The following is a 57,671-nucleotide window of genomic DNA, read 5'->3' as shown; positions in this document are numbered from 1 at the left end:
CCAACACCGCTCTCCGGCTTCCCGGAGTTCCTCCCCAGCCAGCGCACCGTGGAGCGCGAGGTCATCGCGACCTTGAGCCGCGCCTTCGAGCTGCACGGCTTCGGCAACGTCGAGACCCGCGCCGTCGAGCCGATGGACCAGCTGCTGCGCAAGGGTGACACCTCCAAGGAGGTCTACGTCCTGCGCCGGCTGCAGGAGGACGACAACGCCGCCGTGCCGAATCGCGAGGGCAAGGGGATGGGGCTCCACTTCGACCTCACCGTCCCCTTCGCCCGCTACGTGCTCGAGAACGCCGGCAAGCTGGAGTTCCCCTTCCGTCGCTACCAGATCCAGAAGGTCTGGCGCGGTGAGCGCCCGCAGGAGGGCCGGTTCCGGGAGTTCACGCAGGCCGACATCGACATCGTCGGCCGTGACACGCTGCCGTTCCACCACGACGTCGAGGTCGCCCGGGTCATGCTCGAGGCGCTCGGCAAGCTGACCTTCCTGCCCGGGTTCACCCTCCAGGTCAACAACCGCAAGCTGATCCAGGGCTTCTACGCCGGGCTCGGCGCGCCCGATGTCGAGGAGACCATGCGGCTCATCGACAAGCTCGACAAGATGCCGGCCGACGAGGTCGGCAAGCTGCTCGTCTCCGAGGCCGGGCTGACCGACGAGCAGGCCGCCAAGTGCCTCGAGCTCGCCACGATCACCGCCACCGACGACACCTTCGTCGAGAAGGTCCGGGCCATGGGGGTCGAGAGCGACCTGCTCGACGAGGGCCTGACCGAGCTGGCCACCCTGATCAACGCCACCGCGCCGCTCAACACCGAGCGCGTACGCATCGTGGCCGACCTCAGCATCGCCCGCGGCCTCGACTACTACACCGGCACCGTCTTCGAGACCCGCCTCGACGGTTACGAGAGCCTCGGCAGCATCTGCTCCGGTGGCCGCTACGACGCGCTGGCCAGCGACGGGAAGACGACCTACCCGGGCGTCGGGATCTCCCTCGGTGTCAGCCGCGTCCTGGTGCCGTTGGTGCAGAAGGGCGTGCTCGACGGCGACCGCAAGGTCCCGAGCACCGTCCTGGTCGCGGTCAACGACGAGGAGAGCCGCGCCGCCGCCGATGAGGCGGCCCAAGCGCTCCGTGCCCACGATGTCGCCTGCGAGGTCTCGCCCAACGCCGCCAAGTTCGGCAAGCAGATCCGCTTCGCGGAGCGCCGCGGCATCCCGTACGTCCTCTTCGCCACCCGCCGAGAAGATGGCACCGAGGCGTACGAGATCAAGGACATCCGCACCGGCGAGCAGGTGCCGGCCGACCCGGCCACCTGGGCGCCCACCAACGAATCCGACCTGAAGCCTCAGGTCGTCACGAAGGAGCAAGAGAAGTGATCCGCACCCACGACGCCGGCACCCTGCGTGCCGAGCACGTCGGCCAGACCGTGACCCTCGCCGGCTGGGTAGCCCGCCGACGCGATCACGGCGGGGTCGCCTTCCTCGATCTGCGTGAGGCCAGCGGCGTGGTCCAGGTCGTCGTACGCGACGAGGAGATCGCCCACGCGCTCCGCAACGAATACTGCATCAAGGTCACCGGCGAGGTCGTCGCGCGCACGAGCGAGAACGTCAATGACAAGCTCGCGACCGGCGAGATCGAGGTCGTCGCCAAGGACCTCGAGATCCTCAGCGCCTCCGCGCCCCTCCCGTTCCCGATCGACGACGCAGCCTCCTCCGGGCAGGGAGAGGTCGGCGACGACGTACGTTTCAAGCACCGCTACCTCGACCTGCGCCGCACCGCGCCCGGCAACGCCATCCGGCTGCGCTCGAAGGCCAACAAGGCCGCCCGCGACGTGCTCGCCGCCCAGGACTTCGTCGAGATCGAGACGCCGACCCTGACCCGCAGCACGCCCGAGGGCGCTCGTGACTTCCTGGTCCCGGCTCGTCTGCAGCCGGGTTCGTGGTACGCGCTGCCCCAGTCCCCGCAGCTGTTCAAGCAACTGCTCATGGTCGCCGGCATGGAGCGCTACTACCAGCTCGCCCGCGCCTACCGTGACGAGGACTTCCGCGCCGACCGTCAGCCGGAGTTCACCCAGCTCGACATCGAGATGAGCTTCGTCGAGCAGGACGACGTGATCGCACTCGGCGAGGAGATCGTCGCGGCGCTGTGGAAGCTGATCGGCTACGACGTGCCGCTTCCGCTGCCGCGGATGACCTACGCCGACGCGATGGCGAAGTACGGCTCCGACAAGCCTGACCTGCGCTTCGGCATCGAGATCACCGAGTGCACCGACTACTTCTCCGAGACGACGTTCCGCGTCTTCCAGGCACCGTACGTCGGCGCCGTGGTGATGCCGGGCGGCGCGAGCCAGCCGCGGCGTCAGCTCGACGGCTGGCAGGACTGGGCCAAGCAGCGCGGCGCCAAGGGCCTGGCCTACGTCCTGGTCCAGGAGGACGGCTCGCTGACCGGCCCGGTCGCCAAGAACCTCTCCGAGACCGAGGCCGCCGGACTGGCCGCGCACGTCGGCGCCAACCCCGGCGACTGCATCTTCTTCGCGGCCGGTGCGCCGAGGTCGAGCCGCTCCCTGCTGGGTGCCGCCCGCCTGGAGATCGGCAACCGCCTCGACCTCCGCAAGGACGGCGACTGGAGCTTCCTGTGGGTCGTCGACGCCCCGCTGCTCGAGCCGGCCTCCGAGGCGGTCGAGTCCGGTGACGTCGCGGTCGGCGCGGGGGAGTGGACCGCGGTCCACCACGCCTTCACCAGCCCGCAGGACGTCGAGGGCTTCGACAAGGACCCCGGCAACGCGCTCGCGTGGGCCTACGACATCGTCTGCAACGGCAACGAGATCGGCGGCGGCTCGATCCGTATCCACCGCGAGGACGTCCAGAAGCGCGTCTTCGAGCTGATGGGGATCGGTGAGGAGGCGGCCGAGGAGAAGTTCGGCTTCCTGCTCGACGCGTTCAAGTTCGGCGCCCCGCCGCACGGCGGCATCGCCTTCGGCTGGGACCGCGTCGTCGCCCTCCTCGCCGGGACCGACTCGATCCGCGACGTCATCGCCTTCCCGAAGACGGGCGCCGGCTACGACCCCCTCACCGCCGCCCCGGCACCGATCACGCCCGAGCAGCGCAAGGAGGCGGGCGTGGACGCCAAGCCCACTGCTGCCGAGAGCGAATCGGCGAACTGAGCGTAGTTCGAGCAGAACCAGCAGAGTCTCCGGGACCGGTACGTCGGTCCCGGAGACTCTCGTCGTTCGACAGGCAACCGCAGCAAGGCCTCCCGATCTGCCGTATCACTGGATGAAATCGGATCGTTACCGGTCCGGGTCACATCAGGGCAAATTGATCACATAGAGTTCGATCCGTCGACCTGGTGGGTCGGACGCTGCCATGCGACGGCGGCACCCACGAATGACGACTAGACAGAGGAACCATGAGCGAATCGTCCACCGTGTTCGAAGGTGAAGAACTCTCGGGTGGATCGACACCTCCCGCCTCGCCTGAAAAGGCGAAGGAGATCGCCGGCAAGTCCCCGATGAAGCTGGCGATGATGCGGCTTCGTAAGGACAAGCTGACGATGGTGTCGCTGACCGTTGTCGTCCTGGTGGTCGTCGCAGCGGTTCTGGCCCCCCTTCTCGTCAAGATGGGTGTGCTGGATCCGTTCGGCTACAACCAGGACCTGCTCGACGCCAACACCATCCCCGAGGGCGGCTGGAGTGGCGCGAGCCTCTCCCACCCGCTCGGCGTGGAGCCCGGCACCGGCCGCGACGCGATGTCGCGGTTCTGGTACGGCATCACGTTCTCGCTGATCATCGCTCTCACCGCCGCGATCTTGTCGGTGGTCATCGGTGCGATCATCGGGATCGTCGCCGGCTTCAGCGGTGGCTGGATGGACGCGATCCTGAGCCGCTTCACCGACCTGACCCTCTCCTTCCCCTCGACCCTGATGCTGCTGGCGCTCTCGGCCCTCGGCCTCGAGCTCGTGCAACAGGTGACCGGGCTGCCCAACGGGCCACTCGCGCAGGGGATCTACTGCACCGTGGTGCTGGCCATCTTCGGTTGGACCAGCACGGCACGCGTGGTCAGAGGTCAGGTGCTCTCGATCAAGCAACGGGAGTTCGTCGAGGCCGCGATCGTCCTGGGGGCCTCCAAGCCCCGGATCTACTTCAAGGAGATCCTGCCGAACCTGTGGGCTCCGCTGCTGGTCCTGGTCACCTTGATGATGCCGGCCTACATCTCGGCCGAGGCGGCGCTGAGCTACCTCCAGGTCAGCGTCAAGCCGCCGACCCCCACGCTCGGAAACGTCCTCGCGGACTCTTTGAAGTACGCGCAGGTCGACCCGTTCTACTTCTTCATGCCCGCGATCCTGATCGCGACCATCGTGATCTCGTTCAACCTTCTCGGGGACGGGTTGCGAGACGCCCTTGACCCCAAGGGTGACAGGTGAGCCTCGGGGCTCCGAACACACACAGGTGACCCGTCCGGGACACCGACACGGCGTCAGTTGTCAGAGGCCGACGCCGACCACACCAAGGAGAAACGAATGCTCAAGAAGCGAGCTAAGTACGTAGCGGTCAGTGCCGCTGGCGTGCTCGGTCTTTCGCTGGGCCTGGCTGCCTGTGGCGGCGGGGACGGCGGTGGCTCGAGCTCGGCAAACACGTTGACCATTGTCGCCGAGGACCCGATCGATCACCTGGACCCGCAGCGTATCTACGTCGGTGAGACCATCTCGCACACCACGCGTCTGGTCTACCGGAAGCTGCTGTCGAACCCGTCGTCGACCGACCCCAAGGTCTCGAGCAAGCCGATCCCCGACCTGGCGACCGACGAGGGCACCTCGGCCGATGGCGCCAAGACCTGGTCGTTCACCGTCAAGGACGGCGTGAAGTGGGAAGACGGCTCCGAGATCACGTGTGAGGACTTCGCCTACGGCGCTTCACGCAACTTCGCCGCCGACGAGCTCACCGGTGGTCCGGGCTTCTACCTGACCGCGAAGCTCGCGCTCAAGGGTGAGTACCCCGGCCCCTACGCCGCGACGCCGGAGCAGCAGGCCGACTTCGACCAGGCGGTGACTTGCGACGGCAAGACCATCACCTACAAGTTCAAGACCCCGTGGCCCGACTTCCCGCTGGCGATCTCGTCGCTGCACATGATGGACCCCTACAAGGAGTCCTTCGACAAGGGTGCCAAGAACGACGACAAGATCTTCTCCAACGGCCCCTACAAGGTCGACACCTGGAACGCCCAGAAGGGCGGCACCCTGGTGCGCAACGACGAGTACGACCCGGAGACCGACGACAAGTCGCTCCGCGAGGCAAAGCCGGACAAGGTCGTCTTCAAGTTCGGTGAGAAGGCGTCGACCATCTACGAGAAGCTCTTCTCCGACAGCCCCGACTCGCAGAAGACCATCGTCAGCGGCTCGCGCGTCCCGCCGGAGTTCTTCCCGCGTCTCACCGAGGCCGGCGTCAAGGACCGCTACGTCCAGGTCCAGTCGCCCTACGTCGACTACCTGGTGCCGAACCAGAACCAGATGAAGGACCCGAACGTCCGCAAGGCGCTGGCCCAGGCCACTGACGTGGAGTCCTGGATCGCCGCCGGCGGTGGCGAGAAGGCCTACACCCCGGCCGACTCGGTCGTGAACCCGGCCGTTCCGGGCTACGTCGCCAACCCGGCGTACAAGGACCGCAACCTCAAGGGCGACCCGGCCGCGGCGAAGAAGACCCTGGCCGACGCCGGTGTCAAGACGCCGTACCCGATCACCTTCACCTACCCGCAGAGCGACACCCTGGACAAGCAGGCCGCTGCGCTGGTCCAGGGCTGGGAGGCCGCCGGCTTCAAGGTCACCCTGGACCCGCTGGGCGACGTCTACTACTCCAACATCCAGAAGCCTTCCAACAAGGCCGACGTGATGTGGGGCGGTTGGGGTGCTGACTGGGGCTCCGCCATGACCGTCACCGCCGCGCTGTTCGACAGCCGTCAGATCGAGAAGAACACCAACGGTCAGAACTACGGCAACTACAGCAACCCGGCGGTCGACAAGCTGTTCGACCAGGCCGCCAACTCCGCCACCATCGAGGAGCAGAACAAGTTCCTCCAGGAGGCAGACGCGGTCATGGGTGAGGACGTCGCCTACATCCCGCTGGAGATCGCAACCTTCAACTGGGTCCGCGGCTCCAAGGTGAAGGGCTTCGTCACGACCGATGCCTCCTCGTCCTACCCGGACCTGGCGACCATCGACGTCGAGGACTGATCCTTCAGCTCCGCAACACCGTTGGGGCGGCCCTGAGCCGCCCCAACCCTGGAGGCGGGGCTCGACAGAGCCCCGCCTCCCTCTATGTACCTGGACACGATTCCCCCCGGACGACACCCCACGACGGTGCTCCGGCCGATCTCAATGAAGGTGAGACCCACCGATGGTCGCCTACATCATCCGGCGCGTGATCGTCGGCTTGCTCATGCTGGTGGCGATGAGCTTCATCGTCTTCGCACTGTTCATGAAGAACCCGGTCGACCCGGCACAGTTCTCCTGCGGCAAGAACTGCCCTCCCGAGCGCATCGAGGAGACCCGTAAGGCCCTCGGCTACGACCAGCCGCTGCTCGTCCAATGGGGCAGCTTCGCCAAGGGCGTCGTCGTCGGCCGCGACTATCCCGCCAACGAGGCGATGCGCGAGGCCAACCCCGAGCTGGTCACCGAGTGCGCGGCACCCTGCCTCGGCTACTCCCAGCAGCTGCAGATGACGGTCAACGCGGAGATCGCGGAGGCCGCACCGATCTCGATCTCGATCGCCATGGTCGCGGTCACCATCTGGGTCATCTTCGGTGTTCTGTTCGGTGTGCTGGCCGCGATCGTCAAGGGGTCCCTCCTCGACCGCGGCGTCGTCGGGGGAACGCTGGCGCTCTACGCGTTCCCGACGTTCTTCGTGGGAGCGTTGCTGATCAACTTCGTAGCCATCAAGTGGGGGATCTTCCCCGCACCGGGATACGTGTCGATAGCCGAGGGTGGTGTCGGGCAATGGCTGGTCCAGCTCCTGCTGCCTGGATTCACGCTCGCGGTGGTCTACATGGCTGGCTACGTACGCATGACCCGGGCGTTCGTGCTCGAGTCGATGAGCGAGGACTATATCCGCACGGCGAAGGCCAAGGGGGTCAAGAGTCCCAAGGTGCTCTTCAAGCACGCGCTGCGCGCGGCGCTGACCCCGCTGGTGACGATGTTCGGTCTCGACTTCGCTGCCGTGCTCGGCGGCGCGATCATCACCGAGGACGTCTTCAACTACTACGGTCTCGGAAAGCTCGCAGTGACCGCGAACGAGACCTTCGACCTGCCCACCATCGTGGGTCTGGTGCTTCTACTCGGTTCTCTGGTGATCCTCGCCAACATCATCGTCGACATCCTGTACGCCTTCATCGACCCGCGCGTGCGCGTCGCCTGACCCGGGAGCTGATCAATGACTGACCTCTCCACCACGCACGAGACGACGCCGGCCAGGGATGGCGCGTTCCTCTCGGTGCGGGACCTGAAGGTCCACTTCTCGACCTCCGACGGCATCGTCAAGGCGACCGACGGCCTCTCCTTCGAGCTCGAGCGTGGCAAGACGCTCGGCATCGTCGGTGAGTCCGGCTCCGGCAAGTCCGTCTCCAGCTCGGCGATCATGGGGCTGCACCGCGGCACCAACGCCATCCTCAGCGGCGAGATCATGGTCGACGGGGTCGACCTGCTCAAGGTGAGCAACGAGGAGATGCGCAAGCGCCGCGGCCGCGACGTGGCGATGATCTTCCAGGACCCGCTCTCCGCGATGCACCCCTACTACACGGTGGGCAACCAGATCATGGAGGCCTACCAGGTCCACAACAACGTGACCAAGCGGGAGGCGCGCAAGCGCGCCATCGAGATGCTCGACCGCGTCGGCATCCCGCAGCCCGACCGTCGCGTGGACGACTACCCCCACCAGTTCTCCGGTGGTATGCGGCAGCGCGCGATGATCGCGATGGGGCTGATCAACAACCCCAGCCTGCTCATCGCCGACGAGCCGACCACCGCGCTGGACGTGACCGTTCAGGCGCAGATCCTCGACCTGCTCCAGGACCTGCAGCGTGACTTCGACGCCGCGGTCATCATCATCACCCACGATCTCGGCGTGGTTGCCGAGATGGCTGACGACGTGCTCGTGATGTACGCGGGCCGCGCGGTCGAGTACGGCCCCTGCAAGGAGATCCTCACCCACCCGCAGATGCCCTACACCTGGGGACTGCTCTCCAGCGTGCCGGACCTGACGGCGTCGACCGACGCCAAGCTGCTCCCGATCCGGGGCAACCCGCCCTCGCTGCTCAACCCGCCGCCGGGATGCGCCTTCGAGCCGCGCTGTGACCACGTGGCGAAGGTGGGCGGCGACCTGTGCCGGACGACGCTCCCCGATCTCACCCCGGCAACCAGCGGTGGCAACCACACCAAGCGCTGCCACATCAAGAACGCCGACAAGGTCTACGAGGCAGAGATCCTGCCCGAGATCGCCCCTGATCTGGTGGAGGACTGATGAGCGACACCACGACTGCCACCGCGGCCTCGGTCGCGCCGGCGAGCACGGAGACCGTGCTCTCGGTCGAGAACCTGAAGATGCACTTCCCGGTCAAGGGCAGCGGCGTGATCCGACGTACGGTCGGGCACGTCAAGGCCGTCGACGGGGTCTCCTTCGAGGTCGCCAAGGGCAGCGCCCTGGGCCTCGTGGGTGAGTCTGGTTGTGGCAAGTCCACGACCGGGCGCATGGTGACCAGGCTCTACAAGCCCACCGAAGGCAAGATCAACTTCGAGGGCACCGACATCGCCGACTACTCGGGCCGCAAGCTGCAGCCGATGCGTCGCGAGATCCAGATGATCTTCCAGGACCCGTCGACGTCGCTGAACCCACGTCACACGGTCGGCTCGATCATCGGCGCGCCGCTGCGGATCCACAACATGGTGCCGAAGGACAAGGTGCTCGGCCGGGTCCAGGAGCTGCTCGAGCTCGTCGGGCTCAACCCGGAGCACTACAACCGCTACCCGCACGAGTTCTCCGGCGGCCAGCGCCAGCGCATCGGCATCGCCCGGGCGATGACTCTGCAGCCGAAGCTGCTCGTGGCTGACGAGCCGGTCTCCGCGCTGGACGTGTCGATCCAGGCCCAGGTGATCAACCTGCTCCAGGATCTGCAGCGCGAGTTCGACATCTCCTACCTCTTCATCGCCCACGATCTCGCCATCGTCCGCCACTTCTGCCCCGAGGTCGCGGTGATGTACCTCGGCAAGATCGTCGAGATCGGTGACCGCCGGTCGATCTACGAGCACGCTCACCACCCCTACACCCAGGCGCTGCTCTCGGCCGTGCCCGACGTGAAGCAGGCGTCCATCGGCGGACGGCGCGAGCGGATCCGGCTGGAGGGCGACGTACCTTCGCCGATCAACCCGCCCTCGGGCTGCCACTTCCGCACCCGGTGCTCCCTCGCCAAGGACATCTGCTCCGTGGTCGAGCCGCCGCTGCTGCAGATCGGCAAGAAGCACAAGGTCGCCTGCCACTTCCCGGGTGAGCTCCACCAGCACCCGGAGAAGCCGGTCACCGCGCCGCTTCTGGGTGTCGACGAGTTCGGTGCGCCGGACCCCGGCGCCAGCCCGGCCGAGATCCCGGGCGACGGCCCGGGGTACGCCAACACCTGGTATGACCTGGCGAACAACTCTCGCGGCAGTGTCTGAGGGAGATCTCGACAGGCTCGACCACCGGGTGTGGCGGGTCTGAGGGAGGTCTCGACAGGCTCGACCACCGGGTGTGGCGGGTCTGAGGGAGGTCTCGACCACCGGGTGTGGTCGCGCCTGAGAATCTTCAACGTTTCAGCAAGATCACGAAAGACGGTCCGCAGCCTTGGGCTGCGGGCCGTCTTTGTTTCGGATGTGTCACAGATCACTGTCGGTATCGAACCGTTATCTGTAGTCCCACACGGACCACCAGGTCTTGGCATAACTTGATGCAGCGCGCTGGATCGGGCCTGCGCCGGGTGGTCTGGTCTTGGGCGAGCCGAGCCCAAGGCGTTCGAACGGAGATCCGACGTATGACTGTGTCCGAAGTGTTGATCCAGGGTCCTGATCCCGAGATCAATCCTGAGCCGAGCCCTGGCGGCGAGGTCGCCGGCCGGTCACCGATGCGGATCGCGCTGGACCGACTGCTGTCGGACAAGGTGGCGATGCTCTGCGCCGGGATCGTGCTGCTCTTCATCCTGATCGGAATCTTCGCGCCGCTGCTGTGCAAGCTGTTCGGCGTCGAGGTGCGTGCCGGCGACCCGGTCACCGACACCGACTCGTTCAACTACCCGGTCATCGGCCCGCCCAACTACGGGTTCACCTGGGAGGCGCCGCTCGGGCTGGAGCCCAACTCCGGCAACGACCTGCTCGCCGAGTGGTTCTACGGCGCGCGTACGTCGCTGATGGTCGCCACGATCGCCACCGTCGTGTCGACCGTCGCCGGCGTGGTTCTGGGCCTGATCGCCGGCTACAGCCGTGGCTGGGGTGACCGGGTGGTCACCTTCGTGACCGACCTCTTCCTCACGCTGCCGTTCCTGCTGGTCGCCATCGCGGTCTCACCGATGCTCGTGGAGCGTTGGCGGGAGAACCCGGCGATGCTCGACAACGCCTCCCTGATCGCTCTGATCGTGATCTTGTCGATCTTCGGCTGGATGGGCCTGGCCCGGCTGATCCGAGGTGAGGTGATCTCGCTGCGCGAACGTGAGTTCATCGAGGCGGCGCACGTCCTCGGGATGCCGACACACCGGATCCTGTTCAAGGAGCTGCTGCCCAACCTGGTGGCCCCGATCGTCGTCTCGTTCTCTCTCAGCCTGCCGGCCACGATCGCCGCCGAGGCGACGCTGGCCTATCTCGGCGTCGGCGTCACAGGCCGTCCGTCCTGGGGCCAGACGATCTTGCGGGCCCAGAACTGGTTCGACGAGTACCCCCTGTTTCTGTATGCGCCGATCGTCGGGATCGTGGTCCTGGTCTTCGCGCTCAACCTGCTCGGAGACGCCATCCGCGACGCCTTCGACCCCAAGTCTTTCCGGTGAGCACGTCGTCGGAGAGAGGAATCAACCATGGAAGGTGGAGACCTACGATGCGATTGAAGAGAACACTGATCGCCGCCAGCGCGATCGCCGCGCTGACGCTCACCGCTGCGTGTGGCGGCGGAGACGGCGGCGGCGAGGATGCGGGCGGCGGCGAGTTCAAGGCCGGCGGAAACGCCGGTTCCGGCAAGGACGCCACCGCCGAAGGGCCGTTGGAGATCCCGGCCGAGGCCAAGAAGGGCGGCACGATCACCGTGCTGGCGAACAGCGCACCGCACACCCTGGACCCGACCAGGACCTACTACACCGACTCTGGCGCGATCATGTCCGGCCTGGTGACCCGCGCGCTGACGCAGTACGTCTACGACGAGGAGAGCGGCGACTCGATCCTCGTGCCCGACCTCGCCACCGACCTGGGTCAGGTCTCCGAGGACGGCCTGACCTGGACCTTCGAGCTGAAGGACGGTCTCAAGTACGAGGACGGCACCGACGTCACCGCCGAGGACGTCGTCTACGGCATCAAACGCTCCTTCGCCATCGACACGCTGACCGACGGCCCGACGTACCAGACCACCTTCTTCAAGGACGGCGGCAAGTACAAGGGCCCGTTCGCGGACACCGAGGCCGAGCTCAAGAAGCTCCCCGACTTCGACGCCAGCGCCGGCTGGTACGGCGGCGAGGACTACGACGGCGTCGAGGCCGACGGCAACAAGGTGGTCATCCACCTGGAACAGCCGTTCCCCGAGCTCGACTACTACGCCTCGTTCCCGGTCTTCTCGCCGATCCCGAAGGCCAAGGACAAGGACCCGCTGGCCTACGAGAGCCACCCGATGGCGACCGGACCTTACAAGTTCGAGTCCTACAAGCCGGGCAACGCGCTCACGCTGGTCAAGAACGAGCACTGGGATCCCGACACCGACCCTGGCCGGTTCCAGGCCGCGGACTCCTTCGACTTCAAGTTCGCCCAGGACACCGCGAAGCTCGAGAACCAGATCCTCGGCGACAAGGGCGCAGCCCAGACGATGATGACCTACGACGACGTCACGCCGCCGACGTACAAGTCGATCAAGGAGAACAACCCCGACAACCTGGTCGAGGGCACCTCGCCGTGCACCTACATGTACCGGCCGGACCAGACCAAGATCAAGGACAAGAAGATCCGGGAGGCGATCAGCTGGGCCTACCCCTACCAGGCGGCCTGGAAGGCCTCCGGCGAGATCGTCGGCGTCACCATCCAGCCCGGCACCTCGCTCCTGCCCCCGGGCACCGCGGGCCGGGTCGAGTACCAGTACCCCGAGGGTCAGGACGGTCAGACCACCGACCCGGAGAAGGCCAAGGCGCTGCTGAAGGAGGCCGGGGCCGAGGGCTTCGAGATCAAGTGGTACTACCAGCGTGACGACGAGCTCGACGTGGCCAAGAAGAACCAGATGGTCAAGGGCTTCGAGGCGGCCGGCTTCAAGGCGACCCCGGTGGCCTCGACCGACGAGACCTTCCGCGACGACCAGAGCAACCTGGACGCTCCGATCAACCTTCGCTACGGCGGCTGGTGCTCCGACTGGCCCTCGGGCGGCTCGTGGTTCCCGGCGCAGTGGATCGGCTCGAACGCCAACAAGCCGGGTATGCCGAACCCGACCAACTTCAAGGAGGCTGACGCCGACGCGAAGCAGGCCGAGATCCTGAAGATGGACGCCGACGAGGTCCCAGCAGCCTGGGGCGAGTTCGACAAGTGGATGCAGGAGACCCACATGGTCGAGATCAACGCCGGCTACGACGCGAACGCCTTCATCAAGGGCTCGCAGATCGGCGGAGTCGTCAACGACCCGGTGAAGGGCATGCCGAGCTTCTCCATCATGTACCTCAAGTGAGGTGATCCGGCCGGCGTGGGAGGACCCACGCCGGCCGGACCCATCCAGTCGGACACAGCAGCTCCGGGCCAGAGCCCGTGATCAATCTTTCTAGGAAGCGAGACCTCCGTCCATGATCGGTTTTGTCGTACGCCGGTTGATCTCAGCAGCGCTCGTGCTGTTCGTGATCTCGGTTGCGGTGGTCGCGCTCTTCACCTACGGCCCGAGCGACCCTGCGGACGCGATGTGTCCCGCGCCGAAGTGCACGACCGAGCGCCAGGACGCGATCCGGGAGGCGCTCAATCTGGAAGCGCCGATCTATGTGCAGTACACCGAGTACATGTCCGGGATCGTCAACGGCCGCGAGATCGCCTTCGGCTCCGAGGCCTACGACTGTGACGCACCGTGCTTCGGGGTCAGCTTCATCTACCGCGTCAACGTCTGGGACGACATCAAGGACCGGATCGGGCCGACGGTCTCCGTAGCGGTCGGCGCCGGTGTCACGATCCTGCTCATCGGCGTGCCGATCGGGATGTTCGCGGCCAGACGCAGGGGAACCGCGGCAGACAAGGCGGTCATCGGCGCGACGCTCGTGATCGAGTCGATCCCCTACTACCTGTTCGTCCTGCTCGCATTCCTCTATCTGGCAGTGAGTGCTGGGATCTTCCCGCAGGAGGGCTATCACCCGCTGACCGAATCTCCGCTGAAGTGGGCATGGGGGCTGCTGCTGCCCTGGCTGGCGCTCGGCCTGGTGAACTCGTCCAAGTACGCCCGCTTCACCCGGGGGTCGATGATCGAGTCCTTCAACCAGGACTACGTGCGGACGGCACGCGCCAAGGGTCTGACGGAGCGGAAGATCGTCAGCAAGCACGCTTTCCGGGCGGCGGTCGTGCCGATCGTGACCATTTTCGGCATCGACTTCGGCTCGCTGCTGACCGGCACGATCTTCACCGAGCTGATCTTCGGCATCCCCGGTCTCGGGCTGCGGGCACTGAACGCGGTGAGCCAGAGCGACCTGCCGGTCATCGAGGCGACCACGCTGATCTCCGCCTTCATCATCGTGATCACCAACCTGGTCGTCGACCTGTTCTACAGCGTCCTCGACCCCCGCGTACGCCTCTCCTGAACGCCCCGCCCGGGCGCCGAATAGGGTGGCGGTGTGGATGGGTTGTTTGAGATGGGGGCCGCGGCCGGCGCCGGGCGTGGTGGGTCGCTGAGCAACAGCGACCATGCGGCTGCGCCGCTGGCGGTGCGGATGCGTCCGCGTACGCTCGAGGAGCTGGTCGGGCAGAGCTCGCTCAAGGCGGCCGGGTCGCCGCTGCACCAGGTCGTCGAGGGTGGCCAGTCGCTCTCGCTGCTGCTGTGGGGGCCGCCGGGGACCGGGAAGACGACGATCGCGAGCATCGTGAGCAAGTCCACCGACCGGCGCTTCGTGGAGGTCTCCGCCGTCTCGGCCGGGGTCAAGGAGGTGCGGGCGGCGATCGACTCCGCACGGGCCGAGCTGGTCGCGACCGGCAAGGAGACGGTGCTCTTCGTCGACGAGGTCCACCGGTTCAGCAAGGCTCAGCAGGACGCGCTTCTGCCGGGCGTGGAGAACCGGTGGGTCACCCTGGTTGCCGCGACCACGGAGAACCCCTTCTTCTCGGTGATCTCGCCGTTGCTGTCACGCTCGCTGCTGCTTCGGCTCGAGTCGCTGACCGACGACGACATCCGTGGCGTACTGCTGCGGGCGCTCGAGGACGAGCGCGGGCTCGGCGGCTCGGTGACGATCAACCACGAGGCGCTCGACCACCTCGTCCGCCTTGCCGGCGGTGACGCGCGCAGGTCGCTGACCTATCTGGAGGCTGCCGCCGGAGCTGCGTCGGCGGGGGAGATCACGCTCGAGGCGGCCGAGCGGGCCGTGGACCAGGCGGCGGTGCGCTATGACCGCCAGGGCGACCAGCACTACGACGTGGTCAGCGCCTTCATCAAGTCGGTGCGCGGCTCGGACGCGGACGCCGCGCTGCACTACCTGGCGCGGATGATCGAGGCGGGGGAGGACCCCAGGTTCATCGCCCGCCGGCTGATGATCCTGGCGTCGGAGGACATCGGCCTGGCCGACTCGACGGCGCTGCAGACCGCGGTCGCCGCCGCGCAGACGGTCCAGCTGATCGGGATGCCCGAGGCCCAGCTCACCCTGGCCCACGCGACGATCGCGCTCGCCGTCGCTCCGAAGTCCAACGCGGTCACCAACGCCATCTTCGCCGCCCGCGCCGACGTCGCCGCCGGGAAGATCGGCAACGTGCCGCCGCACCTGCGCGACGCCCACTACGAGGGAGCGAAGAAGATCGGCCACGGGGACGCGTACAAGTACGCCCACGACGAGCCCTTCGGGATCGCGACCCAGCAGTACGCACCGGACACGGTCATCGACGCGGAGTACTACCAGCCGACGACCCACGGAGCCGAGGCGGGGGTGAAAGAACGGTGGGAGAAGATCCGGGGCATCGTACGCGGCAGCTGACTGTGTTGGTCATCTCGACAAGCTCGATACAACGCTCGACACGCCTTCGCCCAGCGGCTCCGGCGGCTCGACCAGCGGGGCGGGGCTATAGGGTTTGGGGCGATGAACTCGGTTAGCGTGCCTGCGTGGATCCTGGGAGCTGCGGCGGGGGTGGTCCTACTCCTGGCGCTGCTCATCATGCTGCTGGCTCTCGGGCCGCGGCGGCGCGCCCGGCACCGGGTCGCGGAGGCCGAGGCCAGCGAGGCCGAGCTGCGCGAGCGGCTCGAGGCGCTGGAGAAGCGGATGGCCCGGCCGGAGCCGACGTCTCGGCGACGGCGACGCGAGGAGCGGGCTGCCGAGAAGGAGTACGTGATCACCTCTCTCGGGGAGGACGCGGACGACGGCGAGTCTGCTGAGGTGGAGAAGGTGGTGCGGCGTACGTTGACCGCACCGGCGTTCGCCGACGCGGTGTTTCGAGAGACCGTGGTGCACAGTGCCGCGCTGGTGCACGGGGTCCGCCGGGCGCTCTCGCCCGAGGTGCGGTTCAAGATTCGCTACGAGATGCACCGCGAGGTCAAGCGGGCCCGCAAGGACCGCAAGAGCGAGATGCGCGAGGCGCTGCGGGAGTACCGGGCGCGGCAGCGCGAGGCAGTTGACGAGGACGTGGTCTCGACGAGCTCGACCACCGGAAGGGACATGCAATGAGGGGCGCGATCTGGTTCGTGGCCGGCGCCGGCGCAGGTGTGTACGCGATGGTCAAGGGGCGGCGGGCCGCGGAGGCCTTTACCGCCGACGGGCTGCGCGACCGCGCTCAGGCGCTCGGGGTCGGCGCGCGGATGTTCCGCGACGAGCTGGCCACCGGCAAGGCCGAGAAGGAGATCGAGCTGCGGGAGTGGATCGAGACCAGGACCCAGTCGATCGCCTCGGGCTCCGCTTCGGCAGGAGGACCGAAACAGATTGGCGCCAACGGTGCCGGTCAGCAGACACTTGGACTGGACGGGCCGACCGAGGACCCGAGGCAGAACACGGAAGGTAGTACCCCCTGATGGAGTGGTTGAGCACGGCGGAGATCCGCCGCCGTTTCACGGCGCATTTCGCCGAGAACACCGAGATCGGCGAGCACACGGTGGTGCCGTCGGCATCGCTCCTGCTCGACGACCCCAACCTGCTCTTCGTCAACGCAGGCATGGTGCCCTTCAAGCCGTACTTCCTCGGCCAGGCCACGCCCCCCTACGACCGGGCGACGTCGGTGCAGAAGTGCATCCGTACGCCTGACATCGAGGAGGTCGGCAAGACCACCCGGCACGGCACCTTCTTCGAGATGTGCGGCAACTTCTCCTTCGGTGACTACTTCAAGGAGGGCGCGATCACGCTCGCCTGGGAGCTGATCACCAAGTCGGTCGCCGACGGTGGCTTCGGGTTCGACGAGTCGATCCTCTATCCCTCCGTGCTCAACGGCGACGACGAGGCGGTCGAGCTGTGGAAGAAGATCACCGGCCTGCCCGACGACCGCATCGTGCGGCTGCCGCCGAGCGAGAACTACTGGTCGATGGGCGTGCCCGGACCGGGTGGCCCGTGCTCGGAGATCCTGATCGACCGCGGCCCGGAGTTCGGCGCCGACCGTGACTGGGAAGCCGGCGACCGCTACCTGGAGTTCTGGAACCTCGTCTTCATGCAGGACAACGTCGTCGCGGCGCGGTCCAAGTACGACGTCGACATCGACGGGCCGCTCGCCCAGACCGGCATCGACACCGGCCTGGGCCTCGAGCGGGTCGCCTACCTGATGCAGGGCAAGGCGAACATGTACGAGACCGACGTCGTCTTCCCGGTCATCGAGAAGGCGATGGAGCTGACCGGCAAGAAGTACGGCGCGGCCTACGACGACGACGTCCGCTTCCGCGTCGTCGCCGACCACGTGCGCTCCTCGCTGATGCTCATCGGCGACGGCGTGACCCCCGGCAACGAGGGCCGCGGCTACGTGCTGCGCCGCCTGATGCGCCGTGCGATCCGCAACATGCGCCTGCTCGGCTACGAGGACCCGGCGATGCCCGAGCTGCTGCCGATCTCCCGCGACAAGATGGGGGAGACCTACGCAGACCTGCACTCCGAGTGGGACCGGATCAAGCGGGTGGCCGACGCCGAGGAGGAGGCCTTCCGCAAGACCCTCGCGGCCGGCACCCAGATCTTCGACCTGGCCGCGACCGAGGTGAAGTCGAGCGGTGCCACCACGTTCTCCGGTGACCAGGCGTTCCAGCTCCACGACACGTACGGATTCCCGATCGACCTGACCCTCGAGATGGCCGCCGAGGCGGGTCTCGAGGTCGACGAGACGGGCTTCCGTGGCCTGATGACCGAGCAGCGCGAGCGGGCCAAGGCCGACGCGCGCGCCAAGAAGGGTCAGCACGCCGACCTGTCGGTCTACCGCACCATCCTCGACACCAACGGGCCCACCGACTGGCAGGCCTACACCACCCTGGACACCGAGTCGAAGCCGCTGGCTCTCCTCAAGGAGGGTAAGCCGGTCGACGTGCTCGGCCCCGAGGAGATCGGTGAGATCGTCCTCGACCGCACCCCGTTCTACGCCGAGTCCGGTGGCCAGTCCGCCGACGCGGGCATCATCGAGTTCGACGGTGGCCGGCTCGAGGTCGTCGACGTGCAGCGGCCGGTCAAGGGTTTGGTGGTGCACCAGGTCCGGGTCGTCGACGGCGAGTTCGCTGCGCGCGGGACTGCTGGTGGCCTCGTGCACGCCCAGGTCGACAAGGAGTGGCGTCTCGGCGCCCGCCAGGCCCACTCCGGCACCCACGTGGTGCACGCGGCGCTGCGCGAGGTGCTCGGGCCGACCGCGCTCCAGTCGGGCTCGTTCAACCGCCCGGGCTACCTGCGTCTCGACTACGGCTGGACCAAGGGCCTGACCCCGGAGCAGATGCACGAGGTCGAGGAGGTCTCCAACAACGCGCTGCGCGCCGACCTGCCGGTCGCCTGGGACTACATGACCCTCCCGCAGGCCAAGGAGTGGGGCGCGATCGCGCTCTTCGGCGAGACCTACGACGACACCAAGGTCCGCGTCGTCGAGATCGGCGGCCCCTGGTCGCGCGAGCTGTGCGGCGGCACCCACGTGGACCACTCCGCCCAGATCGGCACGATCGTGGTCACCTCGGAGGCCTCGGTCGGCTCCGGCAACCGACGCATCGAGGCCTACACCGGCGTCGAGGGCTTCAACTACCTCGCCCGCGAGCGCGACGTCGTCTCCGAGCTCAACCTGCTGCTCAAGACGAAGTCCGACGGCGTCGTCGGCCGGGTCTCCGACCTGATGGAGCGGCTCAAGGTCGCCGAGAAGGAGATCGCCCGGGCGCGTACGGCACAGCTGCTCGCCTCCGGTGGCTCGATCGCGGCCACCGCGGTCGATGTCAACGGTGTCCAGGTCGTCGCCCAGCGGATCCCGGGCGTGGGCGGTGGCGACGCGCGCACGCTCGCCCAGGACGTACGCTCCCGGCTCGGTGACGCGCCGGCGGCCGTCGTGCTCTTCGGTGACGCTGACGGCAAGGTCGCCGTCGTGGCCGCGGTCAACCCCGCGGGCATCGCCAAGGGCGTCAAGGCGGGAGACCTGATCAAGGAGCTCGCGTCGGTCGTCGGCGGTCGCGGTGGCGGCAAGCCCGACTTCGCCCAGGGTGGTGGAACGGAGGTCGGCAAGATCGATGAGGCCGTCGCGAAGGTCAAGTCCCTGGTGACGGGAGCTTGATGCGTCACGGCGTACGCCTCGGTCTCGATCCTGGCGACGCCCGGATCGGCGTCGCCAGGAGCGACCCCACGGGGTTCCTGGCGACGCCGCTGGAAACGGTCAAGAAGGGTCGCGGGGACCTCGCGCGGCTGCAGGCGATCGTCGCCGAGATCGGCGAGGAGTCGACGATGCTCGAGGTGGTCGTCGGCCTGCCCAGGTCCCTCAAGGGCGGGGAGAATCCGGCGACTGCTAAGGTCCGGAACTTCGCCGCGTCCCTGGCGCGTCGAGTGGCCCCGGTCCCGGTTCGTCTCATCGACGAACGACTCACCACTGTCTCTGCGGAGGCTATGCTCCGGGATCGAGGTCGCAAGGGCCAGGACCGGCGAGCAGTTGTGGACATGGCCGCTGCGGTCGTGATCCTGCAACACGCATTGGACAGTGAGCGCGCTTCGGGGACCGCGCCTGGAGAGATCGTTGAGGTCGGTCAATGAGTGAGCGCTACTATCCCCCGGACCCGCGCGACCCGCGTCGCCCTGGTCAGGGGTCACCTGGTCGCGATCCGCGCGGCGGCTATCCGCCACGGCAACAGCCCCCGCACGATCCTCGCCAGGGCCCGCGGCCGGATCCCCGAGACCCTCGGGACCCTCGGCAGGATCCCCGGGATCCGCGTCGGATGCCGGGGCAGATGCCTCCCCAGCAGCCGGGCCAGCCGGGCCGCCGCCCGGGGCCTCGCCCGATGCCCGGTGGTGGCATGCCCCCGCCGGCGTACGGCCAGCAGGAGCCGCCGCCCGGCTACGGCCAGCAGCAGCCGCCGCCCGGCTATGGCCGGCAGGAGCCGCCGCAGCGGCCCGGCGGCTACGGCGGGCCGGGATATGAGCAGCAGCCGGGCTTCTTCGACGGTGGTGGTGGTCCTTCGGATCACGATCCCTACTTCGACGACGAGCCGCCCAAGCGCAAACGCCGCTTCGGTGGCTGCCTGGCCGTGCTGGTGGCTATGGCCGTCGTGGTCGGCGGGTTCTACTTCGTGGGCGACCGCGCGGTCGACTACGTCAAGGACATGGTCGCGCCTCCGGCCGACTTTGCCGGCCCGGGCACGGACCCGGTCTCGTTCGAGGTGCACAAGGGTGACTCGGTCTCAGCGGTCGGCCGCAACCTGAAGGAGGCCGGCGTGGTGCAGTCGGTCGATGCCTTCATCGACGCGGCCAACACGGAGGGGCTGACCGTGCAGGTCGGCTTCTATCCGTTGAAGAAGGAGATGAAGGCCGCCGACGCCGTCGAGGTCCTCGCCAACCCGGAGAACATCGACACGGTCAACGTCACCATCACCGAAGGATCGCGCGCCAAGGCGATCTACAAGGTGCTCGCCGAGAAGACCGGGAAGAAGCCCGCCGACTTCAAGAAGGCCGCCCAGGACACCGAGGCGATCGGGCTGCCCGACTACGCCAAGGGCAACGTCGAGGGCTATCTCTTCCCGGCGACGTACGCCTTCCCGCCCGACGCCACGCCGACCGACATGCTGTCGATGATGATCGACCGGTGGGAGCAGGCGCTCGGTGACAACGACATCGAGGCGCGTGCCAAGCAGCTCAAGTGCGGCGACGGCAAGGCGTGCACGGCCGAGCAGATCATGACCGTCGCCTCGCTCGTCGAGGCCGAGGGGCGTGGCGACGACATGGCCAAGATCTCCCGGGTGATCTACAACCGGCTCGACCCCAAGGTCGACGACGGCGCCACGAACGGCACGCTCGGCATCGACGCCTCCAACGCCTACGGCGTCGGCAAGTCCGGCACCACGGAGCTGACCTCTGCCGAGCTGGCCAAGGACACCCCTTACGACACGCGCCGGAAGGCCGGTCTACCGCCGACACCGATCGGATCTCCCGGTGACAACGCGATCCAGGCGGCGCTGAACCCCGCCAACGGCAAGTGGCTCTTCTACGTCACGGTGAACCTCAAGACAGGTGAGACCAAGTTCGCCAAGACCAACGAGGAGTTCCTGAAGTACAAGCGTGAGTTCCAGAAATACTGCGAGACGAAGGCCTGCTGATGAAGTGTGCCGTCCTGGGTGACCCGATCGATCACTCGCTCTCCCCGGTCCTCCACAGAGCGGCGTACGCCGAGCTGGAGATGTCCGACTGGTCCTACACGTCCACGCGCGTGCAGGCCGGTGGCCTGGCGAGGTACGTCGCCGACCTCGGCGGCGACTGGCCGCCGAGCCGGTGGCGCGGGCTGTCGGTGACGATGCCGCTCAAGCGGGAGGCGTACGAGCTGGCGCGGTCGATCTCGCCGCGGGCGCGGCTCGTGGGTGCGGTCAACACGCTGGTGCGTTCGTCGCACGGGTGGGTAGGGGACAACACCGACCTGCCCGGTGCGGTCGCGGCGATCCGGGAACGTGCCGGCGCGGACTTCTCGTGTGGCTCCGGTGCGATCCTCGGCGCCGGTGCGACCGCGGCGTCCACCGGCCTCGCGCTCGCCGAGCTGGGCGCGTCCCGGATCACGCTGCTGGCCCGCAACCCGGGCGCTGCGGGGGAGACGATCGAGATGATCTCGCGTCACCGCGGCAAGCCCGTCGTCTCGGTGCTGCCGCTGGACGCCGCAGTCGGTGGCGTCGACGTGGTCGTCTCCACCGTCCCGGCGAAGGCGCAGACTCCTGAGCTCATCGACCGCTGGGCGTCCACACCTGTCGTCTTCGACGTCGTCTACGACCCGTGGCCCTCGCCGCTGCTCTCGGTCGCGCCCGGTGTGGCCGTCAGCGGTCTGGACCTGCTCGTGCACCAGGCCGTGCTGCAGTTCGAGCTCTTCACCGGCCGTGCCGCCCCGCTGGAGGCCATGCGGGCAGCGGGGGAGAAGGCGCTGGCCAGCAGGGAGTCCAGCATGGAGCCGTCACCGGCATGAGCCCTGGGGCGGTCGTGCTGGTGAGCGCCGCCGTCGCCGCCCTGCTCGCTCTCGGGGTGCCGGCACTGCTTCGCCGGCTCCCCGAACCAGTCGACGACCCGCCGGTGTCCCGCTATGCCGACCTGGCCGGACCGGCCGTGCTCCTCCCGCTCGCGGTGAGCCTCTCCGCGGCGGTCGCCGCGCTGTTGGCCTGGCAGGTGGAGCCCTCGCGGCTGATGGTCTTCCTGGTTCCGCTCGTGCCGCTCCTGGTGCTGCTGGCGTACGTCGACTGGCGGGTGCAGCGGCTGCCGAAGCAGCCGATCCTGGCCGCCACCGCCGCGGGCCTGCTGGCGGTCGGCCTCGAGTGGCTGTGGGTGCGCGAGGTCGGAGCCGTCATCGGTGCGGTCGTCGGACTCGTCCTGGCTCGCTCGGCGTTCTGGCTGCTGTGGCGGCTGGTGCCGCACGCGATGGGCTTCGGTGACGTACGGCTCGCGGCGCTCGCCGGCCTGGTCCTCGGTCGCCTCGGCTGGGACGAGCTCGCGGTCGGACTCTGGTCCGGGCTGGCCATCTTCGGCCTCTGGGGCATCGGACGTGCGCTCGCGCGGCGCTCGCGTGAGGCGATGCGCGAGCCCCTGGCGTACGGGCCCTTCATGATCTTGGGGATGCTCCTCGGCGTGCTCGCCGTCTCGCTTTGAGCCCGGGTGCACGGGCTGGTGCGGCCGGGATGAAAGACTGACGCCATGTTGCGTTGGCTCACTGCGGGCGAGTCCCACGGTCCGTCTCTGACGGCCGTGATGGAGGGTCTGCCCGCCCATGTCCGGATCACCTCTGACGACATCGCTGATGCCCTGGCCCGGCGCCGGCTCGGCTATGGGCGCGGTGCCCGGATGAAGTTCGAGAAGGACCAGGTGCGGATCACCGGCGGCGTACGCCACGGGGAGTCGCAGGGCGGACCGGTCGCGATCGAGATCGGCAACACCGAGTGGCCCAAGTGGGAGACCGTGATGGCCTCCGACCCGGTCGACCCCGAGGTGCTGGCCGGCCAGGCCCGCAACGCGCCGCTGACCCGGCCGCGACCCGGCCACGCCGACCTGGTCGGGATGCAGAAGTACGACTTCGACGACGCCCGCCCGATCCTGGAGCGCGCCTCGGCCCGCGAGACCGCGGCCCGGGTCGCCCTCGGCGCGGTCGCCTCGGCCTTCCTGGAGCAGACGCTCGGCGTCCGCCTCGTCTCCCACGTCCTGGAGATCGGCGGGGTCCGTACGCCGGGCCGCGACGTCCCCGCGCCCGAGGACGTGGCCCGCCTCGACGAGGACCCGGTGCGGGTCCTGGATCCTGACGGCTCCAAGCAGATGGTCGCCCGGATCGACCAGGCCCACAAGGACGGCGACACCCTCGGCGGTGTCGTCGAGGTCGTCGTCCACGGCCTGCCGCCGGGTCTCGGCTCTCACGTGCACTGGGACCGACGCCTCGACGCGCGCCTGGCCGGTGCGCTGATGGGCATCCAGGCGATCAAGGGAGTCGAGGTCGGTGACGGGTTCGAGCTCGCCGCGACCCCGGGCTCCCAGGCGCACGACGAGATCGTCCCCTCCGAGGACGGCATCCGGCGTGCGACCGGGCGCTCCGGCGGCACCGAGGGCGGCATGTCGACCGGCGAGATCCTGCGCGTGCGCGCCGCGATGAAGCCGATCGCGACCGTGCCCCGGGCGTTGCGCACCGTCGACGTCGCCACCGGCGAGTCGACGGTGGCGCACCACCAGCGCTCCGACGTCTGTGCGGTGCCCGCCGCCGGTGTCGTCGCGGAGGCGATGGTCGCGCTCGTCCTGGCCGAGGCGGCGCTGGAGAAGTTCGGCGGCGACTCGGTCGGGGAGACCGCGCGCAACGCCAAGGCCTACCTCGAGAACCTGAGGTACGTCTGATGGCGGCTGTCGTGCTCGTCGGCCCCATGGGCGCGGGCAAGTCGACGGTCGGGGCGCTGCTCGCCTCCCGGCTCGGGGTCGCCCTGCGTGACACCGACGCGGACATCGCCGCCGCTGCCGGCAAGAGCGTGCAGGACATCTTCGTCGACGAGGGTGAGGAGCACTTCCGTACGGTCGAGGCCTCCGCCGTCGCGGCGGCACTCGTCGAGCACGAGGGCGTCGTCTCCCTCGGTGGCGGCGCCGTCCTGGCCGAGCAGACCCGGGCCCTGCTGGAGGGGCACACGGTCGTCTACCTGCGTGTCGGCGTCGCAGACGCGGTCAAGCGGGTCGGGCTCGGCTCGGGCCGTCCGCTGCTGCTCGGCAACGTACGCGGCCGCATCAAGGCGCTCCTGGAGGAGCGCGCACCCATCTATGAGTCCGTCGCGACGCTGATCGTCGACACCGACGACCGCGCTGCGGCCGACGTAGCCGACGAGATCGCCGCCGCGCTGAGCGGGCAGAACCCCGCCACGGCGGGAAACCGCAACTGACACGACGGGGCAGACGTTGAACGAGACAGTCATTCGGGTCGAGAGCGCCGCGCCTTACGACGTCGTGATCGGCTCCGGCCTGGCCACGCGGCTGCAGGGGCTCCTGGGCGACTCTGTACAGCGGGTGGCGTTCCTCTACGCCGCCGAGCTGGCCGAGCAGGCCGAGCCGGTGGTCCAGGAGCTGCTCGAGCACTACGACGTGCTCGGCCTCGGGCTGCCCAGCGGCGAGGCCCAGAAGACCGTCGCGGTCGCCGCCGACTGCTGGGAGGCGCTGGGGGAGAGGGGCTTCACCCGATCCGACGCCGTGGTCACCTTCGGTGGCGGCGCGACCACCGACCTCGGCGGCTGGGTCGCTGCCGGCTGGCTGCGCGGGGTGTGCGTCGTGCACATCCCCACCACCGTGCTCGCCATGGTCGACGCTGCGGTCGGCGGCAAGACCGGGGTCAACACCGGCGCGGGCAAGAACCTCGTCGGCGCGTTCCACGAGCCCGCCGGCGTGCTGTGCGACCTCGCGCTGCTCGAGACCCTGCCGGAGGCTGACCTTGTCGCCGGGCTCGGCGAGGTCGTCAAGTGCGGCTTCATCGCCGACCCGGAGATCCTGCGGCTGGTCGACGAGACCGACAAGCTCACCGCCGACTCGCCGGTCCTGGCCGAGCTGGTCGAGCGCGCGATCCGGGTCAAGGCGGAGGTCGTCGCCGTCGATCTGAAGGAGACCGGCGGCACCGACGGCCACCCGGGACGCGAGACGCTCAACTACGGTCACACCCTCGCCCACGCCCTCGAGAGGCACTCCGGCTACTCGATCCGCCACGGTGACGCGGTCGCCGTCGGCTGCGTGTACGCCGCCGAGCTCGCCCGGCTGGCTGGGGTCCTCTCCGACGAGGTCGCCGCCCGGCACGCGCCGACGTTCGCGAAGGTCGGTCTCCCGACCACGGTCGAGGAGCTCGGTGTCGAGGCGGGCTTCGACGACCTCATCGGCGCCATGCGGGTCGACAAGAAGGCCCGCGGCTCCGTCCTCCGCTTCCTCGTCCTCCACGACCTCGCCGTGCCCCGCATCCTCACCGGTCCGTCGGAGGAGCAGCTGCGGGCGGCGTACGAGGTCGTCGCGGGCTGAACGTCAGCGGGGCCGCCCGCTATGCGCGCGAGCGGATGTGGGAGTCCTGAGGTCACCAGGTGACCTCAGGACTCCCACGTCGCGACTCAGAGACCCATGTCCTTGGCGATGATCAGCTTCATGACCTCGGAGGTGCCGCCGTAGATGCGGTTCACGCGGTTGTCGGCGTAGAGGCGGGCGATGGGGTACTCGTTCATGTAGCCGTAGCCGCCGTGGAGCTGCAGGCAGCGGTCGATGACACGGTGGGCGACCTCGGTGCAGAACAGCTTGGCCGAGGCGGCCTCGGCGGCGGTGAGGATGCCGGCGTCCTCGGCCTCGATGGCGCGGTCGACCACGGCCTCTGCGGCGTCGACCTCGGCCTTGCACGCGGCCAGCTCGAACTTGGTGTTCTGGAAGGAGGCGACAGTGGTGCCGAAGACCTTGCGCTCGGCGACGTACTTCTTGGCGAACTCGATCGCGGCCGCGGCCTGCGCGTAGGCGCCGACGGCGATGCCGAGACGCTCGACCGGGAGGTTCTGGCCGAGGTAGGAGAAGCCCTTGCCGACCTCGCCGAGGACGTCCTCGACCGGGACGTGCACGTCGGTGAAGGAGAGCTCGGCGGTGTCGGAGACCTTGAGCCCGAGCTTGTCGAGCTTGCGGCCGACCTCGTACCCGGGGAGGGTCGTGTCGACGGCGAGCAGGGTGATCCCGGCGCGGCGGTCCTCGGGGGTCGCCGGCGCGGTGCGGGCGCAGACGATCACCCGGTCGGCGTTGACGCCGCCGGTGATGAAGGTCTTCGCACCGTTCAGGACGTAGTGCTTGCCATCGTCGGTGAGCTTGGCGTTGGTCGTCATCCCGGCGAGGTCGGACCCGGTGCCCGGCTCGGTCATCGCGATCGCCCACATCTCGGAGCCGGCGACGAAGCCCGGCATCCAGCGCTCCATCTGCTCCTTGGTGCCCAGCTTGAGAAGGTAGGGCAGGCAGAGCCCGACGTGAGTGCTCGAACCGCCGAAGGAGACCCCGGCGCGGGCGAGCTCCTCGGTCATGACCGCGGAGTACTTGAACGACTCGATCCCGGCGCCGCCGTACTCCTCGGGCACCTGGATGCCCCACACGCCGAGCTCACCGAGCTTGAGGTAGAAGTCGTGGGGGACGATCCCGGCCTCGTACCACTCGTCATAGACAGGGGTGACCTCCTTCTCGATGAACGAGCGGATGGTCTCGCGGAAGGACTGGTGGTCCTCGGTGTAGATCGTGCGGCGCATGGCGGTGCTTTCTCCTCGGTGCTTCTTCTAGGGGGCGCTGGTCGTCGTTCGAAAGGTCAGGGGCGGGCGCCGACGACGCGGAGGGCGAGGTCCGCGTAGAAGTCGGCGAGGGACTCGGGGGTCCAGGAGCCGTCGTCGCGATACCACCGGGCCAGATCGATGCCGAGCGAGAGCAGGGCGGTGGCGGCCTTGGCGGAGTCGGGGGTGTCGAAGTCGCCGCTGCGTACGCCCTCCTCGACGACCTCACGCATGACGGTGTCGATGGCGCGGCGCAGGGCCGCGATCTCGCGCAGGTGCTCGTCGGTCAGCGCAGCGAGCTCGTAGTTGATGACCCGCGCCGTCGTGTGGGAGCGGGCGTGGAAGAGGACATAGGTGCGTACGGCGCCGGCTACCCGTTCGGCAGGGGTGCTGCCCGAGCGCACCGCGTCGGTGACCGCCTCGAGGATCACCTCGTGGCCGCGCGCCGCGATCGCGTGCAGCAGCTCCTCCTTGGAGCGGTGGTGCACGTAGACGGCCGCCGGGCTCAGCCCGGCCGCCGTGGCGATGTCGCGGGTGCTGGTGCCGTGGAAACCCTTGGCGGAGAAGGCCTGGACCGCCGCGTCGAGCAGGCGGGCACGGCTGCGGTCTCCGCGTGCCTGGGTGCTGGTGCGGGCCTCGTTCATCGGCCATCCTCGTGTCGGAGTCTCTGGGTGTCACTTTCCAGTGTCGCACAATATAAGTGAGCGCTTAGATTGGGATCGCCGTCCCGCGCCGAGACGAGCCCGAAGTCGTGGCGAGGGCCGTGACAGGATGGCCCGGTGAGCAAGAAGCTGCAGCCGGTCCTGGTCCTCAACGGCCCCAACCTCGGGCGTCTAGGGAAGCGTCAGCCCGAGATCTACGGGCACACCACCCTCAACGAGCTCGCCGCGATGTGCGTCGACTGGGGTCATGGGCTCGGCTTCGCCGCGGACGTACGTCAGACCAACCACGAGGGCGACATGGTCGACTGGCTCAACGCCGCTGCCGACAAGGAGACCCCGGTCGTGCTCAACGCCGGCGCCTGGACCCACTACTCCTACGCCATCTACGACGCCTGCGCACAGCTGACCGCTCCGCTGGTCGAGGTGCACATCTCCGAGCCTCTCGAGCGGCCCGAGGTCTTCCGGCACACCAGCGTGATCACCCCCCACGCGGTCGCGGTCGTGGCGGGCAAGGGCCTCGACGGCTATCGCGAGGCGCTCGAGGTCGTTGCCGCCCAGCTCGGGTCTCGGTGAACGAGCCTCAGCGAGTGAGTCATCGGTGACGGATTGGGTCGGCGTGCGTCTCGTTGACTAGGATTCCCCCTGGCCCTCAGGGCCCTGCGAACCCAGGAACATTGACAACCAGGCCTGCAAGGCTGCAGGACGACAGAGACGAAGGCTGACGGACGGTTATGGCGACGACGAACGACCTCAAGAACGGCATGGTGCTGAAGCTCGAGGGCCAGCTCTGGCAGGTGGTCGAGTTCCAGCACGTGAAGCCCGGCAAGGGTCCGGCCTTCGTCCGCACCAAGATGAAGAACGTCGAGTCGGGCAAGAACGTCGACAAGACCTTCAACGCCGGCACCAAGGTCGAGACCGCCACGGTCGACCGCCGCTCGTTCCAGTACCTCTATAACGACGGCAACAACTTCGTCTTCATGGACGTCGCCGACTTCGACCAGGTCGAGGTCACCCCGGAGATCATCGGTGACGGCGCCGGCTTCCTCCTGGAGAACCAGGAGGTCATCCTGGCCACCAACGAGGGTCGCGTCCTCTTCGTCGAGCTCCCGCCGTCGGTCGAGCTCGTCATCTCCTACACCGAGCCCGGCGTCATGGGTGACTCGGCCACCGGCCGCACCAAGCCGGCCACCCTCGAGACCGGCGCCGAGATCCAGGTGCCCCTCTTCATCGAGCAGGGCGAGAAGATCAAGGTCGACACCCGCGACGGTGGCTCCTACCTCTCCCGCGTCAAGGGCTGACCTGTGGCTCACGTCGCGACCGCACGGTCCAAGGCCCGCAAGCGGGCCCTGGACCTGCTCTTCGCCGCCGAGGCGCGGGGTCTCTCCGCCGGTGATCTGCTCGACCAGCAGATCGGCGACGGCCAGGTTCCCAACAACCCGTTCACGGTCAAGCTCGTCCGTGGCGTGGTCGCCGAGGCCGAGCGGATCGACGCCCTGATCTCCGGCCACGCCCACGACTGGACGCTGACCCGGATGCCTGCGGTCGACCGCAACGTCCTGCGCATCGGTGTGTGGGAGCTCCTCGACGGCGATGTCGCCGCCGAGGTCGCGATCAGCGAGGCGACCGCCCTGGTGACCGAGCTCTCGACCGATGACTCGCCGTCCTTCGTCAACGGCGTGCTCGCCGCGGTCGCGAAGGACCTCCCCAAGGCCTGATCAGCACGAGACGTACGCCTGTCCTGGACCGTTCCGGACAGGCGTGCCGTCATTTCAGGGTGCGGCACGACGCGTCTGTTTTCCGGTTATGGACGATTGCTTCGGTCGGGACCGTATGTTTGGACTCAAGGCTGAGATGGGCCGCCAACCAGACCCGTATTCGGAGAGCGCATGACTCAGGAGAACAACCCCTATGACGAGCCGGACTCGCGCACCCGGCCGACCGGCGCACCCTCACACTGGGTGACACCGCCTCCGCCGGGCTCGGAGGGACAGCCGCAGCAGCCCTCGCGGCCGGACCCCAGCGGGCCGCGCACCAACCCCAACGCCCAGCCCTATCCTCATGTCGACCCGAGTCAGGAGGCGACTCGCATCACCAACCCACAGGTCACCTCGACGCCCGCCCCGCCCGCCCCGACGGCCGCGCCCGCTCCATCTGGCGCAGTGCCGCCGCCCCCGGGTGTCCACGGGCAGGAGGTCCCCACTGCGACCGACTTCCTCGACCGGCGCGCGGAGTCTGCCGGGTTCGGCCCCGCGACCTGGGGTTGGCGAGGTGCGGTCAGGAAGATGTCCGGCGGGCTGATCAGCCCGAGGATGGGCGCCGCCGAGGTCGCCTTCGAGCAGGACCGGGCGATGATCCAGCGCGACTTCGACGGACCCCGCACCATCTGCTTCATCAACCCCAAGGGCGGCGCCGCCAAGACCACGGGCGTGCTCGCCGCCGGCTACACCTTCGGCACCGTACGCGGCGGGGGAATCGTGGCCTGGGACAACAACGAGACCCGCGGCACCCTCGGCATCCGGGGCATGCGGAGCACCCACCGCAACACCACCCGCGAGCTGCTCGACAACCTGGCCGCGTTCAACAACGTCTACCAGTCCCGTATCGGTGACCTGGGTGCCTTCGTACGCTCCCAGGGCGATGCCCACTTCGACGTGCTCGCCTCCGACGAGCGTCCTGATGTCACCGGTCAGATCCACGCCGACGACTTCGCGCAGGTCCACCAGCTCCTCGAGCGCTTCTACAAGGTGATCCTGGTCGACACCGGCAACAACATGCGCGCCGAGAACTGGCTGGCCGCCGCTGACACCGCCGACCTGCTGGTGGTGACCTCGACGGTGCGCGAGGACACCGGCTACAGCGGACTGTGGATGCTCGACGCGCTCCAGGAGTCCGGCTACGCCGACCTCAAGCTGAAGACGATCACGGTGCTCTCCGACCCGTCCCCGAAGGTCGACACCAACCTGGCCCGCGACCTCACCGAGGTCTACCAGCAGCGCACCAGGGGGGTCTACCGGGTCCCGTTCGACCCGGTGCTCGTCGCCGGATCCACGGTGCAGTACTCCCAGCTCTCGGAGGAGACGAAGATGTCGTGGCTGAAGGCCTGCGCTGGGATGGCGCACGCGCTGTAGGCACGCCCTGTGGGACCACGAAGTGCCCGTCCGGTTCCAGGCTAGGGTCCTCGTATGCGCGCGATCGTCTACGCCGAGAACGGCCCCTCCTCCGTCATGAAGCTGATCGACCGGCCGGTGTCGAAGCCCGGCCCCGGTGAGGTCCTGGTCAGGCTGGTGCGGGCGGGGGTCAACCCGACCGACTGGAAGCTACGCGCCGGCCTGAGCGGGACGCTCAGCACTCCGGAGGCGACCCCGGGTCAGGACGGCGCGGGTGTGGTCGAGGAGATCGGCGATGGGGTGAGCACCCACATCGTCGGGCAGCCGGTCTGGCTCTTCATGGCCCAGCACGGGCAGGCCTGGGGGACCGCAGCCGAGTACGTCACCGTGCCGGCCCGCAAGGCGGTCGAGCTGCCCGCAGGCGCGTCCTTCGACCTGGGCGCCTCGCTCGGGGTCCCGGCGATGACCGCCCACCGGGCGCTCACCTCAGGAGCGGTGGAGAGGGTGGCTCCGGGGTCGTTCAGCGGGCTCACCATCCTGGTCCACGGGGGCGCCGGAGCCGTCGGGAACGCCGCCATCCAGCTGGCCGTGTGGGCGGGGGCGACGGTGATCACCACGATCAGCTCCGCTGAGAAGGCCGCGCTGGCGAAGGCCGCCGGTGCACATCACGTCGTGAACTACCGCGAGGTGGGTCTCGGCCGCCTGGGGAACGCGATCCGGGAGATCGCGCCCGAAGGCGTCGACCAGATCGTCGAGGTCGCCCCCGCGGTCAACAACGACGTGGACCGAGCGGTCATCGCCAACCGCGGCACGATCGCCATCTATGCCAACAACGGCGGCGACGAGCTCACCATGCCTCTGCGGGCGACCTTCTCGCTCAACCTGCGCTACCAGTTCATCCAGCTCTACGGTGTCGAGGAGACGCAGATCCGGGCCGCGGCCGACGACGTCACCGCCGCCGTGGCGGCAGGGGCGCTGCGGGTGGGCTCGGAGGCCGGCGTACCTCTTCACCACTACCGGCTCGAGGAGACCGCCGCCGCCCACGACGCGGTCGAGGCGGGCGCCGTCGGGAAAGTGCTGATCGACCTGGAGTGACGATAGGGTTGGCCCGATCCTTTAACGAGCCGTCCCGTGAGGCGGAGAAGGAGACCTGACCTTGTCTGAGCCTGCCCCTGAGCGTGTGTTCGAGCCGTCCGTCGACGGCCGTATCGTGCTCGATGCCCGTGACATCTCCCGGGCGCTGACCCGGATCTCCCACGAGATCCTGGAGCGCAACCGCGACGCGGAGGATCTGGTCCTCCTCGGTCTGCACACCCGCGGTGTGCCGTTGGCGCGGCGGATCGCCGCGCGGATCGAGACCGCCGAGGGCCATCCGGTGGCCCACGGTGCGCTCGACGTGACGATGTACCGCGACGACCTGCGCACCCATCCCACCCGGGCCCCGCATCACACCGAGATCCCACCCGTCGGCATCGACGGCAAGACCGTCGTGCTGGTCGACGACGTGCTCTTCTCGGGCCGCACCGTCCGCGCCGCGCTCGACGCACTGGCCGACTACGGCCGTCCCGCCGTCGTACGTCTGGCTGTTCTCGTCGACCGCGGCCACCGGCAGCTGCCCATCCGCGCCGACCATGTCGGCAAGAACCTCCCGACGGCGCGCTCCGAGCGGGTCGGGCTGAGCTTGGAGGAGACCGACGGCATCGACGAGGTACGCATCGTCGAGCTCGAAGGAGTGACGAGGGCATGACCCGTCATCTGCTGTCCATCGACGACGTGAGCGCTGAGGAGATCCAGCAGCTCTTCGCGACCGCCGCCGAGATGCACGACGTCCAGAAGCGCGAGGTCAAGAAGCTCCCGGCGCTGCGCGGGCGCACCGTGATCAACCTGTTCTTCGAGGACTCCACCCGCACTCGGTCCTCGTTCGAGATCGCCGGAAAGTGGCTCTCCGCCGACGTGATCAACCTGTCGGCGAAGGGCTCCTCGGCCTCGAAGGGCGAGTCGTTGCGTGACACCGTGCTGACCGTGACCGCGATGGGGGTCGACGGTCTGGTGATGCGTCACTCGGCCTCCGGCGCCGCCCATCAGGTCGCGGGCTGGCTCGACATCCCCGTCGTCAACGCCGGCGACGGGACCCACGAGCACCCGACCCAGGCGCTTCTCGACGGCTACACCCTGCAGCGCCAGCTCGGCGGACCCGGCTCGCTGGAGGGAAAGCGGATTGCGATCGTCGGCGACCTGACCCACTCGCGGGTGTTCCGGTCCAACGTGAAGTCGCTGACCAAGCTGGGGGCGTCCGTGGTCGCCGTGGCCCCGCCCACGCTGATGCCCGCAGGCGTGACCGACTGGGCCAAGGCCGACGGCTTCGCCACCTCCTACCACCTGGACGAGGTGCTGCCGGAGGCCGACGCGGTGATGATGCTGCGCGTCCAGCGGGAGCGGATGAGCGGTGGTTTCTTCCCGACCTCGCGGGAGTACACCGTCGGCTACGGGCTCACCCGTCAGCGGCTGGGAATGCTGCGCGAGGGTGCGCCGATCCTGCACCCCGGGCCGATGAACCGCGGCCTGGAGATCTCTCCCGAGGCCGCCGACGCCGCCTCCTCACGGATCCTCGACCAAGTCTCGGCCGGGGTCGCGATCCGGATGTCTGTCCTCTACCACCTGCTTGCCGGCGAGGAGTCCGCATGAGTCTGTTGATCAAGGGTGCCTCCGTCCTCGGGGCCGCGCCGACCGATGTGTACGTCGAGGGGGGAGCGATCCGGGAGATCGGCTCGCTCTCGGCGGACGCCTCTGCTGACGAGGTGGTGGATGCCGCCGGCCTCGTCCTCCTCCCCGGGCTGGTCGACCTGCACACCCATCTGCGCCAGCCGGGCCGCGAGGACGCGGAGACGGTGGCCTCAGGCGCGGCGGCGGCCGCTGCGGGCGGCTACACCGCGGTGCTCGCGATGGCCAACACCTCGCCGGTCACCGACACGGCCGAGGCTGCGGTCTCGGTGTGGGAGCTCGGTCGTGAGGCGGGGCTGGCCGACGTGTTCCCCGTCGGCGCGGTGACCAAGGGCTTAGCCGGCGAGGAGCTCGCCGAGCTGTCCTTGATGAACCGCTCCCGGGCCGGCGTCAAGGTCTTCTCCGACGACGGCCGCTGCGTCTCGGACCCGCGGGTGATGCGACGGGCGCTGGAATACGTCAAGGCGTTCGGCGGCGTGATCTCCCAGCACTCCCAGGACCCTTCGCTGGCACCCTACGGTTCGGCCTGCTGCCACGAGGGTGAGCTCTCCGGGCGGCTCGGTCTTCCCAGTTGGCCGGGTGTCGCCGAAGAGGTCATCGTCGCCCGTGACGTGATGCTGGCGCGTCACACCGGCTCGCGCGTCCACGTCGCCCATGCCTCCACCGCCGGCACCGTCGAGGTGCTCCGCTGGGCGAAGGCCCAGGCGGAGAAGGACGGGAGCTGGGCGGTCACCGCAGAGGTCACCCCGCACCACCTCCTGCTGACCACCGACCTGCTGGCCGGCTACGACCCGACCTTCAAGGTCAACCCGCCGCTGCGTCCCGCGGAGGACGTCGAGGCGCTGCGCGCGGCGCTGGCCGACGGCACCATCGACGCGGTCGCCACCGACCACGCCCCGCACGCGCGTCAGGACAAGGAGCACGCCTTCGTCGACGCCGCCTTCGGGATGCTCGGGCTCGAGGAGGCGCTCTCGGTCGTCTCGACCGTGATGGTCTCCTCCGGGCTGCTGGACTGGTCCGGCGTTGCCCGGGTGATGTCCACGACCCCGGCCCGGATCGCGGGCCTCGAGGGCCATGGCCGCCCGATCGCGGTCGGCGAGCCGGCCAACCTGACCCTGGCCGACCCGGCTGCGACCTACGTCGTGGACCGGGATCGGTCCCTGTCTCTCTCGCGCAACAACCCGTGGCATGACCGCAAGCTCACCGGTCGCGTCGTGTCCACCTTCCTGCGCGGGAAGAAGACCTACGGCGAATAGCCCTCGGCCGCGGGGTGGCGGGCCTTGGGATTGCGAACGAATTTTCGTTCGTACGGCGCTGAGGCGTCCGACCCTGAGCGTGACGCGAGGGGAACTCGGCTGATTCGCGGTCGGCTGCCGCGGCGAGTCCTGGGAGGGCGAACGAATTTTCGTTCGCCCTGCGGCAGGGTGTGCCGGTGCAGCCGGCGCGGGCTGTGGCACCAGGTGTGGCTAGGCTCCACCGCCATGACCGACGTCTTCTCCGACAAGCTCGAACAGTGGCGCGCCTACACCGAGACCCCCTGGGCCCGCATCCGCTACACCGTGATCGAGGAGATCCTCGCGGGCCAGTGTGCCGAGCTGGCCGAGAACCAGGGCGAGCGGCTGCGGATCCTCGACGTCGGTGGCGGTGACGGGATGGACTCGCTCCCTCTTGCTCTGGCCGGGCACGAGGTCACGATCCTCGATCCGTCCGCGTCCTGGCTGGCCGAGGCGGAGCGGCGGGCGGCGGAGGCCGGCGCGTTGCTCACCACGCTCGTCGGCGGCCTCGACGAACTGTCCGAGGGCGAGTGGGATCTGGTGCTGTGCCACTTCGTGCTCCACTATCGGCCGGCCGACGCCGGCGACGTACGCCGCCTGGCGGCCGCGGTCCGGCCCGGCGGCCGGCTGTCGGTGATGGTCCCCAACCCGGCGAGCATGGTGCTGCGCCAGCTGGTCACGGACGGGCCCGAGGCCGCGCTCACCGAACTGCACGCCGACACCAAGCGCACCGTGACCTTCGACCATGACGTACGCAAGGTCTCGGCCCCCGACCTCGAGGCCGAGCTCGCCGCTGCCGGGCTTCGCCTGACCGGCCGCTTCGGCACCAGGATCGCCAACGACCTCCTCACCGACAACGAGGCCAAGAACGATCCCGCCTACTTCGACGCGCTCCTCGAGCTCGAGCGTGCGCTGTGCGACCAGGAGCCGTTCGTACGCATCGCCGGGATGTACCAGCTCGTCGCGGAGCGGCCGGGTTAGGCTCGGGGACGTGGATAACCTCGAGCGCGTCTACAAGATGCCCTTCGGCTCCGTCTACCCGCACTACGTGACCAAGGTGGAGAAGAAGGGCCGGACCAAGGCTGAGCTGCACCAGGTCATCACCTGGCTGACCGGGTTCGACGACAATGCGATCGCCAAGCACATCGAGGCCGAGACGAGCTTCGAGGACTTCTTCGCCGCCGCCGACCTCAACCCGGCCTCCGACCTGATCACCGGTGTGGTCTGCGGTGTACGCGTCCAGGAGATCGAGGACCCGGTCATGCGCCAGGTGCGCTACCTCGACAAGCTCGTCGACGAGCTGGCCAAGGGCAAGGCCATGGAGAAGATCCTGCGCGGCTGAGAAACCAGTTGGACGGCGCTGTCGCCGACCACGTACGCTTGTCGCATCATGAAGATCTCGCGCTGACCCCGACCCGCGCCCGAGGCAGATGCCCGGCGGGTCGTCCTTGAACCCGAAGGCAGCGCTCTCATGTCATCTTCCGTCATCTCTGGACCGATCGTCGTCCGCGACCTGTCCGTCTCCTTCCGCAACGGCTCCGTCCTCACCGGGATCGACCTGACCGTCTCCCCAGGGGAGCGGATCGCGCTCGTGGGGGAGAACGGCGTCGGCAAGTCCACGTTGCTCCGCGCCATCGCAGACTCACCCTCGAATCCGGCGCTGCCGCGCACCGCCCAGCGCAGCGGCACGGTCGAGGCGCCTGAGGACTGTGTCTGGCTGCCGCAGGAGCCGCCGTTCCGGGACACGGCGAGCATCGAGGACGTACTCGCCACGACGTTGCGCCCGCTTCGCGAGGCTGTCGCCACGGTCGAGACGCTCGCCGACCGGCTCGACGATCCCGAGGTTTCCGAGACCTATGCGAGTGCGCTCGACTTCGCGGTCGCACACGACGCCTGGGACGCCGACCGGCGGGCCATCCTGGCCGCGGAACGCCTCGGTCTGAGCGGACTCGACCGGGACCGCCCGATCAGCACCCTGTCGGGCGGTCAGCGAACCAGGCTCGCCCTCGCGACCGCGATCACCCGCCGGCCGGACGCACTGCTGCTCGACGAGCCGACCAACCACCTCGACGACGAGGCGGTCGCGGCGTTGGCGGAGTTCCTGCGTGAGCTGCCCGGCGTCGTGCTGATGGCCTCCCACGACCGCGTGTTCCTCGACGAGGTCGCCACCGGGCTGTTCGACCTCGACCCGACGGCCTTCGGCACCGACGGCACCGGCGGTCGTCTCTTCGGCGGTGGCTGGACTGCCTATGAGGAGGCACGCAAGGCCGCGCGCGAGCGGTGGGAGCAGACCTACGCGGAGCAGCAGGAGGAGCTCAAGCGACTTCGTACCGCGACCAAGATCGGCAACGACGCGATCGCTCACAACCGCGGCCCGACCGACAACGACAAGTTCATCTACAAGTTCAAGGGCAGCAACGTCGAGCGGACCGTCGCACGTCGCAAGAAGGACGCCAACCGGCGTCTGGAGGAGGCCGAGGAGGGGCAGGTGCGCAAGCCGCCGGCGCCCCTGAGGCTCAACGCGGCGCTGTCGGCTGCCGGTGCCAGCGGCCGGATGGTCGTCGTCCGCGACCTGATCGTCGAGAGTCGGGTCAGACTGCCGATCCTGGACATCATGGCGGGGGAGCACCTGCTGGTCACCGGCCCCAACGGCAGTGGGAAGTCCACGCTGCTCGGGGTGCTGTCCGGTCGCGTCAAGCCGACCTCCGGGGAGGTCCAGGTCAGCGCCCGGCACGTCGAGGAGCTCACCCAGGACCCTCAGTTCGGAGATCTGCGCCGCAAGGTCGACGACGTCTACCGGGAGACGGTCGGGGAGGCGCTGGCGGCCCAGGTGCCGCTACGTGACCTGGGCCTGGTGCATCCGCGCGACCTCAACCGGCCGGTCGGCGCGCTCAGCGTGGGCCAGCGACGCCGGCTCGACCTGGCGATCGCCATCGCCACCGGCCCGGACCTGCTGCTCCTCGACGAGCCGACCAACCACATCTCGCTCAACTTGGCGGGCGAGCTGGAGGAGGCGATCGGGGTCACGCCCGGCACCATCGTCGTCGCCTCTCACGACCGCTGGCTGCGCCGGCGCTGGTCGGGTCCGGAGCACCGGATCGAGCCCTGACGGGCCAGTTGCGGGCGAACGCCTGTGGATGAGCCGAGTTGTCCACAGGCGTTCAGATCCTCGTTGTCCCCGCCCGCGACCCGTGGTGCGGTGGACCCATGACCGACAAGACTCCGTACGCTCCAGTCCTCCGCACCCAGGCCGACGTCGAGGCCGCCTGGCGGCACCTGATCAACCCGCTCGGCTGGCCCGAGCCACGCCTGTGGTTCATGTTCGTCGGCGCCGACGGCGTCCCGTTCCCGCAGCTGAGCCAGATCGAGGACATGCCCGCCGACATCGGATCCGACGGCGCTGAGAGCGTTGCGACGGTGATGAGTCATCTGGTGTCCGACATGGGCTTCGACCGAGTGGAGTTCCTGCTGTGCCGGCCGGACGACGGCCCCCCGAGCCCGACCGACCAGAAGAACGCGGCCGATCTCTACGAAGCATGTCGAGCTGCTGCTGTCCCGGTCGGAGTCGTCCACCTCGCGACCGACACCGAATTCTGGCCGATCCCCGCAGACGCGATCGGCCAGAGGGTCGCCTGAGGCGAGCCTAGAACTCCAGCGTGACCTTCGTGTCGCCGAGCTCGCGCTCGACGATGCGATCGAACTCGACGGCGGCCGTCTCCCGATCGACCAGGTCGCGCAGGGCATGGTCGATGGCAGCCTGGTTGGTCGTCGTCCCGGCAACCTTCCTCGCCTCGGCCAACAGCTCCTCATCGATGCTGATCGACGTCTCGGTCATGGCGTACCCCCGCACGGAAAGCTGGATGAAACAGCAAAACGCTAGCGGTGCCCACCGTGCAACGCAATGACCTGCGACGACCGTCACAACGTGTCGCACTCACCTGGGGCTGGGTGCAGCCGAATGTCCGAGTCAAATGTCGGTGGTCGTCTCTAGGCTGCCCGACCATGAGCCCGGAGGACCGACTGCTGACCGACATCTCGATCATGGTGGACTCGATCGAGCCGATGGACGCGGTGGAGAGCGGCCACATCGCCGACGCGTCGGCTTGGCTGTGCGTGACCGAAGATGTGTTCCGGCGCACCACCGCTCCGACCGAGCCGGCCAAACATCTGGTCTCCTACTTCCTGCTCGTCGACCCGGTCACCGGCCACATCCTGCTGGGGGACCACCGCAAGTCGGGCCTCTGGCTGCCGTCGGGCGGTCACGTCGAGCCAGACGAGAATCCCGCAGACACCGCGCGTCGTGAATGCGTCGAGGAGCTCGGTGTGGAGGCGCGATTCCACCCGGACCTCGGACCACGCCCGCTGTTCATCACCGTGAACACCACCCGCTCCGACCGCCCCGACCCGCACACCGACGTCAGTCTCTGGTTCGTCCTCGCCCATGACCGTCAGGACCCGTTGGAGCCGGACGAGCGGGAGTACGCCGGCGTGCGCTGGTGGACACCCGCGGAGATCCGCGCCGCCGACCCGGGACTGTTCGACCCCCACATGGGCCGGATGCTCGACAAGCTGAAGACCCTCGGTGCCTGAGCCTCAGTCGGCACCGCTCACAGCGCGGGCAAGTCGATCGACGAGTCGCAGGGCGTCGGGGAGGCGGGCGGTGCCGGACATGTTGCGGACCAGGTCGGCGGCATCTGTCCGTGGCATGCCGGCGGCCGTGACGTACAACGGCCTGGTCGAGGATCCGCGCAGCACCTGCTCGGCGTGGGTTGCGGCGCGAAAGCTGGTCTTGGCGACGCCGATGACAGCAGGCGCGAGCCCTGCGTCCCAGGCATGCCATCCGAGGCCGGGCCGTCCAGCCGGGTCGAGGTCGACGTACCCGTCGATGATGAGTACGTCGAGCGGGTCGACCTCGGCAAGCAGGGCCGTCAACGCGGGCAGCTCCCGTTCGTAGAACCTGCCTGGGGCATAGTCGGCGACCTCGTCGAGCCAGGCCGTCACCTGCTCGCTGATCGATCCGAACTCCGGTTCGCCGCTCACCACGAGCGCGGCGTGGCCACCTCCGGAGGCTGGGTAGTGGGCATCGGTCGCCCCGAACCTCGTCGCCACGGTCACAGAATAGGGCGAGACGTGTGGAACACGGGTGGGCGGGACATCGGCCGCATGCCAGGATGGACCGGAGCCGACTGAGATGGGTCGGCCGAAGTTTTCAGAGGGTGGAGATGACGGACGCAGCGTGGTACCCGGACCCGACCGGTCAGGCCGAGCTTCGCTACTACGACGGGAGCCAGTGGACCGAGCACGTGTCCACGGGCGGGCAGCAGTCGACGGCGCCCCTGACGCCACCTCAGGTCAGCGTCGAGCAGGAGGCGCCGACGCAGGTCGGCTCGGCACAGCCCGTGCACGTTGACAGCGGTCAGGCGCAGGCCGGCGCGGGTCAGTACGGGCAGCAGGCGGCCCAGGTCCAGCAGCCCACGGGCGACCCGTTCGCGGGGATCTCCGGTGAGCTGGTCGACGGCCGTTTCGCCGAGATCGAGGGCAGCGGCGCGGTGCTGCAGAACAAGAGGCTCCTGCGCGTACGCGTCGGGGAGCCGTTCCAGGCACGCCAGGGCTCGATGGTGGCTTACCAGGGCAACGTCGAGTTCAAGTACCAGAGCGGTGGCATGGGCAAGTTCCTCAAGCGGGCCGTGACCGGTGAGGGGCTCAGCCTGATGGGTGTCGAGGGCCAGGGCGACGTCTTCCTGGCCGACTCCGCCAAGGAGGTCCACATCCTGCAGCTGAACAACTCCGGGATCTCGATCAACGGTGATCACGTGCTCGCCTTCTCCGGCGGCCTGCAGTGGAACATCGAACGAGTCCAGGGCGCCGGCATGCTCACCGGCGGCCTCTTCAACACGACGCTGCACGGCACCGGCTGGATCGCCGTGACCACCCAGGGAGACCCGGTGGTCCTCAACGCCGCCGAGGCTCCGACCTTCGCCGACACCAACGCCGTGGTCGGCTGGTCGCTCGGTCTGCAGACCAGCCTGCAGAAGTCGTTCACCGCCGGTGCGCTCATCGGCCGCGGCAGCGGCGAGGCGTTCCAGGTCGCCTTCCACGGCGCCGGCTTCGTCATCGTGCAGCCGTCCGAGGGTGGGGTCGTCCCGCCCCACTCGCACAGCTGAGTCCGACCCGGACAGGCCGACTGCCGCGTACGTCACACCGGTGGCGTACGCGGCGGACGCCAACTGCCGTCAACCGGCATCTGCTTGATACTGTCACCAGCAACTGACCGACATCCTTTAAGCACCGTCCTGTGAGGCGGAGAAGGAGGTACGGCGTGCCGCTGCATGCCCACAAAGAAGCAATCCTCGTACTCGAGGATGGTCGAACGTTCCGGGGAGAGTCGTTCGGCGCCGAGGGTGAGACCTTCGGCGAGGCGGTCTTCTCCACCGGTATGACGGGCTACCAGGAGACGCTGACCGACCCGAGCTACCACCAGCAGGTGGTCGTGATGACCGCGCCGCACGTCGGTAACACCGGCGTGAACGACGAGGATCCGGAGTCGCGCAGGATCTGGGTGGCCGGGTACGTCGTCCGCGACCCTGCCCGGGTCTCCTCCAACTGGCGCGCCAAGCGCACCCTCGACGACGACCTCCGCGACCAGTCCGTGGTCGGCATCAGCGGGATCGACACCCGCGCGCTGACCCGCCACCTGCGCGAGCGCGGAGCGATGCGCGTCGGGATCTCGACGATCGACACCGACCCCGAGGTGCTGCTGAAGAAGGTGCTGGCCTCCGCCGAGATGAGCGGTGCGAACCTCTCCGACGCGGTCAGCACCGCCGAGGCGTACGTCGTGCCCGCCAAGGGGGAGAAGCGGTTCACCGTCGCGGCCCTCGACCTCGGGATCAAGGAGATGACCCCGGAGCGGATGGCCGAGCGCGGCATCGAGGTGCACGTGCTCCCGGCGACCGCGACCCTCGAGGACGTCAAGGCGGTCGGCGCCGACTCCGGCGGTCCTGACGGGCTCTTCTACTCCAACGGCCCCGGCGACCCGGCCGCGACCACCGGCCAGGTGGAGCTGCTCCAGGCGGCGCTGGCCGAGAACATCCCCTACTTCGGCATCTGCTTCGGCAACCAGCTCTTCGGCCGCGCGCTCGGCTTCGGGACGTACAAGCTGAAGTACGGCCACCGCGGGATCAACCAGCCGGTCATGGACCTCACCACCCGCAAGGTCGAGGTGACCGCCCACAACCACGGCTTCGCCGTCGACGCGCCGATCGACGAGGAGACCAAGACGCCGTACGGCGTCGCGACCGTCTCCCACGTCAACCTCAACGACGACTGCGTCGAGGGCCTCGAGCTCAAGGACGCCGAGACCGGAAAGTTGAAGGGCTTCTCGGTCCAGTACCACCCGGAGGCAGCGGCCGGCCCGCACGATGCCGCCTACCTCTTCGACCGGTTCATCTCTCTCATGGCGAAGGAGGTCTGAGCGATGCCCAAGCGCGAGGACATCAAGTCCGTGCTCGTGATCGGCTCCGGCCCGATCGTCATCGGCCAGGCCTGCGAGTTCGACTACTCCGGCACCCAGGCCTGCCGGGTGCTGCGCGAGGAGGGGATCCGGGTCGTCCTGGTCAACTCCAACCCGGCCACGATCATGACCGACCCGGAGTTCGCCGACGCGACCTATGTCGAGCCGATCACCCCCGAGTTCGTCGAGAAGGTCATCGCCAAGGAGCGCCCCGACGCGCTGCTGGCCACCCTCGGCGGCCAGACTGCGCTCAACTGCGCGGTGGCGCTCGACGAGCGCGGGATCCTGGAGAAGTACGACGTCGAGCTGATCGGCGCGAGCATCGACGCCATCCAGCGCGGCGAGAACCGCGAGGAGTTCAAGAAGATCGTCGCCGAGCTCGGCGGCGAGAGCGCAAAGTCGGTCATCTGCCACAGCATCGACGACCTGCTCGCCGGTGCCGAGGAGCTCGGCTACCCAGTCGTGATCCGGCCGAGCTTCACCATGGGTGGCTCCGGCTCGGGGTTCGCGTACAACGAGACCGAGCTGCGGCGTCTTGGCGGCGCCGGCCTCGCGGCCAGCCCCACCACCGAGGTGCTCCTGGAGGAGTCCATCCTCGGCTGGAAGGAGTACGAGCTCGAGGTCATGCGCGACCGCAAGGACAACTCGGTCATCGTCTGCTCGATCGAGAACCTCGACCCGATGGGCGTGCACACCGGTGACTCGATCACCGTCGCCCCGGCGCTGACGCTGACCGACCGCGAGTACCAGGAGCTCCGAGACCTCGCGATCGGCATCATCCGCGCCGTCGGCGTGGACACCGGCGGCTGCAACATCCAGTACGCGGTCAACCCGGCCGACGGGCGGATCATCGTCATCGAGATGAACCCGCGCGTCTCGCGGTCCTCCGCGCTGGCCTCCAAGGCGACCGGTTACCCGATCGCCAAGATCGCCGCCAAGGTCGCGATCGGCTACACCCTCGACGAGATCGAGAACGACATCACCGCCGGGCCCAACGGCTCGACCGCCGCGTCGTTCGAGCCCACGCTCGACTACGTCGTCGTCAAGGTCCCGCGCTTCGCCTTCGAGAAGTTCCCGGGCGCCGACACGACCCTGACCACCCACATGAAGAGCGTCGGCGAGGCGATGGCGATCGGCCGCAACTTCACCGAGGCCCTGCAGAAGGCGCTGCGGAGCCTGGAGAAGCCCGAGGCGGTCTTCGACTGGACCCAGGAGATCGTCGAGCTCGACAAGCCCGCGCTCCTGGAGGAGATCAAGGTCCCGACCGACGGCCGGCTCAAGCGGGTCATGGACGCGATCCGCTCCGGCGCGACGCCCGAGGAGATCTTCGAGAGCACCCGGATCGACCCCTGGTTCATCGACCAGCTCTTCCTGATCAACGAGATCGCCCAGGAGATCATCGCCTCGCCCGAGCTGACTGCCGACGTGCTGCGCTACGCCAAGCGCCACGGCTTCTCCGACTACCAGCTCGGCAAGATGCGCGGCATGACCGCGGACGTGGTCCGCGGCGTACGCCACGCGCTGAACATCCGTCCGGTCTACAAGACCGTCGACACCTGCGCGGCCGAGTTCGAGGCGCGTACGCCGTACCACTACTCCTCCTACGACGAGGAGACCGAGGTCGCGCCCCGGGAGAAGGAGGCCGTGATCATCCTCGGCTCCGGTCCCAACCGGATCGGCCAGGGGATCGAGTTCGACTACTCCTGCGTGCACGCCTCCCTCGCGCTCAGCGAGGCCGGCTACGAGACCGTGATGGTCAACTGCAACCCGGAGACGGTCTCGACCGACTACGACACCTCCGACCGGCTCTACTTCGAGCCGCTCACCCTGGAGGACGTGCTCGAGATCGTCCACGCCGAGCAGCAGGCAGGGCCCGTCGTCGGAGTCATCTGTCAGCTCGGTGGCCAGACCCCGCTGGGTCTCGCGCAGGCGCTCAAGGACAACGGCGTACCGATCGTCGGCACCAGCCCCGAGGCCATCCACCTGGCCGAGGAGCGCGGCGCCTTCGGCCGCGTGCTGGCCAAGGCCGGTCTGGTCGCGCCCAAGCACGGCATGGCCACGACGTTCACCGAGGCCCGCGAGATCGCGGCCGAGATCGGCTACCCGGTCCTGGTGCGTCCCTCCTACGTCCTCGGCGGCCGCGGCATGCAGATCGTCTACGACGACGAGGCGCTGCGCTCCTACATCGAGGCCGCGACCGAGGTCACTCCTGACAAGCCGGTGATGGTCGACAAGTTCGTCGACGACGCCGTCGAGATCGACGTCGACGCCCTTTACGACGGCACCGAGCTGTTCCTGGGCGGCGTCATGGAGCACATCGAGGAGGCCGGGATCCACTCCGGTGACTCCTCCTGCGCGCTGCCGCCGATCACCCTGGGCGCTGCCGAGGTCGAGCGCATCCGCGTCGCCACCCTCGCGATCGCCGAGGGCGTGGGCGTACGCGGACTGCTCAACATCCAGTACGCCCTCGGCTCCGACGTGCTCTACGTCATCGAGGCCAACCCGCGGGCCTCCCGCACGGTCCCGTTCGTCTCCAAGGCGACCGCGACCCCGCTGGCCAAGGCCGCGGCACGGGTGATGCTCGGTGAGTCGATCGCGCAGCTGCGCACGGCCGGCGTCCTTCCGGCGACGGGCGACGGCGGAGCGCTGCCGCCGAACCAGCCGATCGCGGTCAAGGAAGCGGTCATGCCGTTCAACCGGTTCCGCACGCCGGAGGGCCAGCAGGTCGACACCGTGCTCGGCCCGGAGATGAAGTCGACCGGCGAGGTCATGGGGCTCGACTCCGATTTCGGTCGCGCCTTCGCCAAGAGCCAGGCCGGCGCGTTCGGTCCGCTGCCGACCTCGGGCCGCATCTTCGTGAGCATGGCCAACCGCGACAAGCGCACCATGATCTTCCCGATCAAGGTGCTCGCCGACCACGGCTTCGAGATCTTCGCGACCGAGGGCACCGCCGAGGTGCTGCGCCGCAACGGTGTGCCCTCGCGGTTGATGCGCAAGCACTCCGAGGGCACCGGGCCCGACGGTGAGAAGACCACCGTGCAGCGGATCCTCGACGGCGAGGTCGACCTGGTCATCAACACGCCCAACGGCACCTCCAACGCGAAGTCCGCCCGGATGGACGGCTACGAGATCCGCACCGCCGCGGTGATGGCCAACATCGCCTGCATCACCACGGTCCAGGGCCTCGGCGCCGCCGTGCAGGGCATCGAGGCGCTGCGGCGCGGTGAGATCGACGTACGCAGCCTGCAGGAGTGGCGCGACATCGTCGGACACCACGACGGCGGGGTGTCCTCGAAGTGAAGGCCTACCGGACCCTGTTCGACAAGGTACTGACGAAGACGGATCCGGAGCGTGCCCACCAGCAGGCCTTCGCTGCGATCCGGGCCGCCGGTCCGGCGCTGGCCAAGGCGCGTACGCCCGGATCGCCGGTGCACGCGTTGGGGCTCACCTTCCCGAACGTGATCGGGCTTGCCGCTGGCTTCGACAAGAACGCGGTCGGCATCGACGCGCTGGGCGGGCTCGGGTTCGGCCACGTCGAGATCGGGACGGTCACCGGCGAGGGCCAGCCGGGCAACCCCGCGCCGCGGCTCTTCCGGCTGCCCGCCGACCGCGCCGTGATCAACCGGATGGGCTTCAACAACGACGGCGCCGAGGCGGTCGCCGCTCGGCTGGCGAGCCGGCTCGAGCGGCGCGGCACCGCCACCGGCGGTCCGATCCTCGGCATCAACATCGGCAAGACGAAGCTGGTGCCGGAGGACGATCAGACGGCCGTCGAGGCCGACTACGCCAAGTCGGCGCGGCTGCTGGCCCCCTATGCCGACTACCTGGTCGTCAACGTCTCCTCGCCCAACACGCCCGGCCTGCGCAGCCTGCAGTCGGTGGAGAAGCTGCAGCCGCTGCTGGAGCATGTCCGCTCCATCGCCGACCAGGTGACCAAGCACCGGGTCCCGCTGCTGGTCAAGATCGCCCCTGACCTGGCCGACTCCGACGTCGTCGAGGTCGCCGACCTGGCCATGGCGATCGGACTGGACGGGATCATCGCGACCAACACCACCATCGGTCGCGAGCACCTCGCCTCGGCGCCCGCCGAGATCACCACCGCAGGCAACGGGGGCCTCTCCGGCGCCCCGCTCAAGGCGCGCGCGCTCGACGTCCTGCGGCTGCTCCGCAGCCGGGTCAGTGCTGAGATGACCCTCATCGGTGTCGGTGGCATCACCACAACCGAGGACGCCCGCGAGCGCCTCGCGGCCGGTGCCGACCTGCTGCAGGGATACACCGGGTTCATCTACGAGGGCCCGCTCTACGCACGGCGCATCGCGAACGGGGTCCGCCCATGACCTTCGGTGCTCGTTACGCCGCCGCTCTCTCCGAGCGGGGGAGGCTCTGTGCCGGGATCGATCCGCACGCCTCGCTGCTGCTCGACTGGGGGTTGAACGACGACCTGGCCGGGCTGGAGAAGTTCGCCCTGACGGCGGTCGAGGGCCTGGCGCCCCACGTGCCCGTCGTGAAGCCGCAGAGCGCCTTCTACGAGCGTTTCGGCTCCCGCGGCGTCGCGGTGCTGGAGCGGGTCATCGCCGAGTCGAAGGCCGCCGGCGCGCTGGTGCTCCTCGACATCAAGCGCGGCGACATCGGCTCGACCAGCCAGGCGTACGCCGACGCCTACCTCGATCCCGCGAGCCCGCTGGGCTCCGACGCGGTGACGGTGAGCCCCTATCTGGGCTTCGGCTCGCTGACGCCGTTCGTGGAGACGGCGACGAGGTTCGACGCCGGCCTGTTCGTGCTCGCCCTCACCTCCAACAAGGAGGGCCCCGAGGTGCAGCACGCGACGGTCGAGGACGGCCGCAGCGTCGGGCGGGTCATGCTGGACCACCTGCGCCGGCTCAACGAGGCGGAGACGCCCCTGGGCTCCTTCGGCGCGGTCGTCGGCGCGACGATCGACGGGGCGGACGGCGCCGGCGTGGCGTACGACTTCGGATTCAACGGCCCGATCCTGGCGCCTGGCTTCGGTGAGCAGGGCGGCACCTCGGCCGACCTCGCCCGCATCTTCGGCGCCGCCAACGCGAGCGTCGTCGCCAGCACCAGCCGAGGCCTGCTCCGCAAGGGTCCGAGCGTCGCTGCGCTGCGGGACGAGGCGCTGCGGCTGCGCGACGAGCTCGGCTGAGCCGTCTGTCGGATACCCGGTCGACCGGGAAAACTTGGACTTGACGGGCACTGAAACACCCGTCAAGTCCAGGGATACCCGGTCGACCGGATATCCCTGCGCGCACCACCCCAACGCGCTATCGCACACCCCGGTCGCGCTCGGCCCTATCGCACAGCCCCCGCCAGCGACTGGCAGACTGGACCGATGACCAGTCTCCGGATGGCCGTCCAGCTTCTCGTCGTCCCGATGCTCGCCACGACCCTGACCGCGTGCGGCGACCCGATCGACGACTACTGCGAGACCTTGAAGGGGCACCAGGCGGAGCTGACGAAGACGCTGGGGGAGGGCGACACCAGTGGGCTGATCGCAGCCCTGCCGGTCTTCGAGGACCTCGAGCGCAACGCACCCGAGGACATCAGGAAGGACTGGAAGACGCTCACGACCGCGATCTCCGGGCTCAACGTCGCCTTGGAGGAGGCCGGCGTCAGCGCCGCCGACTTCGAGCACGGTGAGCCGCCGGAGGGGGTCTCCGAGGCCGAGGCGAAGAAGATCGCCGACGCGGCCACGCAGGTGAGCGGCACGAAGACACAGGAGGCATCCGTACGCGTCCAGCAGCAGGCGCGAGATGTCTGCCACACCTCGCTGACGCTTTGAACCAGCCGGCAACCAGATGGACGCGAGTTAGGCGACCCCGATTGCCGCTGCGGCAACGTAATGGCTAGATTGGCGCGAGCGCTTATTTCAGCGCTCAGCCGGGGGGCTCGATCCCTAGTACCGCGCGACCCGGTTGCCCTGTCGACTACACACTTGAACGTGAAAGGGAGTCTTCGTGGCTCTGCCTCCGGACATCACCCCTGAACAGCGCGCTGCCGCGCTGGCGAAAGCCGCGGCATCGCGCCAGGAGCGGGCTGCTGTCAAGAACAAGGTCCGCACTGGCGGCATGTCCGTCGCCGAGGTCATCGAGGAGGGGAAGAAGAACGAGGTCGTCGGCAAGATGAAGGTCATCGACCTGCTCACCTCCCACCCCGGCCTCGGTGAGGTGCGGGCGACCCAGATGATGGAGCGTCTCGGCATCGCGATGAGCCGCCGTGTGCAGGGCCTCGGCCCCAAGCAGGTGGCCGCGTTGGTCGAGGAGTTCGCTCGGCGATGAGTCTGATGACGGACGAGAAGACGACGGCCGGAGCGGGCGAGAGCCAGGAGAACCGACTGGTCGTCCTGGCCGGCCCGACCGCGGTCGGCAAGGGCACCGTCTCAGCGGCGGTCCGTGACGGCCACCCCGAGGTCTTCTTGTCCGTCTCGGCGACGACCCGGAAGCCTCGCGAGGGCGAGGTCAACGGGGTGCACTACCTGTTCGTCTCCGACGAGGAGTTCGACGCGATGATCGCCGGCGGCGAGCTCCTGGAGTGGGCCACGGTCCACAACATGGCGCGCTACGGCACCCCTCGAGGCCCCGTCGACAAGGCGCTGGCCGAGGGCCGCCCGGCGATGCTCGAGATCGACCTGCAGGGCGCCCGGCTCGTCCGCGAGACCATGCCCGAGGCCATCTTCGTGTTCCTGGCCCCGCCGAGCTGGGAAGAGCTCGTCCGTCGCCTGGTCGGTCGTGGCACCGAGACCGAGGCAGAACGCGAGCGGCGACTGCAGACCGCGCGGGTCGAGCTGGCGGCGGAGAAGGAGTTCGACATCACCATCGTGAACCACGAAGTTCATCAGGCAGCCGATGAGTTGGTAACCTTGATGACGCTCGGGCTTCCGAGCAAGAAATCCAACCAAGCCGACAAGTGAGGCTCACGTGGCTGCCCCTCAGATCGACGCCCAGGGCGTGACCAACCCCTCGATCGACGACCTGCTGACGAAGACCGACAGCAAGTACAAGCTGGTTCTCTACAGCGCCCAGCGGGCTCGCCAGATCAACGCCTACTACTCGCAGCTCGGGGAGGGCCTGCTGGAGTACGTCGGCCCCCTCGTCGACACCCACGTCCAGGAGAAGCCCCTCTCGATCGCGCTGCGCGAGATCAACGAGGATCTGCTGACCTGCGAGGACATCGACCCGGCCGAGCTGGCCGCTCAGGGCGCTGCTCAGGCGGCTGCCGCCCAAGCGCCCGCCGCCGAAGCCTGATCCTCAGGTCTTCCGCTGTCCACCAACAGCACCACCCCGGCCGCTGCTCTCGACGAGCGGCGGCCGAAAGTGGTCTTGGGAGTCGCCGGCGGCATCGCCGCCTACAAGGCGGCCGAGCTGCTGCGCCGGTTCACCGAGTCCGGCCATGACGTGACCGTGGTCCCCACGGCCTCCGCCCTCGAGTTCGTCGGCGCCCCCACCTGGGCGGCGCTGTCGGGCAAGGAGATCGCCACCGGCGTCTTCGAGAACATCACCGAGGTCCCGCACGTACGCATCGGTCAGCAGGCAGACCTCGTCGTGGTCGCGCCCGCGACCGCCAACACGCTCGCCCGCGCGGCCCACGGCCTCGCGGACGATCTGCTCAGCAACGTACTGCTCACCGCGCGCTGCCCGGTCGTCTTCGCCCCGGCGATGCACACCGAGATGTGGGAGCACCCAGCCACCCAGGCCAACGTGGCCACGCTGCGCGAGCGCGGCAACATCGTGATCGAGCCCGCCGAGGGCCGGCTGACCGGTAAGGACACCGGCAAGGGCCGACTGCCCGAGCCGGCCGAGATCTTCGAGCTCTCCCGTGCCGTGCTCGTCCACGGCGGCCGGACGGACCTCGTCGGCCGTCACGTCGTGGTCTCGGCCGGCGGCACCCGGGAGTATCTGGACCCGGTCCGCTACCTCGGCAACCGCTCGTCGGGACTCCAGGGTTACGCGATCGCCCGTGCCGCGGCCGCCCGTGGGGCCGAGGTGACCCTGGTCGCCGCCAACGTGACCCTCCCCGACCCGGCCGGCCTGAAGGTCGTACGTGTCGGCACCACCGCCGAGCTGCGCGACGCCGTGGTCTCCGCGGCGGCCGGTGCGGACGCGGTGGTCATGGCCGCCGCTCCGGCCGACTTCCGCCCGACCGGGGTGAGCGAGGCCAAGATCAAGAAGGCGGCCGACGGGTCGGCGCCGACGATCGAGCTGATGCAGAACCCGGACATCCTGGCCGAGATCTCGCATCACCGCACCAAGCCGGGGCAGATCGTGGTGGGCTTCGCGGCGGAGACCGGCGACGAGACCGGCTCGGTGCTCGACCTGGCCGCGGCCAAGCTGAAGCGGAAGGGCTGCGACCTGCTCGTCGTCAACGACGTCAGCGGTGGCGCCGTCTTCGGCAGCGAGGTCAACAAGGCGGTCATCCTGGGCGCCGACGGGGGCCATGTCGACGTGCAGGAGGGGGCCAAATCAGCCCTCGCCGAGGTGATCTGGGACCAGATCGTCTTACGAATGGATGAACAGCCCACAAACTGACGACACGCCACGCGCCACGATGAGGACCAGCCCAACGGTCCTGGGGTTCGGGGTCTATGTTTGTCGACCAGAACGACTGACGTTTCTTACCTGAACACCCACACGAACCTGTGAAACGGAGCTACACGTGACCGGACGTCTCTTCACGTCGGAGTCGGTGACCGAGGGGCACCCGGACAAGATCGCCGATCAGATCAGCGACACGGTGCTCGACTACCTGCTCGAGCACGACCCCAAGAGCCGGGTGGCCGTCGAGACCCTGCTCACCACCGGCCTGGTCGTCGTGGCCGGCGAGGTGACCACCGACGCCTACGCGCCGGTCGCTCAGCTCGTGCGTCAGAAGATCCTCGACATCGGCTACGACTCCTCCCTCAAGGGCTTCGACGGTCACTCCTGCGGTGTGCAGGTCGCCATCGGTGCGCAGAGCCAGGACATCGCCCAGGGTGTCGACACCGCCGAGGAGCACCGCCTGGACAGCTCGGTCGACGAGCTGGACCTGCAGGGTGCCGGCGACCAGGGTCTGATGTTCGGCTATGCCTGCGACGACACGCCCGAGCTGTTCCCGCTGCCCATCAAGATGGCGCAGACGCTGGCCGAGAAGCTGACCGCGGTCCGCAAGGACGGCACGCTGGACTACCTGCGTCCCGACGGCAAGACCCAGGTCACCATCGAGTACGACGAAGAGGGCCGCGCTGTCCGTGTGGACACCGTCGTCCTCTCGACCCAGCACTCCGAGGAGACCACCCAGGAGCAGCTGCACGCCGACATCACCAAGTACGTCATCGAGCCGGTGCTCGAGCAGTTCAAGGCCTCGGTCCCCTTCGACGGCTACAAGCTCCACATCAACCCGACCGGCCGCTTCGTCGTCGGTGGCCCGATGGGTGACGCCGGCCTGACCGGCCGCAAGATCATCGTCGACACCTACGGCGGCATGGCTCGCCACGGCGGCGGTGCCTTCTCCGGCAAGGACCCCTCGAAGGTCGACCGGTCGGCCGCGTACGCCATGCGCTGGGTGGCGAAGAACATCGTCGCCGCGGGCCTGGCCCGTCGCGCCGAGGTCCAGGTCGCCTACGCCATCGGCAAGGCCCAGCCCGTCGGTGTCTTCGTGGAGACCTTCGGCACCCACACGGTGCCCGAGGCCAACATCCAGAAGGCCGTCCTGGAGGTCTTCGACCTCCGCCCGGCCGCGATCCTGCGCGACCTCGACCTGCTCCGCCCGATCTACGCCAAGACCGCCGCCTACGGTCACTTCGGCCGCGAGCTCCCCGAGTTCACCTGGGAGCGCACCGACCGCGCCGACGCGCTCAAGGCTGCTGCCGGCGCCTGATCTCATCCGGAGGAAGGGCCCTGGTCATCGACCGGGGCCCTTCTCTGTCGGTGCGTGCTGGTAGAAGTGCAGATGTGAACCGGGGTGCGAAAGAGGCAGCCGGGGCGGCCGAGCTCGAGCTGCCCGGGCTGGTTCGCGACCGGGTGAAGGAGGGGCGCGCGAAGGCCGCTGCCACGCGGGCGCGGAAGGCAGCTGAGGCGTCGGTCGCCGAGGTCGATCCGGTCGCCAAGGTCCTGGTCGACCTGCCGATGGCTCACCTGGACAAGCCGTTCGACTACGCGGTCCCGGCCTCGATGGCCGAGGAGGCGCGGCCGGGGGTGCGGGTCAAGGTGCGGTTCGGGCCCAAGGACGTCGACGGATTCGTCGTGGCGCGGGCGGAGGCCTCCGAGATCGCGAACCTGCAGCCGCTCAAGCGGGTGGTCAGCTCGGAGGTGGTGCTCACCCCGCAGGTGGCCGCGCTGAGCGACTCGGTCGCCCGGCGCTACGCGGGCGCCCGGGCCGACGTGCTCCGGCTCGCTGTGCCTCCTCGGCACGCCTCGACGGAGAAGGAGGCGTCCTCGGCCGCCCCGGCCGGAGGTCGGTTCGACGCCGACGCCGCGGCGGCGGCATGGGCCGGCCACGAGCCGGCAGCCGCGTTCCTGCGACATCTCGCCGCCGGCGGCGCCCCGCGCGCGGTCTGGCACGCCGCGGCCGGCAGCGATCACGCCGACCTGATCGCTCACGCGGCCGCGGCGACGCTGGACTCCGGTCGCGGCGCGCTGGTCGTGGTGCCGGACTGGAAGGATCTAGCCCGTCTCGACACCGCGATGACGAAGGTGCTGGGGGAGGGGCAGCATGCCGTGCTGGCCGCCGATGCCGGCCCGGCCCAGCGCTACCGGGAGTTCCTGCGGGTCTCCCGGGGTGCGGTCAAGGTGGCGATCGGCACCCGTGCGGCCGCCTTCGCGCCGGTGCACCACCTCGGCCTGGTGGTCGTCTGGGACGACGGCGACGACCTGCTCGCCGAACAGCGCTCGCCCTATCCGCACGCTCGCGACGTGCTGCTGCTCCGGGCCGAGCAGGAGCAGGCGGCCGCGCTGGTGGGTGGCTTCGCGCGGACGGTGGAGGCCGGGTTCCTGACCGAGACCGGCTGGGCGCAGGAGATCCGGCCGACGCGCGCCCTGGCCAGGCAGCGAGTGAGCATCGAGATCACCGGTGACACCGACTTCGACCTCGAGAAGGACCCGCTCACCCGTGCCTCCCGGGTGCCCCGCGAGGCCCACGAGGTGATCCGCGCCGCCCTCGCCACCGGGCCGGTCCTGCTGCAGACCCCGCGGCGGGGCTATGCCGCCTCGCTGGCCTGCGACAGATGCCGTACGCCGGCCAGGTGCCCCGCCTGCCAGGGGCCGCTGCAGCTCGGCGGACCGGCCGCGCCCCCGACGTGCGGCTGGTGCGGTCACGCCGAGACGGCCTGGGCATGTGGGGCCTGTGGGGGGTTCGGGCTGAGGGCCCCGATCATCGGCGAGGCCCGTACGGCCGAGGAGATGGGGCGATCCTTCGCCGGCACTCGAGTGGTGACGTCCTCGGCAGGCGCGGTCAGGCAGACCGTGCCGGACACGCCGGCCATCGTGGTCGCGACCATCGGCGCCGAGCCCGTGGTCTCGACAGGCTCGGGGCCACTTCGTTCAGACCCCAGCAGCGGGTATGCCGCAGTGCTGTTGCTCGACACCTGGCTGCTGCTGGGACGACCGGACCTGCGCACCGACGAGGAGGCGCTGCGACGGTGGAGCAATGCCGCCGGGCTGGTGCGGCCGGGCGGGCGGGTGCTGGCCGTCGGTGACCCGGCGCTGCCGGTGCTGCAGGCGCTGGTGCGGTGGGACCAGCCCGGGTTCGCCCAGCGTGAGGCGTCGGCGCGGCAGGAGGCCCACCTCCCGCCGGCATCAAGGCTGGCCACCATCACCGGCACGCCCGGTGCGCTCGACGACGCACTCACCCTGCTGGCCCTGCCGCCGGGCGCCGAGGTGCTGGGCCCGGTCCCCGCCGAGCCGACCTCCACCGGAGAACCGCGGCTGCGCGCGGTCGTGCGTGTGCCGCGCACCCTCGGGACGAAGCTCACCGAGGCGCTCGGCGAGCTGCAGCGGGTGCGCTCCGCCCGCAAGCTCGACCCTGTTCGGGTCCAGGTGGATCCGCCGACGCTCTGAGCGGATCTGGGTCTGGCCCGCAGCCCACGTATTGTGGTCCCGACACGCTCGACCACCTAGGAGAACAGTGGCAGTCCAGCCCATCCGGCTCTTCGGCGACCCCGTGCTGCGCAAGCCAGCGATCGAGGTCGTCGACTTCGACAAGGAGCTGCGCAAGCTCGTCGCAGACCTGACCGACACCATGCTCGAAGCGCCCGGTGCCGGACTGGCCGCTCCGCAGATCGGGGTGAGCCTGCGGGTCTTCACCTGGTACGTCGACGGCCAGGTCGGCCATCTGATCAACCCGGACCTGAGCCTGTCGGAGGAGACGCAGGACGGGTCAGAGGGCTGCCTGTCGCTGCCCGACCTCACGTTCGACTGCCGCCGTGCCCTGTCGGTGGTGGCGAAGGGCTTCGACATGCACGGCGAGCCCGTCACGATCGAAGGCTCCGAGCTGCTCGCCCGAGCCATCCAGCACGAGACCGACCACCTCGACGGCATCCTCTTCATCGACCGGCTCGACGAGGTTGCGCGCAAGGCGGCGATGAAGGAGATCCGGCAGTCGGAGTGGTTCGGCCTGGAGAAGCCGAAGGTGAAGATCTCGCCGCACGCCACGAACGGGTTCGGATTCTGATGCGGGTCGTCTTCGCGGGTACGCCCGAGGTGGCCGTCCCCTCCCTGGACGCGATCGCCGACTCGCGCCACGAGCTCGTCGGTGTCGTCACCCGGCCCGATGCCGCGCAGGGACGCAGCAAGCGGCTGGTGCCCTCGCCCGTGGCCCAGCGGGCCGAGGAGCTCGGGGTGCCGGTCCTCAAGCCGGAGCATCCTCGCGAGCCCGAGTTCCAGGCCGCGCTGAAGGCGCTCGAGCCCGACTGCTGCCCGGTGGTCGCCTACGGTGCGATGCTGCCGCAGTCGGCGCTCGACATCCCGCCGCACGGCTGGGTCAACCTGCACTTCTCGCTCCTGCCGGCCTACCGCGGCGCCGCTCCGGTGCAGCGCGCGGTCTGGGCCGGCGAGGAGATCTCCGGTGCCACCACGTTCCGGATCGTGAAGGCGATGGACGCCGGCCCGGTCTTCGGCACCATGACCCAGGCGCTGGCGTCGGACGAGACCTCCGGGTCTCTCTTCGAGAAGCTCACCGAGGGTGGAGCCGAGCTGTTGGTCCGCACCCTCGACGGCATCGAGGACGGCTCGCTGGAGGCGCGTGAGCAACCCTCCGAGGGGATCTCCTACGCCGAGAAGATCACGGTGGAGGACGCCCAGATCGACTGGACTCAGGGGGCGCCCGCGATCGACCGCCAGATCCGGGCCTGCACCCCGGCGCCTGGGGCCTGGACGCTGCTCGACGGCGAGCGGTTCAAGGTCGGGCCGGTCTCCTTGGCCGAGAACGCGGCGGCTCCTGGGGAGCTGCTCGTTCGGAAGAACGAGGTCCTCGTCGGCACCGGCACCACGGCCGTCCGCCTGGGCCGCGTGAAGGCGTTCGGCAAGAAGGAGATGCCGGCGGCGGACTGGGCCCGCGGCGTACGTCTGGAGTCCGGTGTCGCCTTCGAATAGGACACAGCCGGGTAGACCTTCAGGTGCGGGCAGAGGACCGCAGGGGCCGCGTCGATCCGGGGCACGAGGCACCAAGCCCGTCGATCCGGCTCGGCTCGCCGCGTTCGAGGTGCTGAAGGCGGTGCGGGTCGACGAGGCGTACGCCAATCTGGTGCTGCCCCACGTCCTCGGCCGCCTCGGCCTGGAGGGTCGCGACGCGGCCTTCGCCACCGAGCTGGCCTCGGGGACGCTGCGGCAGCAGGGCACCTACGACGCCGTGCTGGCCGCCTGCATCGACCGGCCGCTGGCCAAGGTCGAGGCCAAGGTGCTCGACGTGCTGAGGCTGGGAGCACACCAGGTGCTGTCGATGCGGGTGCCCGACCATGCCGCGATCTCGACGAGCGTCGACCTGGCCCGCTCGAAGGTCGGCCAAGGGCCGGCCGGCTTCGTCAACGCCGTGCTGCGCAAGGTCACTCGCAAGCCCCTCGACGAGTGGATCGCCGAGGTGGCACCCGCTCAGGAGCGGGACCACGACGGCTGGGCCGCGGTTGCGTTCAGCCATCCGCGCTGGGTGGTCGAGCGGCTCGCCGAGGCGGTCGGCCGCGACCAGGTCGACGCGCTGCTCGAGGCCGACAACGTGCCGCCGTCGGTGACGCTGGTTGCCCGCCCCGGACGGGCGACGGTCGAGGAGCTCGGTGGCGTGCCGACGCCCTACTCGCCCTATGGGGTCACGCTCGACTCCGGGTCGCCCGCAGGCGTCAGCGCGGTCGCCGAAGGGCGTGCGGGCGTACAGGACGAGGGCTCGCAGCTGGTGGCGATCGCTCTGGCCGAGGCGGGTCTCGACAAGCTCGACCACGGGGGACCGCACGACCACCGCGACGAGTCGTGGCTGGATATGTGCGCCGGCCCGGGTGGCAAGTCGGCGCTGCTGGCCGCGCTGGCCGCCGAGCAGGGCGCCTCGCTGGTCGCCAACGAGCGCCAGCCGCACCGTGCCGGGCTCGTCCTCGCCAACCTGACCGACCGGTCCGCCAGGTCGCAGGTGGCCGGGGTCGCCGGAGTCGTGGCGGGCGACGGGATCCGGCCTCCGTTCAGGGACGCGAGCTTCGACCGGACCCTGGTCGACGCCCCGTGCACCGGCCTGGGGGCGCTGCGCCGCCGGCCGGAGGCACGATGGCGTCGGGCCACGACCGACCTGGACGTGCTCGTCGAGCTCCAGCGCGCACTTCTCGACCGGGCGCTCGACCTGACCCGGCCGGGCGGCGTGGTGCTCTACGCCACCTGCTCGCCGGTCCTGGCCGAGACGAAGGGCGTGGTGCAGAGCGTGCTCGAGGACCGATCCGATGTCGTCCTCGAGCCGATCGGCGCCACGGTCGGCACGGTGCCCGACAGCGCCGGGCCGATGGCAGGCACCGTGCAGCTGTGGCCACACCGCCACGGCACCGACGCGATGTTCCTGGCGCTGCTGCGGCGCGCCCCGTAGCGGCTCAGTCGGTCCACCTGAGCGAGCTCGCGAACGCCTCGAGCTCGGCGTCGGTGGTGCCCTCCCCGCTCTGGACGCTGATGAAGATGTCGCCGTGGACCTCGGTGAGGTAGGCGCCCGAGCCGGGCCCTGCCTTGTCGGGGCTCGTGCTCCACACTTGGTAGTCCTTAGCCGGGCGGATCGCCAGGCCGGCCACACCACCGTCCTCGGACGTGCAGGAGGCCTTGTCGTCGATCAACGACCACTCACACGTCCAACCGGGCGGCTGCTCGACGGGAACCTTGTCGACGAGCCCTTTGCGCGCGCCTTCGGTGGCGATCCTGACGCCGGGATAGTCCTCGAGGAGCGTGTCGTTGCTCCATTTCTGCTCGACCGCGCCGGCCGGACCGGACAGGACGATCGTGAAGCCGGTCCCGGCGCCCCGAAGACCACTGACCGCCTGCACCGTGATGTCCATCGTCTTCGCCTCGTCGTTGGTGACGACCTGCCCCGTGACCCCGTCGCCGACGTCGAGGCTCTGCCCAGAGGCAAGGGGTGCCGTCGAAGCCGACGCCGACGGTGCGGCGGCGCCGAGAGGCGCC

The 57,671-nt window shown here is 69.1% G+C and carries 54 protein-coding genes (2 of these 54 only partly in view); 49 read left to right on the top strand and 5 right to left on the bottom strand.

The window, feature by feature from the left end:
• The 21 genes from hisS to aroB form a co-directional block, all read left to right on the top strand.
• Positions 1 to 1,368, top strand: the 3' portion of a protein-coding gene (gene hisS, locus BJ988_RS12090) for a histidine--tRNA ligase (RefSeq protein ID WP_179658218.1). The gene continues 9 nt to the left of window position 1, outside the view; only the last 1,368 of its 1,377 coding nucleotides appear in the window; its start codon lies beyond the left edge, outside the window; its stop codon occupies positions 1,366 to 1,368.
• A complete protein-coding gene (gene aspS, locus BJ988_RS12085) occupies positions 1,365 to 3,155 on the top strand; it encodes an aspartate--tRNA ligase (protein WP_179658217.1) in 1,791 nt (596 codons plus the stop codon). The genes hisS and aspS overlap by 4 nt, the downstream gene beginning before the upstream one ends.
• 245 nt (positions 3,156 to 3,400) lie before the next feature.
• Positions 3,401 to 4,414, top strand: a complete 1,014-nt coding sequence (locus tag BJ988_RS12080; RefSeq protein WP_179658216.1) for an ABC transporter permease — start codon at positions 3,401 to 3,403, stop codon at positions 4,412 to 4,414.
• A 96-nt stretch (positions 4,415 to 4,510) separates the two neighbouring features.
• Positions 4,511 to 6,217, top strand: a complete 1,707-nt coding sequence (locus BJ988_RS12075) for an ABC transporter substrate-binding protein (RefSeq protein WP_179658215.1) — start codon at positions 4,511 to 4,513, stop codon at positions 6,215 to 6,217.
• Between the two features lie 163 nt (positions 6,218 to 6,380).
• Positions 6,381 to 7,397: an ABC transporter permease gene (locus BJ988_RS12070; protein WP_179658214.1), complete on the top strand. Its 1,017-nt coding sequence runs from the start codon at positions 6,381 to 6,383 to the stop codon at positions 7,395 to 7,397.
• A 15-nt stretch (positions 7,398 to 7,412) separates the two neighbouring features.
• Positions 7,413 to 8,498, top strand: a complete 1,086-nt coding sequence (locus BJ988_RS12065; RefSeq protein WP_179658213.1) for an ABC transporter ATP-binding protein — start codon at positions 7,413 to 7,415, stop codon at positions 8,496 to 8,498.
• On the top strand, positions 8,498 to 9,685 hold the full coding sequence (locus tag BJ988_RS12060) for an ABC transporter ATP-binding protein (RefSeq protein WP_179658212.1): 1,188 nt from the start codon (positions 8,498 to 8,500) through the stop codon (positions 9,683 to 9,685). Before BJ988_RS12065 ends, BJ988_RS12060 begins: the two co-directional genes overlap by 1 nt.
• Positions 9,686 to 10,038: 353 nt before the next feature.
• On the top strand, positions 10,039 to 11,040 hold the full coding sequence (locus BJ988_RS12055) for an ABC transporter permease (protein WP_179658211.1): 1,002 nt from the start codon (positions 10,039 to 10,041) through the stop codon (positions 11,038 to 11,040).
• Positions 11,041 to 11,087: 47 nt separating this feature from the next.
• Positions 11,088 to 12,902, top strand: coding sequence for an ABC transporter substrate-binding protein (locus tag BJ988_RS12050; protein WP_179658210.1), 1,815 nt, complete (start codon positions 11,088 to 11,090; stop codon positions 12,900 to 12,902).
• A 112-nt stretch (positions 12,903 to 13,014) separates the two neighbouring features.
• Entirely contained in the window at positions 13,015 to 14,007 is a 993-nt protein-coding gene (locus tag BJ988_RS12045) for an ABC transporter permease (RefSeq protein WP_179658209.1), read from the top strand.
• A 51-nt stretch (positions 14,008 to 14,058) separates the two neighbouring features.
• Positions 14,059 to 15,384 carry a replication-associated recombination protein A gene (locus BJ988_RS12040; protein ID WP_218861450.1) on the top strand — a complete coding sequence of 442 codons (1,326 nt, stop codon included), beginning with the start codon at positions 14,059 to 14,061 and terminating at the stop codon, positions 15,382 to 15,384.
• A 102-nt stretch (positions 15,385 to 15,486) separates the two neighbouring features.
• The gene (locus BJ988_RS12035) at positions 15,487 to 16,068 is read left to right on the top strand and encodes a hypothetical protein (RefSeq protein WP_179658207.1); all 582 of its coding nucleotides are present in this window, start codon (positions 15,487 to 15,489) and stop codon (positions 16,066 to 16,068) included.
• The gene (locus BJ988_RS12030; protein WP_179658206.1) at positions 16,065 to 16,409 is read left to right on the top strand and encodes a DUF6167 family protein; all 345 of its coding nucleotides are present in this window, start codon (positions 16,065 to 16,067) and stop codon (positions 16,407 to 16,409) included. The genes BJ988_RS12035 and BJ988_RS12030 overlap by 4 nt, the downstream gene beginning before the upstream one ends.
• Before the next feature lie 8 nt (positions 16,410 to 16,417).
• Entirely contained in the window at positions 16,418 to 19,102 is a 2,685-nt protein-coding gene (gene alaS / locus BJ988_RS12025; protein ID WP_179661460.1) for an alanine--tRNA ligase, read from the top strand.
• Positions 19,102 to 19,572, top strand: coding sequence for a Holliday junction resolvase RuvX (ruvX, locus tag BJ988_RS12020; protein ID WP_179658205.1), 471 nt, complete (start codon positions 19,102 to 19,104; stop codon positions 19,570 to 19,572). The genes alaS and ruvX overlap by 1 nt, the downstream gene beginning before the upstream one ends.
• Positions 19,573 to 19,766: 194 nt before the next feature.
• Entirely contained in the window at positions 19,767 to 21,128 is a 1,362-nt protein-coding gene (mltG, locus tag BJ988_RS12015; protein WP_281365479.1) for an endolytic transglycosylase MltG, read from the top strand.
• Positions 21,128 to 21,976, top strand: coding sequence for a shikimate dehydrogenase (locus tag BJ988_RS12010; protein ID WP_179658204.1), 849 nt, complete (start codon positions 21,128 to 21,130; stop codon positions 21,974 to 21,976). The genes mltG and BJ988_RS12010 overlap by 1 nt, the downstream gene beginning before the upstream one ends.
• On the top strand, positions 21,973 to 22,650 hold the full coding sequence (locus tag BJ988_RS12005) for a prepilin peptidase (RefSeq protein ID WP_179658203.1): 678 nt from the start codon (positions 21,973 to 21,975) through the stop codon (positions 22,648 to 22,650). The genes BJ988_RS12010 and BJ988_RS12005 overlap by 4 nt, the downstream gene beginning before the upstream one ends.
• Positions 22,651 to 22,695: 45 nt before the next feature.
• A complete protein-coding gene (gene aroC, locus BJ988_RS12000; protein WP_179658202.1) occupies positions 22,696 to 23,874 on the top strand; it encodes a chorismate synthase in 1,179 nt (392 codons plus the stop codon).
• Positions 23,874 to 24,404, top strand: coding sequence for a shikimate kinase (locus BJ988_RS11995; RefSeq protein ID WP_179658201.1), 531 nt, complete (start codon positions 23,874 to 23,876; stop codon positions 24,402 to 24,404). Before aroC ends, BJ988_RS11995 begins: the two co-directional genes overlap by 1 nt.
• Positions 24,405 to 24,420: 16 nt before the next feature.
• Entirely contained in the window at positions 24,421 to 25,518 is a 1,098-nt protein-coding gene (gene aroB, locus BJ988_RS11990; protein ID WP_179658200.1) for a 3-dehydroquinate synthase, read from the top strand.
• An 86-nt stretch (positions 25,519 to 25,604) separates the two neighbouring features.
• On the opposite strand, the gene BJ988_RS11985 is transcribed toward aroB, so the two are convergent.
• Both BJ988_RS11985 and BJ988_RS11980 read right to left on the bottom strand, forming a co-directional pair.
• A complete protein-coding gene (locus BJ988_RS11985) occupies positions 25,605 to 26,762 on the bottom strand; it encodes an acyl-CoA dehydrogenase family protein (protein WP_179658199.1) in 1,158 nt (385 codons plus the stop codon).
• A gap of 56 nt (positions 26,763 to 26,818) precedes the next feature.
• Positions 26,819 to 27,424, bottom strand: coding sequence for a TetR/AcrR family transcriptional regulator (locus BJ988_RS11980; RefSeq protein WP_179658198.1), 606 nt, complete (start codon positions 27,422 to 27,424; stop codon positions 26,819 to 26,821).
• Positions 27,425 to 27,559: 135 nt separating this feature from the next.
• Between BJ988_RS11980 and BJ988_RS11975 the strand changes: the two genes are divergently transcribed.
• From BJ988_RS11975 to BJ988_RS11920, 12 genes are all read left to right on the top strand, one after another.
• Positions 27,560 to 28,015: a type II 3-dehydroquinate dehydratase gene (locus tag BJ988_RS11975; protein ID WP_343051580.1), complete on the top strand. Its 456-nt coding sequence runs from the start codon at positions 27,560 to 27,562 to the stop codon at positions 28,013 to 28,015.
• 158 nt (positions 28,016 to 28,173) lie between these two features.
• Positions 28,174 to 28,740 carry an elongation factor P gene (efp, locus tag BJ988_RS11970; RefSeq protein WP_179658197.1) on the top strand — a complete coding sequence of 189 codons (567 nt, stop codon included), beginning with the start codon at positions 28,174 to 28,176 and terminating at the stop codon, positions 28,738 to 28,740.
• 3 nt (positions 28,741 to 28,743) lie between these two features.
• Complete coding sequence (gene nusB / locus BJ988_RS11965; RefSeq protein ID WP_179658196.1) at positions 28,744 to 29,157, top strand: transcription antitermination factor NusB; 414 nt, start codon at positions 28,744 to 28,746, stop codon at positions 29,155 to 29,157.
• 171 nt (positions 29,158 to 29,328) lie between these two features.
• Positions 29,329 to 30,570: a MinD/ParA family ATP-binding protein gene (locus tag BJ988_RS11960; protein ID WP_179658195.1), complete on the top strand. Its 1,242-nt coding sequence runs from the start codon at positions 29,329 to 29,331 to the stop codon at positions 30,568 to 30,570.
• A gap of 54 nt (positions 30,571 to 30,624) precedes the next feature.
• Positions 30,625 to 31,644: an NADPH:quinone reductase gene (locus BJ988_RS11955; RefSeq protein ID WP_179658194.1), complete on the top strand. Its 1,020-nt coding sequence runs from the start codon at positions 30,625 to 30,627 to the stop codon at positions 31,642 to 31,644.
• Between the two features lie 61 nt (positions 31,645 to 31,705).
• Entirely contained in the window at positions 31,706 to 32,296 is a 591-nt protein-coding gene (gene pyrR / locus BJ988_RS11950; RefSeq protein ID WP_218860799.1) for a bifunctional pyr operon transcriptional regulator/uracil phosphoribosyltransferase PyrR, read from the top strand.
• A complete protein-coding gene (locus BJ988_RS11945) occupies positions 32,293 to 33,234 on the top strand; it encodes an aspartate carbamoyltransferase catalytic subunit (protein WP_179658193.1) in 942 nt (313 codons plus the stop codon). Before pyrR ends, BJ988_RS11945 begins: the two co-directional genes overlap by 4 nt.
• Positions 33,231 to 34,526, top strand: a complete 1,296-nt coding sequence (locus tag BJ988_RS11940) for a dihydroorotase (RefSeq protein ID WP_179658192.1) — start codon at positions 33,231 to 33,233, stop codon at positions 34,524 to 34,526. Before BJ988_RS11945 ends, BJ988_RS11940 begins: the two co-directional genes overlap by 4 nt.
• 225 nt (positions 34,527 to 34,751) lie before the next feature.
• Positions 34,752 to 35,525: a methyltransferase domain-containing protein gene (locus BJ988_RS11935; protein WP_179658191.1), complete on the top strand. Its 774-nt coding sequence runs from the start codon at positions 34,752 to 34,754 to the stop codon at positions 35,523 to 35,525.
• Between the two features lie 10 nt (positions 35,526 to 35,535).
• Positions 35,536 to 35,886 carry a DUF2200 domain-containing protein gene (locus tag BJ988_RS11930; protein WP_343051579.1) on the top strand — a complete coding sequence of 117 codons (351 nt, stop codon included), beginning with the start codon at positions 35,536 to 35,538 and terminating at the stop codon, positions 35,884 to 35,886.
• A 129-nt stretch (positions 35,887 to 36,015) separates the two neighbouring features.
• Positions 36,016 to 37,653, top strand: a complete 1,638-nt coding sequence (locus BJ988_RS11925) for an ABC-F family ATP-binding cassette domain-containing protein (protein WP_179658190.1) — start codon at positions 36,016 to 36,018, stop codon at positions 37,651 to 37,653.
• Between the two features lie 98 nt (positions 37,654 to 37,751).
• The gene (locus BJ988_RS11920; RefSeq protein ID WP_179658189.1) at positions 37,752 to 38,180 is read left to right on the top strand and encodes a hypothetical protein; all 429 of its coding nucleotides are present in this window, start codon (positions 37,752 to 37,754) and stop codon (positions 38,178 to 38,180) included.
• Positions 38,181 to 38,187: 7 nt separating this feature from the next.
• On the opposite strand, the gene BJ988_RS11915 is transcribed toward BJ988_RS11920, so the two are convergent.
• A complete protein-coding gene (locus BJ988_RS11915; RefSeq protein WP_179658188.1) occupies positions 38,188 to 38,379 on the bottom strand; it encodes a type II toxin-antitoxin system VapB family antitoxin in 192 nt (63 codons plus the stop codon).
• Positions 38,380 to 38,546: 167 nt separating this feature from the next.
• Between BJ988_RS11915 and BJ988_RS11910 the strand changes: the two genes are divergently transcribed.
• Positions 38,547 to 39,134, top strand: a complete 588-nt coding sequence (locus BJ988_RS11910) for an NUDIX hydrolase (protein WP_218860797.1) — start codon at positions 38,547 to 38,549, stop codon at positions 39,132 to 39,134.
• 3 nt (positions 39,135 to 39,137) lie between these two features.
• On the opposite strand, the gene BJ988_RS11905 is transcribed toward BJ988_RS11910, so the two are convergent.
• The gene (locus BJ988_RS11905) at positions 39,138 to 39,653 is read right to left on the bottom strand and encodes an endonuclease V (protein ID WP_218860795.1); all 516 of its coding nucleotides are present in this window, start codon (positions 39,651 to 39,653) and stop codon (positions 39,138 to 39,140) included.
• 113 nt (positions 39,654 to 39,766) lie between these two features.
• Between BJ988_RS11905 and BJ988_RS11900 the strand changes: the two genes are divergently transcribed.
• The 15 genes from BJ988_RS11900 (at position 39,767) to BJ988_RS11830 (ending at position 57,090) form a co-directional block, all read left to right on the top strand.
• Positions 39,767 to 40,708 (top strand): AIM24 family protein, encoded by a 942-nt coding sequence (locus BJ988_RS11900; RefSeq protein ID WP_179658186.1) that lies wholly within the window; start codon positions 39,767 to 39,769, stop codon positions 40,706 to 40,708.
• A gap of 155 nt (positions 40,709 to 40,863) precedes the next feature.
• Entirely contained in the window at positions 40,864 to 42,015 is a 1,152-nt protein-coding gene (gene carA / locus BJ988_RS11895; protein ID WP_179658185.1) for a glutamine-hydrolyzing carbamoyl-phosphate synthase small subunit, read from the top strand.
• Positions 42,016 to 42,018: 3 nt separating this feature from the next.
• Positions 42,019 to 45,354 carry a carbamoyl-phosphate synthase large subunit gene (gene carB, locus BJ988_RS11890; protein WP_179658184.1) on the top strand — a complete coding sequence of 1,112 codons (3,336 nt, stop codon included), beginning with the start codon at positions 42,019 to 42,021 and terminating at the stop codon, positions 45,352 to 45,354.
• Complete coding sequence (locus tag BJ988_RS11885) at positions 45,351 to 46,391, top strand: quinone-dependent dihydroorotate dehydrogenase (protein WP_179658183.1); 1,041 nt, start codon at positions 45,351 to 45,353, stop codon at positions 46,389 to 46,391. Before carB ends, BJ988_RS11885 begins: the two co-directional genes overlap by 4 nt.
• A complete protein-coding gene (pyrF, locus tag BJ988_RS11880; protein ID WP_179658182.1) occupies positions 46,388 to 47,215 on the top strand; it encodes an orotidine-5'-phosphate decarboxylase in 828 nt (275 codons plus the stop codon). Before BJ988_RS11885 ends, pyrF begins: the two co-directional genes overlap by 4 nt.
• 186 nt (positions 47,216 to 47,401) lie before the next feature.
• Complete coding sequence (locus BJ988_RS11875) at positions 47,402 to 47,851, top strand: hypothetical protein (protein WP_179658181.1); 450 nt, start codon at positions 47,402 to 47,404, stop codon at positions 47,849 to 47,851.
• A gap of 175 nt (positions 47,852 to 48,026) precedes the next feature.
• The gene (gene mihF, locus BJ988_RS11870; protein WP_179658180.1) at positions 48,027 to 48,347 is read left to right on the top strand and encodes an integration host factor, actinobacterial type; all 321 of its coding nucleotides are present in this window, start codon (positions 48,027 to 48,029) and stop codon (positions 48,345 to 48,347) included.
• The gene (gene gmk, locus BJ988_RS11865) at positions 48,344 to 48,979 is read left to right on the top strand and encodes a guanylate kinase (protein ID WP_218860793.1); all 636 of its coding nucleotides are present in this window, start codon (positions 48,344 to 48,346) and stop codon (positions 48,977 to 48,979) included. Before mihF ends, gmk begins: the two co-directional genes overlap by 4 nt.
• Before the next feature lie 7 nt (positions 48,980 to 48,986).
• Positions 48,987 to 49,313, top strand: a complete 327-nt coding sequence (gene rpoZ / locus BJ988_RS11860; RefSeq protein WP_179658179.1) for a DNA-directed RNA polymerase subunit omega — start codon at positions 48,987 to 48,989, stop codon at positions 49,311 to 49,313.
• Between the two features lie 69 nt (positions 49,314 to 49,382).
• Entirely contained in the window at positions 49,383 to 50,594 is a 1,212-nt protein-coding gene (gene coaBC, locus BJ988_RS11855) for a bifunctional phosphopantothenoylcysteine decarboxylase/phosphopantothenate--cysteine ligase CoaBC (RefSeq protein WP_179658178.1), read from the top strand.
• A 127-nt stretch (positions 50,595 to 50,721) separates the two neighbouring features.
• Positions 50,722 to 51,921 carry a methionine adenosyltransferase gene (gene metK / locus BJ988_RS11850; protein WP_179658177.1) on the top strand — a complete coding sequence of 400 codons (1,200 nt, stop codon included), beginning with the start codon at positions 50,722 to 50,724 and terminating at the stop codon, positions 51,919 to 51,921.
• 74 nt (positions 51,922 to 51,995) lie between these two features.
• On the top strand, positions 51,996 to 54,098 hold the full coding sequence (locus BJ988_RS11845; protein ID WP_179658176.1) for a primosomal protein N' family DNA-binding protein: 2,103 nt from the start codon (positions 51,996 to 51,998) through the stop codon (positions 54,096 to 54,098).
• A gap of 67 nt (positions 54,099 to 54,165) precedes the next feature.
• Entirely contained in the window at positions 54,166 to 54,711 is a 546-nt protein-coding gene (gene def / locus BJ988_RS11840) for a peptide deformylase (RefSeq protein ID WP_179658175.1), read from the top strand.
• Positions 54,711 to 55,631 (top strand): methionyl-tRNA formyltransferase, encoded by a 921-nt coding sequence (gene fmt / locus BJ988_RS11835; protein ID WP_179658174.1) that lies wholly within the window; start codon positions 54,711 to 54,713, stop codon positions 55,629 to 55,631. Before def ends, fmt begins: the two co-directional genes overlap by 1 nt.
• Entirely contained in the window at positions 55,615 to 57,090 is a 1,476-nt protein-coding gene (locus BJ988_RS11830; RefSeq protein WP_179658173.1) for a transcription antitermination factor NusB, read from the top strand. Before fmt ends, BJ988_RS11830 begins: the two co-directional genes overlap by 17 nt.
• A 4-nt stretch (positions 57,091 to 57,094) precedes the next feature.
• Here the strand turns inward: BJ988_RS11830 and BJ988_RS11825 are convergent, their stop codons facing one another.
• A protein-coding gene (locus tag BJ988_RS11825) for a hypothetical protein (RefSeq protein ID WP_179658172.1) crosses the window boundary here: on the bottom strand, positions 57,095 to 57,671 show its 3' portion. Its footprint extends 221 nt past the window's final position; the window shows 577 of its 798 coding nt (coding positions 222–798); the start codon falls outside the window, past its right edge; it ends in the stop codon at positions 57,095 to 57,097.

It is taken from the genome of Nocardioides panzhihuensis, assembly GCF_013408335.1.
Classification (GTDB): Bacteria; Actinomycetota; Actinomycetes; order Propionibacteriales; family Nocardioidaceae; genus Nocardioides; species Nocardioides panzhihuensis.
Note: the sequence above shows the minus strand (reverse complement) of the source record. Positions and strands in the feature narration are given on the sequence as shown.

Excerpts from the sequence above, each read along its gene's own strand:
- ruvX (WP_179658205.1), top strand. The coding sequence starts at position 19,102 with ATGCGTCACGGCGTACGCCTCGGTCTCGATCCTGGCGACGCCCGGATC.
- BJ988_RS12060 (WP_179658212.1), top strand. The coding sequence starts at position 8,498 with ATGAGCGACACCACGACTGCCACCGCGGCCTCGGTCGCGCCGGCGAGC.
- BJ988_RS11995 (WP_179658201.1), top strand. The coding sequence starts at position 23,874 with ATGGCGGCTGTCGTGCTCGTCGGCCCCATGGGCGCGGGCAAGTCGACG.
- BJ988_RS11960 (WP_179658195.1), top strand. The coding sequence starts at position 29,329 with ATGACTCAGGAGAACAACCCCTATGACGAGCCGGACTCGCGCACCCGG.
- BJ988_RS12010 (WP_179658204.1), top strand. The coding sequence starts at position 21,128 with ATGAAGTGTGCCGTCCTGGGTGACCCGATCGATCACTCGCTCTCCCCG.
- gmk (WP_218860793.1), top strand. The coding sequence starts at position 48,344 with ATGAGTCTGATGACGGACGAGAAGACGACGGCCGGAGCGGGCGAGAGC.
- fmt (WP_179658174.1), top strand. The coding sequence starts at position 54,711 with ATGCGGGTCGTCTTCGCGGGTACGCCCGAGGTGGCCGTCCCCTCCCTG.
- BJ988_RS12075 (WP_179658215.1), top strand. The coding sequence starts at position 4,511 with ATGCTCAAGAAGCGAGCTAAGTACGTAGCGGTCAGTGCCGCTGGCGTG.
- BJ988_RS12035 (WP_179658207.1), top strand. The coding sequence starts at position 15,487 with ATGAACTCGGTTAGCGTGCCTGCGTGGATCCTGGGAGCTGCGGCGGGG.
- BJ988_RS12080 (WP_179658216.1), top strand. The coding sequence starts at position 3,401 with ATGAGCGAATCGTCCACCGTGTTCGAAGGTGAAGAACTCTCGGGTGGA.
- BJ988_RS12050 (WP_179658210.1), top strand. The coding sequence starts at position 11,088 with ATGCGATTGAAGAGAACACTGATCGCCGCCAGCGCGATCGCCGCGCTG.
- efp (WP_179658197.1), top strand. The coding sequence starts at position 28,174 with ATGGCGACGACGAACGACCTCAAGAACGGCATGGTGCTGAAGCTCGAG.
- BJ988_RS11940 (WP_179658192.1), top strand. The coding sequence starts at position 33,231 with ATGAGTCTGTTGATCAAGGGTGCCTCCGTCCTCGGGGCCGCGCCGACC.
- BJ988_RS12030 (WP_179658206.1), top strand. The coding sequence starts at position 16,065 with ATGAGGGGCGCGATCTGGTTCGTGGCCGGCGCCGGCGCAGGTGTGTAC.
- BJ988_RS11945 (WP_179658193.1), top strand. The coding sequence starts at position 32,293 with ATGACCCGTCATCTGCTGTCCATCGACGACGTGAGCGCTGAGGAGATC.
- BJ988_RS11955 (WP_179658194.1), top strand. The coding sequence starts at position 30,625 with ATGCGCGCGATCGTCTACGCCGAGAACGGCCCCTCCTCCGTCATGAAG.
- BJ988_RS11920 (WP_179658189.1), top strand. The coding sequence starts at position 37,752 with ATGACCGACAAGACTCCGTACGCTCCAGTCCTCCGCACCCAGGCCGAC.
- carB (WP_179658184.1), top strand. The coding sequence starts at position 42,019 with ATGCCCAAGCGCGAGGACATCAAGTCCGTGCTCGTGATCGGCTCCGGC.
- BJ988_RS11935 (WP_179658191.1), top strand. The coding sequence starts at position 34,752 with ATGACCGACGTCTTCTCCGACAAGCTCGAACAGTGGCGCGCCTACACC.
- BJ988_RS12005 (WP_179658203.1), top strand. The coding sequence starts at position 21,973 with ATGAGCCCTGGGGCGGTCGTGCTGGTGAGCGCCGCCGTCGCCGCCCTG.
- BJ988_RS11980 (WP_179658198.1), bottom strand. The coding sequence starts at position 27,424 with ATGAACGAGGCCCGCACCAGCACCCAGGCACGCGGAGACCGCAGCCGT.
- BJ988_RS11985 (WP_179658199.1), bottom strand. The coding sequence starts at position 26,762 with ATGCGCCGCACGATCTACACCGAGGACCACCAGTCCTTCCGCGAGACC.
- BJ988_RS11875 (WP_179658181.1), top strand. The coding sequence starts at position 47,402 with ATGACCAGTCTCCGGATGGCCGTCCAGCTTCTCGTCGTCCCGATGCTC.
- pyrF (WP_179658182.1), top strand. The coding sequence starts at position 46,388 with ATGACCTTCGGTGCTCGTTACGCCGCCGCTCTCTCCGAGCGGGGGAGG.
- BJ988_RS12045 (WP_179658209.1), top strand. The coding sequence starts at position 13,015 with ATGATCGGTTTTGTCGTACGCCGGTTGATCTCAGCAGCGCTCGTGCTG.
- BJ988_RS11915 (WP_179658188.1), bottom strand. The coding sequence starts at position 38,379 with ATGACCGAGACGTCGATCAGCATCGATGAGGAGCTGTTGGCCGAGGCG.
- BJ988_RS12070 (WP_179658214.1), top strand. The coding sequence starts at position 6,381 with ATGGTCGCCTACATCATCCGGCGCGTGATCGTCGGCTTGCTCATGCTG.
- BJ988_RS12040 (WP_218861450.1), top strand. The coding sequence starts at position 14,059 with ATGGGGGCCGCGGCCGGCGCCGGGCGTGGTGGGTCGCTGAGCAACAGC.
- BJ988_RS12055 (WP_179658211.1), top strand. The coding sequence starts at position 10,039 with ATGACTGTGTCCGAAGTGTTGATCCAGGGTCCTGATCCCGAGATCAAT.
- BJ988_RS11900 (WP_179658186.1), top strand. The coding sequence starts at position 39,767 with ATGACGGACGCAGCGTGGTACCCGGACCCGACCGGTCAGGCCGAGCTT.
- aroC (WP_179658202.1), top strand. The coding sequence starts at position 22,696 with ATGTTGCGTTGGCTCACTGCGGGCGAGTCCCACGGTCCGTCTCTGACG.
- BJ988_RS12065 (WP_179658213.1), top strand. The coding sequence starts at position 7,413 with ATGACTGACCTCTCCACCACGCACGAGACGACGCCGGCCAGGGATGGC.
- mltG (WP_281365479.1), top strand. The coding sequence starts at position 19,767 with ATGCCTCCCCAGCAGCCGGGCCAGCCGGGCCGCCGCCCGGGGCCTCGC.
- BJ988_RS11925 (WP_179658190.1), top strand. The coding sequence starts at position 36,016 with ATGTCATCTTCCGTCATCTCTGGACCGATCGTCGTCCGCGACCTGTCC.
- BJ988_RS11910 (WP_218860797.1), top strand. The coding sequence starts at position 38,547 with ATGAGCCCGGAGGACCGACTGCTGACCGACATCTCGATCATGGTGGAC.